The sequence below is a fragment of the Belliella buryatensis genome (assembly GCF_900188245.1).
GTDB classification, from domain to species: domain Bacteria; phylum Bacteroidota; class Bacteroidia; order Cytophagales; family Cyclobacteriaceae; genus Belliella; species Belliella buryatensis.
In genome coordinates this window covers 1-57,671 of the sequence record NZ_FZOK01000001.1, presented here as the reverse complement: position 1 = coordinate 57,671, position 57,671 = coordinate 1, and the positions used below count along the sequence as shown (strand labels likewise).

The window sequence follows — 57,671 nt, the reverse complement described above, 5'->3', positions numbered from 1 at the left end:
TTGTAAGTCTGTTCAGCGTTCTAGCATTGGTGAAGTTTTCATCTTCCTCAGTTAGTGCAAAAGCTAAGTCTACTTCTACTGTTGTAGGAACAACATTCTCTACATTGAATTCGCAAGAAGCCATTGCTAAAAAAGCCCCTGCCAGTAGAAAATCATAAAAGATTGAGTTCTTTTTCATAATTGTGTTGGTTTAGTTAATAAGTAAAGCATAAACTGTTTACTCCATGTGAAAGCTTTGAACAAAAAATTAGCCTCAAATTGTAAAAAAGCAGGTATTGGGGTGAGAATCCTATATTTTGTCGGGCATGTCTTGTATTTCGGTATAACTTACTTGAAATAATAAGCTTACTGAAAAATGATCTTTTTATGAAAAAAGCCCACCATTGGCGGGCCTTTTAAGAGATATAAACAACGTGAAAATTAAGGAAAACAAAGATTAATTGTAATATCAATTCCTGAGTTCAATTTCAATATCAGAGGAAGCCTCTATTCTATTTTTTATTTTTCTGTAAAGTTCTCTATTTTGATTATTTGAGATGATTAGCTCCCCATTAGTTATTGTAGCATTTTCTAATTCACTCTCTAATACAGCGCTAAACCAATTGAGAGCATTGATTTCTAGAAGTGCCAGAGGATTGTTGATTCTGTCAACTGTAAAATAACCTCCATTTTTGGCCTCTATTTCAACCTCAAAATCAATATCATCACCGAAATGCTCAAATCTTAAAGGAATAATACTCTCGTCAGCTTTCCTAAAGGTTCCTGATAAAAATATAGAAGGTTCATTTCTGTAGTCAATCAAGTCTAATTCCAATTCAATTTCTTTGTACTCACCTTCTGGAATATTGATAAAGAAGTCTACTTCTGGATTGAACTGATCTAGATTTACTTTTCTAATATCTTTAAATTTAATCTCTAATTCTTTTTCGAATCTTCCGATATCATTTCTTCCTTCCATTTCAAGTTCTAATTCTTTGACTTGAATGAACCCGTTTTCAATTGTTAATCTATTATCTAGAACTCTAGCATTAGAATTATTAGATAAATCATTTTTGATTAAAATTGCAATACCTAATTTTCCATCCCCTTGACCTGGAATATCATCATTTTCACTACATGAAATCCCAAATGTAGCTATCGCAATAAGCATAGCTGTAGTTATCCAATTTGAAATTTTATCCATATTGTTTTTGATTAATTTTTTTCCTCAACAACAAAAAAATAGCCATAGTTTTTAAGGAAGTATTTTAAGGGTGAATTTTCTCAAATTGCACCAAAAAATATCAGATTATACCTCTAAATCTTAAAGATGTAAATCAATGTATTCTTTTGATAAATCGGATTTATTTATTTTTTAACTCTAAATTTGGATCAAAGAATAAACCTTATGAAAATCACCAAAGACCTGTATCAGGGTTCACTGGCACTTTTGACGGATTTTTATCAACTCACCATGGCTTATGCTTATTGGAAGTCAGGTAAGGCAGAGCAAGAGGCAGTATTCAATCTTTTTTTTAGGAAGCATCCTTTTCAAAGTGGTTTTACGATTGCAGCAGGTCTTGAGTATGTGGTAGATTTCTGCAATAATTTCTATTTCAAAGATGATGACTTAAGCTACCTTGCCGATATGAAAAATGCTGACGGAAGTCCGGTCTTTGAAACAGCATTTTTAGATTATTTGAAATCATTGAAATTCACATGTGATGTAGATGCTGTAGAAGAAGGAACAGTAGTATTTCCACATACCCCGCTGATTAGAGTCAATGGACCTTTGATTCAGTGTCAACTATTAGAAACAGCCTTGCTGAATATCATCAATTTTCAGACTTTGATTGCAACAAAAGCGGCAAGGGTTGTCTTGGCTGCAAAAGGCGACTCTGTTTTGGAGTTTGGCCTGAGAAGAGCCCAAGGAATAGATGGTGCTTTGGCAGCAAGCCGTGCCTCTTATATTGGAGGCTGTGCAGCGACTAGCAATGTGATGGCGGGAAAGTTATTTGGAATTCCTGTCTCTGGCACCCATGCCCATAGTTGGATCATGTCTTTTGATTCAGAAATAGAAGCTTTCAAAGCTTATGCAGATGCATTTCCAGAAAAATGTGTTTTTCTTGTAGATACCTACGACACTGTAGCTGGGATCAAGAATGCTATTGAGGTCGGAAAGATCCTTAGGGAAAATGGTAAAGAGATGCTTGGCGTGAGAATTGACTCTGGTGATTTGGCTTATTTTTCAAATATAGCAAGGGAAATGCTCGATGAAGCGGGTTTTCCTGAAGCAAAAGTGGTAGCTAGCAATGACCTAGATGAGCATATCATCACTTCTTTGAAGATTCAAGAAGCATCGGTCAGTGTTTGGGGAGTGGGTACAAAATTGGTGACAGCATATGACCAACCAGCTTTGGGTGCTGTGTATAAATTGGCAGCGATCAAAAATGAAAGAGGAGTATGGGAACCAAAAGTGAAGGTTTCACAGCAATCTATCAAGATCAATATACCAGGAGAGCATCAAGTAAGTAGGTTTTTGAAAAATGGCAGGGCTGTAGCCGATATGATATTTTTGCAGGAGCATAAAGAAGATAAAACTTCTACCACGATCATAGACCCCATTGACCCTACTAAGAGAAAGCGGATCAATTTTGAAGATTTTGAGGAAATCAGTCTACTGAAACCGATTTTCAAAAAAGGTGAACAGATTTATGATTGTCCTAAGATTGAATCAATCAAGCTAAATGCACAAGAAAATCTACAACACTTTGATAAAACACATAAACGATTGACAAATCCGCATGTCTATCCTGTGGGATTGGAGGAAAATCTCTATCAGCTTCGTACGGATCTTGTTTTCAAAATGAAAAATTATGACAAATAATAAAAAAATCATCTTTTCCACACAGACTTATAGTTATCTCAGAGAGCGGGTTCTAGAAGCTGGAGATTTTGATAAAGGAGAGATAGAGGTGAAGCAGTTTCCAGATGGAGAGCGCTATCAGCGGATTTTGACTGATGTGTATGAAAGAGACGTAGTATTAATAGGCGGAACGATTTCCGATTCAGATACCTTAGAAATATATGACTTGGCTTACGCCCTGATCAAATATGGAGCAAAATCAATCTTTATCATTTTCCCTTATTTTGGCTATTCCACCATGGAAAGAGCAGTCAAAAAAGGAGAAGTAGTCACTGCTAAATCCCGGGCTGTGATGTTTTCCTCCCTTCCTAGAACAAGTCAGGGAAATCACTTTATGTTTTTCGACTTACATTCTGAGGGAATTCCACATTATTTTGAAGGACAGGTTTTGATCAATCATGTTTACTGCAAATCAATTGTGACCAATGTAGCTTTAGAATTGGCTGCACCTGGATTTGTGATGGCATGTACCGATGCAGGGCGTGCTAAGTGGGTTGAGTCTTTGGCAAATGATATGGGAGTGAATGCTGCTTTCGTTTTCAAAAGAAGAGTCTCTGGAGATAAAACAGAGGTTACAAGTATCTCCGCTGATGTAGAAGGGAAAGATGTAGTCATTTATGATGATATGATCCGAACAGGTGGATCATTGATCAGTGCTGCTAAAGCTTACAAAGATGCTGGGGCTAATAAGATATTCACAATCACGACACATGGTCTTTTCACCAATGATGCTCTAGATAAAATCAAAGCCTCTGGTGTCATCGAAAAAGTGATTACAACTGATACGCATATCAACAGCTATGCCTTAGAATCAGACATGCTAAGAGTAGAGACTATAGCAGATTTGATTGTAGAGGAGTTGAAGTGAGATGCTAGATATGAGACTTCAGATAAAAGAAGCAAGAGAAAAGATTCAAAAAATATGAAAGCATTAATCATTGTAGATGTACAAAACGATTTTATTCCAGGAGGTGCTTTGGCGGTAGCTGAGGGGGATATGGTCGTCCCAATCATCAACCAGCTTCAAGCTAAGTTTGATTTTATCGTTGCAACTCAGGACTGGCATCCTGCAGATCATGGAAGTTTTGCTGCAAATCATCCAGGTAAAAATATTGGAGAGTTCATTGATCTAAATGGTGTTAATCAAATTCTTTGGCCAGTCCATTGTGTACAGGGAAGTCAAGGTGCAGAATTTCATGCTGATCTAAATCAAGAGAAATGGAGAGCAATTTTTCAAAAAGGAATGAATCCTCAAGTCGATTCGTATTCAGGTTTTTTTGACAATAACAGGCAAGGTGATACTGGATTGAGCCAATTTCTTAAAGAAAATGGTGTAGAAGAAATCTTTGTCTGCGGTTTGGCAGAGGATTACTGTGTGAAATTTACCGTATTGGATGGACTTGAGGAGGGCTTCAAAGTTCATTTGATTCTTGATGCAACCAGAGCTGTAAATATCCAACCGGATGATTTTTCCAAAGCCATGATTGAAATGGAAAACGCTGGTGCAGTGATTACACATTCCGTCTCCATTTGAAGTGCAGTGTGACCGTTAGCACAATAGCTTGTGAAATAGGCCTGTAATTTTGTCCAGTAGTTTTTAAACTGCGTATGATTAGATTAACTCCCTATTAGCTATGAAGAAAAGTGTTATATTCTTAGGTTTCATTTTGACCTTAATATTATTTGAAAATAGCCATGCCCAAGGTGTAAGATCACATGACTACAATACCATTGGCTGGTACAATGCCTTCTTAACGTACCCATTAGATTCCAAATGGAGTCTTCATGGGGAGTTTCAGTGGAGGCGCTCTGAGTTGATCAAAGAAGCGCAGCAGAATCTTTATAGGACAGGAGTAAATTACCAGTTACATCCCAGTGTTTTACTCAGAGGAGGGTTTGCTTTTGCAGATACTTATCCATATGGTAAAGTTCCTATTCAAACCACTGCAAAACTCTTTCCTGAATATAGAACCTATCAAATGATTCAAATCAATAACCCCATTGGTAAAATTGCATTGAGTCACAGGTTCATACTAGAGCAGCGCTGGATTGGAGTTTTTTCTAATACTGCACTTTCCAAAGTAAATGATTATGTTTATGTAAATAGAGCGAGGTATATGGCTAGGGTTCAGGTGCCCTTAGCTTCGCTTTTTTTGGAAAGAAATGCACCATACTTAGCTGCATATGATGAGGTCATGATTGGATTTGGGAAAAATATCAATCAGAATATTTTTGATCAAAATAGAGTAGGTGGGCTTTTTGGATTAAAGCTCAGCGATCATGTTAGGATGGAGGCCGGTTATATCAACCAAATTATACAGTTTGGTAGAATGGTCGAAGATAGAGAACTCTTTCAACACAATAGTGGGCTGATATGGAATACTTATATAAATTTATAAAAACTAAATCACAAAATTTCTTCAATTTTTATTTTATTACCTCTGAATTCACCAGCTTCTCCCGCTTTTAAGCCCCAAAGTGCAGAAATCAAAGGCGAATCTTTAGATACCAATTGGTAATCAAGACTATCTAAGGATATTTTACCGATTGGAGATGAGATCCAAATCCAGCCCATCGGTACTTTAATCAATGCTCCTTCTTCAACTGCACTTAAAGCTTTTACAGGAACAGCATTGATTTGATTCAGCAGGACTTTTGAAGTGCTCAACTGTTTTTGTAATAGATTTCTGTTCTGATTGAGCATCTCTTGATGCGTTTCATATTTGTCACCTGCAGAACTCTTCTCTTCTACTTCTGAAGATTCCTGAAGATCACTGAGTTGCTTTTGAATATCAGCAATTTGATCTTTAAGCATCTGTTGAGATTTAGCCAATAAGACTGCTTTGGTTTCTTGATTTGGTGTATTCATGTGGCAAAAGTAAATAAAAAACAGGAAACCCACGTGGACTTCCTGTTTAATCAAATAATAACCCAAATAAATAATAACTATGCAATTGATACAGCTGATTGCATGGCATCGCTTACAGCTTTGCTTAAGCCTTCATACTGATTGAGGTCTTCACCCCAGAATGATTCTTTCTTTAAAACTTTTTCGACTATTCCCGATTCACTTTGATTACTCCATAGCTTTTCAAAAAACGCTACGATTTCAGCATCATCGTTGATTGGTGTCTTGATTCCATCAAATTCGCCCTTATAGAATAGCAGGAGCGCGGCAAATGATTGGATGAGATTTTTTGGCCATGATCTTTTTCTCCTATGATATTCCAAGATGCTTGGAAGTACACGTACCTTAAACTTCGATATGGAATTCAAAGCAATAGCACTTAATTCATGTCGGATAAATGGATTTTTGAACCTATCCAAAACATCAGATGCAAATTGCTCCAATTCTTCCTGAGAAAGATCTAAAGTAGGGATAATTTCATCATAAATTGTCTCACGAATGAACGCTCCAATTTTCAGATCTTCCACAGATTCCCGCACTGTTCTTAGTCCAGCTAAGTAAGCCACAGGAACCAGGGCAGTGTGCGCCCCATTGAGGATTCTCACTTTTCGGGTTCTGTACGGGCTTTGATCTTTTACAAATTTGATCTGTAAACCAGCTTTTGGTCCTGAGAAAATTTCCTCTAATTCCTCAGGACCTTCTATCACCCACAAGTGAAATGGCTCCGCCATGACCACCAAATTATCTTCAAAACCCAACTCTTCTTGTATTTCTTTGATGTTTTCTTTTGGGAATCCGGGAACAATCCTATCCACAAGCGTATTGCAAAAAGTATTGTTTGACTTGATCCAACTTTTGAAACTCTCTGATAGTTTCCACAAGTCTGCATACTTCAATATAGCTTTTTGGAGCTGCTCTCCGTTTTTGTCTATCAGTTCACATGGAATGATGACAAGGCCTTTGTCAGAAGCCCCTTCGAAAGCTTTGAACCTTTCATGCAACAAAGCAGTAAGTTTGCCAGGGAAAGTATTGGGTGTGTGGCTGTAATCAATATCATTTTCATCAAAAGCGATTCCTGCCTCTGTTGTATTGGAAATGATAAATTTCAAGTCAGCATTTTTTCCTTGATTGAGGTACGCTTTGTAATCAGTGTAAGGGTTGATGACACCCTCCACACAGGTGATCAGCTTGGTTTGGTCAATTGTCTTACCAGCATGTAAACCTTGAAGCTTGACATGATAAAGGCCATCTTGCTTGTTAAGTAGGTCTCCAATTCCCTGGTCAAGTGGCTGTACGATCTGCACATTTCCGTTGAACCCTGCCTTATCATTCATCTCTTCTACCATCCAATCCACAAACCCACGCAGAAAGTTACCTTCTCCAAACTGCAGGATTTTTACTGGACGTTTTTCAGTCTGAATATTATTTCTATTTAGCGCTTTCATTAAATATCCTGCTTAAAAGTTGAAGTATTCCTTGGCATTGAAATAGGATATGTCAGAGACAATTTTGCCCAACCAGACCTCGTCAGCAGGGAGTTCACCATTGGCCACATCTTGCCCGATCAAATTGCAGAGTATTCTTCTGAAGTACTCGTGTCTTGGGAAAGACAGGAAGCTTCGGGAGTCCGTCAACATACCCACAAAGCAGCTCAATAATCCCATATTGGAAAGCGCATTGATTTGCTTTTCCATTCCGTCTTTTTGATCTAAAAACCACCAAGCAGAACCAAATTGAATTTTTCCTTTGACCGATCCATCATTGAAGTTGCCAATCATGGTAGCCATCACTTCGTTGTCTGATGGGTTGAGATTGTAGAGGATAGTTTTTGCTAGTTGGTCTGTCCCGTCAAGGAGATTCAAGAAACTCGCTAAGGCCCTTGCTTGTGAGAAATCCCCAATCGAGTCAAACCCTGTATCTGGGCCAAGTATACCCAGCATTCTTTCGTTGGTATTTCTTAATGCTCCAAGGTGAAACTGTTGTGTCCAGCCTTTGGCGTGGTACATTTTACAAAGCTCATAAAGCGTATGGAATTTGAAGTATTGAGTCTCTTGCTTATCCAATGATTTTCCAGACATTATCTTGGTGAAGATCATTTTGATATCATATGCTCCTAAATCAAAATAATAGAGTTGTTCCAAACCATGATCAGAGAGACTTCCTCCATTTGAATGGAAAAATTCAATTCTATTTTGGAGAGCACTCAATAAGTCATCATATTGATTGATTCTAACTCCAGATGTATCAGATAATTGCTGAATATAAGCTTGGTAGCTTTCTGGATTTTCTACTGCATATACTTTGTCGGGCCTAAAAGCTGGCAAGAGTTTGGTGCTAGGGCTGCTGCTTTCAGCTATTTTATGAAATTCAAGGTTGTCCACCGGGTCATCAGTAGAGCATACAAGTTCTACATTCATTTTTTTCAATAGTCCCTGAGTGTAGAATTCAGGCGTTTGAAGTAAAGCTGTGGTTTGTTTATAAATATTGGCTCCAGTATCAGGCCCAAGAAGTTCTTGAATACCAAAGTATCTTTGTAATTCCAAGTGGGTCCAGTGATACAATGGGTTTCTTAGCGTATAAGGTACAGTTTCAGCCCATTTCTGAAATTTTTCCTCGTCTGTGGCATTTCCAGTAATGTACCTTTCATTGACACCAAGCGTTCGCATCGCTCTCCATTTGTAATGATCACCGGCAAGCCAAACCTCCGAAATGGAATTAAATTTTCTATTGGTAGCAATATCCTTTGGCGAAAGATGGCAATGGTAATCTATAATCGGTAGTTTGGAAGCGTAATCGTGATAAAGAATTTTAGCAAACTCACTTTTGAGAAGAAAGTCTTCCGTGAGGAATTTACTCGCTTTTTCAGTTGCTGAGATCATTTTAATAGCAGGTTAGATAGGTTTTAATTTGTTTTGAGGGAAGATTCTCTGATGATCAACTCAGGTTTCAGAACAGTTTTATGAGTCGCAGATTTTTTATCTTCTGATTTTAATAGTTCAAAGAAAGTCTCTGCGGTAACTCTCCCCATGGGGATACTTTTTTGATCTACAGTCGTGATTGGGGGTGCTGTAAAGGATGTGAATGGTTCGTTACCAAATCCTGCAAGCTTTACTTGGTTTGGAACACTGATTTTGTGCTCTCTCAATACTTGAAGTGCGCCCATTACTGCATAGTCGGAAGAAGAAAACACAGCATCAAATTCAATTCCTTTATTGATGATGTTTTCCATAGAAGATCTCCCGTCTTCTAACTGCATATCTGATTCTTCTATCAATTCAGGATCAAAGGGGATATTTGCATCTCTTATGGCATCTTCATAGCCTCTCAATCGCTCTCTATAAATATTAATTTTCTTAGGAGAAGTAAAATGGGCTATTCTTCTGCATCCCTGTTCAATCAGATGCTTGGTTGTCTCGTAAGCCCCATAGTAATCATCAATAACCACCTGACTTACCTCAAGTTCATTGGTGATTCGGTCAAATAGCACCAATGGAATGCCTTTTTCAAGAATTTTTTTGAAATGGTCGAAATTCTCTGTGTTTTTACCAATTGAAGCTATGATCCCATCTACCCTAGCATTGAGTAGTGCATCGACTGTTTGAATTTCTTTTTCTGGATCTTCATAAGACTGAGAAATGATGACTTTATAATCCAGTTCATTGGCAATGTCTTCAATACCTCTCACAACTGAAGAGAAAAAATTTCTATTTGCAGTAGGAACCAATACTCCGATAAGTTTGCTTTTTCCACTTCGCAAAGCAGAAGCAATGTGATTTGGCTGATAATTCAGCTGCTTGGCCATTTTTAATACTTGCTTCTTGGTATTCTCAGATATCCTTGGGTTATCATTGAGCGCTCTAGAAACTGTAGAAGCTGTGATATTGAGTTTCTCAGCTATATCATGAATAGTTGCCTTTCCTTTTTTCATAATTTAATTTTAATCTTTAGGCTTACCAATTGTGGCAAGAATCCCTCCATCGACGTAGAGGATTTGCCCATTGACAAAGTCACTTGCCTTGCTGGAAAGGAATACAATTGCACCCGCCAAATCTTCAGGGTCTCCCCACTTGCCAGCAGGAGTACGGCTCACAATCCAATCATTAAAAGGGTGACCATCTACACGAATTGGTGCAGTTTGCTCAGTGGCAAAATATCCCGGACCGATTCCATTTACTTGAATATTGTACTTAGCCCATTCTGTGGCAAGGTTTTTTGTAAGCATTTTTAAGCCTCCTTTTGCTGCTGCATAGGCACTTACTGTGTCTCTCCCAAGTTCGCTCATCATCGAGCAAATGTTGATGATTTTACCACCACCTCTTTTGACCATGGATTTGCCCACTGCCTGAGATAGGACAAATGGCGAAATCAAATCTACATCAATAACCTTACGAAAATCCTCAGGATCCATCTCTAAAGCTGGTACGCGCATGATCATACCCGCATTATTGACTAATATATCTATTGAGCCAACTTCAGCTTCGATTTGGACTATGGATTCGTTTACTTTGGTAGCGTTGGTGACATCAAATAAGTAACCATGTGCTTGAATGCCTTCGGCTAGATAATTTTTTAAGGCAGCTTCCATCTTGGACGGGGTGTGGCCGTTGATTACGAGCGTGGCTCCATGATGAGCCAATGCCTTAGCCATGGCCATTCCCAATCCATGCGTCGCTCCGGTGACTAAGGCAACTTTTCCACTGAGGTCAAATAGGTTTTTCATTATTTCAATGCTGTTGGGGCGATGGTGTCCATGTCTCCATAGTCTAGGTTTTCACCTGCCATACCCCAGATAAATGTATAATTAGATGTACCCGCTCCACTATGGATAGACCAAGGTGGTGAGATGACTGCTTGATGATTTTTCATCCAAATATGTCTCGTCTCTTCTGCTTGTCCCATGTAGTGGCACACTGCCTGATCTGCTGCTAAGCCAAAATAAAAGTAGGCCTCCATTCTTCTATCATGGGTGTGTGCTGGCATGGTATTCCATACAGAGCCAGGTTTTAGTTCTGTCATACCCATTTGCAGTTGGCATGTCGGTACCACAGAATTCACAAGCAGTTTGTAAATTGTACGATGATTAGAATTTTCTAAGGAGCCCAAGGTTACAACTTCCGCATCATCTATCCCAACTTTCTTCGTTGGAAAATGCTTGTGAGCAGGTGCTGAATTAAAGTACAAGTAGGTTTCTCCCGATTGAGCAGGATGAAATAGCACTTCCTGAGCTCCTTGGCCAATATATAAGGCTTCTTTGTGGCTGATTTGATAGGGTATTCCATCTACTTCAATAGTGGTAGGAGCGCCCACATTGATGACCCCAATCTCTCTTCTTTCCAAAAAATACCTTGCTTTCAGCTGGTCAACTGATTCAAGTGCGATTGCCTTACTGACAGGGTTAATACCTCCTACAATCAATCTATCGTTTAGAGTGTAAACACCGTTAATTTGGTCTTTGATGAAAAGTGATTCGATTAGAAAATGATCCCTAAGCTTACTGGTGTCATAGTTTTTGACGTCTTCGGGATGGTTTGAGTATCTTGTTGTTATAAATGTGTGCATAATTTTCAATGTGTAATCGTTTGCGCAATATAGTACAATAAATTTCAATTTGTCAAATTTTAAATCAAAAATATTGGTAAGGATTCGATTTGCTTTTTTCGAAATTTTATTTTTTTAAAAGCTTCAAAATCAATTTTTAGACTCTTTTTACAAAAATAATCGATTGTTTTGTTTTTATTTTCAATAAACCTTTTTAAATATGCAATCGATTGCTCAAAAGTACAGATATTGCACTGATTCTGTGCAATACTTGTGCAATAAATATAGAAATTCTCTACGGAGCGACATCTATAAAATAATCCCTTATGAAGAAATTATCTATCCTGTGCTACCTATGTCTCTTGATGTCGGCCTGTTCTCAATCTACTGAGCAGGCTTTTGAAGGTTTTGTGGAATTGACTCTGATCAACCCTATCGATCAAGATAGAGCTGATCAATTGATTTGGATCAATCAAGCAGAATTAGAAGATCGACTTGAATTGATCAACCCCAACGGATTTACGGCATTTATGGGTAATGTAGAGCTAGTTTCTCAATATGTGAACATAGGATCGGAAAGAGGTTTAGCCATTTTGATCCCTCAAATTCGAGCGAAGGAAAAAATCCAAATCCAAGTCACCTATGATCCAAATAGGGTAGAGGCGAGATTTTATCCAAAAAGAACTCAAGCTGAGTTGTCACATAAGGTAGGAGGATACTTTGAAAATAGAAAGTACATTGGAGGGGAGTTTGAGAATGTTGAAGAACTTCACGTTCCCGCTGAGCATACGGACCATTCTTGGTATATCCGCTATGAGGGTCCAGGATGGGAATCAGATCAAGTTGGGTATAGGTTTTATTTAGATTGGAGGAATGGCGTGGATGTATTTGGTAAGACAGTCAAAGATCCTATCCTTCAGTTTGTAGGTCAAGATGGATTTGACTCCTATCACGAACTCCAAGATTGGGGCATGGATGTTCTGAAAGTTGCCAAATCTTTGGGTGTCGGATCCATTGCAACTTTTGAAAATAATGTAGCTAGAAGAGTAGACGAGACAGATAGTCTCTATGCTGCCATTACTAATAATGGGGTGATTTATTCCTCAATTTTGACAAAGTATCATGGATGGAATCTTCAAAGTGGTAAAACTACTTTGACTTCCAGCCTGAGCATACATGCAGGGACAAGATTGTCAATGCAGCATCTCCTAAGCTCTGCATCGATCCCAAATTTCGCTACAGGCTTGATCAAAGACAATAAGGCAGAGCTGCTATTAGGGGCAGAAGATAAGGAATTTGGCTACCTCGCTACATACGGCAAACAAAGCTTGAATGATGATAACTTGGGGATCGTTATATTCTTCAGAAATGATCAAAAAATAAGCATAACAGAAGATGAATATTCCCATGTCGTAGTACTAAGGCCTATGGATCGAGAAGTCAAATACTATTTTGCTGCTGCATGGGAATTGGAACCCGACGGAATCCAGACCAAAGAGGAATTTGTCGCTTACTTAGAGAGAATTACCGATGAATTGTCAAACCCAATAATCGTCGAAATCAAAAAATAATCAATCTATTACTTATTCTTATTGCTCGTAGGATTTGGAAGGATAGGGAGGCACTAAGTGCGGACCCAAAATTCTAACTTGATTTAAAAACCCAAAATGAAAACACGGAACATCTTTTTATACTTGCTTGTCCTAAGCACATTATCGGCTTGTCAAGCACAATCGAATACAGATTCGAATACTGATCAAAAATATGCTGCTTGGATGGCTTCCTCCGAAATCAAAAGAAATCCAGAAGGCTGGACTTTGGATTTCAATCAAAAACCCAAATGGGAATATACCCATGGGCTAGTAATGATGGCTATGCATAGGGTTTGGAAGGAGACAGGTGATCAGCAGTATGATGATTATATCAGGAATTTCATAGACTTCATGATCGATGATCAGGGACAAATTCTCACCTACAAAAAATCAGACTATAACATAGATAGGATCAATGGAGGTAAATTTTTGATAGATGTCTACAAAGAGACTAAGGAAGAAAAACTTCGCCTCGCGATAGAAGAGCTCAGAGATCAGATGAGGGAGCACCCTCGAAACTCTGAAGGTGGCTTTTGGCACAAAAAGGTGTATCCCCATCAGATGTGGCTTGATGGCCTGTACATGGGTTCGCCATTTCTCGCACAGTATGCGGCAACTTTTGATGAGCCCGCACTTTTTGATGATGTAGTCAACCAAATCTTGGTCATGGACAAATATGCTTACAGTACTGAAACAGGGCTCTATCACCATGCTTATGATGAAAGTAAATCTGAGCGCTGGGCTGATCCCGAAACAGGCCTATCCTCCAATTACTGGGGGAGAAGTATTGGTTGGTTTGGAATGGCTCTGGTGGATGTGTTAGATTATTTACCGCAAGATCATCCGAAGAGGACAGAAGTACTCGCCATTGTTCAGAAACTTGCCCAAGGGATCGTCAAGTATCAACATGATTCGGGTACTTGGTATCAAGTCATAGATCAAGGTGATCGAGCAGGGAATTATCTAGAAGCTTCAGCGACGAGCATGTTTGCTTATTTCTTACTCAAAGGTGCTCAAAAGGGCTATTTGAATGAAGAGTTTCGCAATGCTGGCATCAAAGCCTATAAAGGCATATTGAAGGAATTCATTAGGGAAGATGAAGATGGAGGAGTTTCTCTTACACAGATTTGTGGAGTGGCTGGCTTGGGTGGCAATCCTTACCGAGATGGGTCTTATGAATATTATGTCAATGAAGTCATCAGAGATAACGATCCCAAAGGGGTTGGGCCATTTATCTTGGCTGCTTTGATCTATGAAAATATGGAAAAGTGAAACAACTGATTCTCACCATAGCGATTTTGGTCTATTGGCAAACTGTATCTGCTAAGCAATATGACTTTGTGGTCTCTCAGGATGGATCGACAGACTTCTTGACAGTTCAAGAGGCTATCATGGCTGTTCCGGATTTCAGAGATTTACCGACAGTAATCTTTGTCAAATCAGGTGTTTACAAAGAAAAAATTTTACTTCCTACCACAAAGACCAAAGTCATCTTGATAGGAGAAGATGCTTTGAACACCATTTTGACATTCGATGATTATGCATCAAAACACAACCGTTTTGGGGAAGAGATGGGTACGACAGGATCAAGTAGTTTTTTTGTTTTCGGAGATGATTTTACAGCAAAGAATCTCACATTTCAGAACACTGCTGGGCCAGTTGGGCAAGCAGTAGCCATCAGAGTCACTGGAGACAGGGCATATTTTCAGCACTGTAGATTTTTAGGATTTCAAGATACGCTCTATGCTCATGGAGAAAGGAGCAGGCAATATTATAAGAGTTGCTACATCGAAGGGACTACGGATTTTATATTTGGCTGGTCTACGGCAGTATTTGAGGATTGTGAAATCTACTCCAAGGAGGGAGGTCAATACATCACAGCTGCTTCTACTCTTGAAGATGTGGCGCATGGTTTTGTGTTTATCAATTGTCGGCTAACTGGTGACGCGCCCGAGCGCAAGGTTTACCTTGGAAGACCGTGGAGGGTTCATGCCAAGACAGTTTTCATCAATACCGAAATGGGTGCCCATATTAGACCAGAAGGTTGGCACAACTGGAATAAACCAGAGGCTGAGTCGACTGCCTACTATGGAGAGTTCAACTCTTCGGGGCCAGGTGCTGATTCATCAGCTAGAGTTGCATGGTCGAAGCAATTAAATCAAAATGAAATTGCTGCTTTTTCTATAGCAGTAATCCTCGCAGGAAATGACGGTTGGACTCCTGGTGTCAACTTAGCCAATAAGCTTTGGCCTTCTGCACACCATAAAAATTAACACTTGTCGAAGCCTTACTTGCAAAGTAGAAGTGATCAATACATTAGCTGATAAATTCAAATTGAAACTCAACCAATAAACCCTATGAATAAAATGCAAAACCTCTTGCTTGCTGTGTTGATTGTAATGGTAAGTTGTACAGCACCTGTGGGATCGCAGGAAATCGCTTCTGGACTCATCGACAGCAATAGCATCTACGATAATGTAGAATTTGAAATGCCCAAAGTAAAGGAAGCAAGCTTTCCCGACTTTGCAGTAAATATCAAGGATTTTGGGGCAGTGTCTGATGGGATTACAAAAAACACTACTGCTTTTGCTCAAGCGATGGATAAAGTCTCAGAGCATGGAGGTGGGACGATCGTCGTACCTCGGGGAATGTGGTTGACTGGGCCTATCATTTTCAAGAGTAATGTCAATTTACATCTAGAAGCAGGAGCTTTGATTCAGTTTAGTAAAGATTTTGATGATTACCCTTTGGTTGAGACAAGTTTTGAAGGGTTGAATACGATCAGGTGTATTTCTCCTATATACGCGGATGGTGTAGAAAATATTGCCATTTCAGGTCCAGGCACTATTGACGGGAATGGCGATGCCTGGAGACCTGTGAAGAAAAGCAAAATGACAGGTACCCAATGGAAGAGTCTCTTGGCAACTGGAGGCCTACTCAATGAAAAAGGTGATATGTGGTTTCCTTCCGAGTCTTCACTCAAGGGTTTCCAATCGAGCTCTAATTTCAATGTTCCTGATCTGATTGAACCAAGTGAGTTGGAGTCGGTGAAAGATTTTCTTCGTCCGGTACTAGTGAGTATCAAAAACAGCAAGCGTATCTTACTCGATGGGCCTACTTTTCAAAACTCTCCAGCATGGAATATCCATCCGCTGATGAGTGAGGATATTATCATCCGCAACCTCAATGTAAGAAATCCATGGTATTCTCAGAACGGAGATGGCTTGGACCTTGAATCTTGTAAGAATGTATTGATTTACAATAACATCTTCGATGTGGGTGACGATGCGATCTGCTTCAAATCTGGCAAGGATCAAGATGGAAGAGATAGAGGTATGCCCACAGAAAATGTGGTCGTAAAGAATAACATCGTCTATCATGGTCACGGAGGCTTTGTGATCGGTAGCGAGATGTCAGGCGGAGTGAGAAATGTACATATTTCTCAGTGTACTTTTATGGGTACAGATGTAGGATTACGATTCAAAAGTACCAGAGGTCGAGGTGGTGTAGTAGAAAATATCTACATCTCAGATATTGATATGGTCAATATTCCCACAGATGTGATCAATTTTAATTTATTCTATGGAGGGAATTCGCCCGTGTTAGAATCAGATCAAAGTGCTGAACGGGAGGCTAGAAATGAAGCGCTTGTACAAGTAGATGAACGCACACCAGCATTTAGAAATATCTATATGAAAAACATCACTGCAACAGGAAGTGGTGTAGCAGCAAATTTCCAAGGATTGCCAGAGATGAATCTTCAGAATGTAAGCCTTGAAAATGCAGTCCTACAAGCTGAGAAGGGTATCATTGCTGTGGATACGGATGGGTTGATACTGAGTAATGTGACGGTCATTCCTAGCCAAGGGGCTGCACTGACATTTTACAATAGCAAGCGAATTGACATTTCCAATTTGCAATATACAGTGACAAATAGTCCTGCCATTTCGGTGATGGGAGAACTCTCTGAATCTATTCATATTGGTAAAGAGTCTATTAAGCAGCAAGCTGATTTGAAAATTTCCTCAGAGGTGAATGGCGAGATCATTAAAATCAAATAATATGAAAGTGTTAGCTGCACTCCTTTTACTAGGAGGATTGCTTTGCGCTTTTGATAGCGTCAAAGAAGTCCCTATCCGGATCTTTATGATTGGAGATTCTACCATGGCAGATAAGTCTTATGCACCAGGAAACCCGGAGAAGGGCTGGGGGCAGATTTTTCCTCTATATTTCAAGCCTGGAATAGAAGTGTTTAATCATGCTATCAATGGTAGAAGTACCAGAAATTTCCGTGCCGAGGGGAGATGGGATGTTGTCATGGCAGAGTTGAAGCGAGGGGATTATGTGATCATCCAATTTGGACACAATGATCAGAAGATAGACGACCCTAATCGCTATGCCTCACCTGAAGACTACAAGCAAAATTTGATCAGGTATGTGGAGGAAGCTAGCGCCAAAGGTGCAATTCCAATACTGGCTACACCACTCTCACGAAGAAGTTTTGATGAGCAGGGAGCCTTGAAAGATACGCACCTCAGCTATACAGAAAAAGTCAAAGAAGTAGCAGCAATGCTTGGAGTGACACTTTTGGATTTGAATGCAAAAAGTAGATCCCTGATTATGGATTGGGGAGAGGAAAAGTCTAAGGAGCTCTTTATGCATGTAGCACCTGGTCAATACGATAGATTTCCAGAAGGTATTGTAGATAACACACACTTTTCGCCAACTGGAGCTTTTAGAATTTGTGATTTAGTGGTAGAGGAAATGAAGCTCAAACTCCCTGAACTAGCCAAATTTTTCAAAAATTAATAAAGAGTCTTTGTAAAGGCTCTTTATTAATGCTAACGATTGCGCATAAAATATTTTTTAGACGTAATAAAAATTTATAATACTGGATTCTTTTTCCAAATTTTGTGAGCTAAATAGTTGCTATACATGTTTTTAATACCGTTAAGTAATATTTTTTTAAAAATATCTTGTGGTAAAAAATATTTATTCTTAATATGCAATCGATTGCGCAAATGATGTATAATATTTGCTTTAAAGGCAGTCAATATTAGTAACAATAAACCCTAAAAATACAGATGAAATCAGCTTTTTATTTACCTTTCTCCATTCATAGCGGATAGCTTTATTCCTTGACCTACCGATCACTCGGAAATGGACAAAATACCAAAGAATCAAATCTAACAATTAACCCTATATCTTATTGAAATGAACATTACTCTGAAAAATCTGGTGTCATACCGGAAATTGTTCCTTGTAGCCATACTATCGATATTTATGGTAGCTACGGTATTGGCACAAGGATCTGTGGTGAGGGGAACGGTGACTGACGAATCCGGAGAACCAATCCCTGGCGCATCTGTACTTGTCAAAGGTACTAGTATCGGCGTAGCAGCTGATATCAATGGTAAATACTCAATCGAAGTTCCGTCCAATGCAACTTTGATTTTCTCCTTTATTGGAATGGTGTCTAGGGAAGTCCAGATTGGTAATCAATCTGTGATAGATATCACGCTAAAAGAAGATATTGCGCAATTAGATGAGTACGTGGTGGTCGGTTATGCTTCTATTGAACGAAGGGACTTGACTAGCTCAGTATCCTCAGTCAACGCTAAGCAATTGGCAGATATTCCAATCAATTCAGCGGCGGAAGCACTTGCGGGTCGTTTAGCTGGGGTGCAAGTGACTGGATCAGAAGGTTCACCAAATGCAGAAGTACAAATCAGAGTTCGTGGAGGCGGTTCTATCACTCAAGATAATTCACCACTTTTTGTGGTAGATGGAGTACAGGTAGAAAATGCCCTCTCTGTTTTGTCTCCTCAGGATATTGAGTCTATAGATGTACTCAAAGATGCCTCTGCAACAGCAATCTATGGAGCTAGAGGCGCCAATGGGGTAGTGATCATCACTACCAAAGGCGGTACCGAAATGAAAACAACAGTTTCTTACAATGGCTTCGGCGGTGTCAAGCAATTGGCCAGAAAACTAGATGTAATGAATCCTTATGAATTTGTAAGGTATCAGCACGAAAGATCTAGAGGCTCTGAGCAAGAAAGAAACAACTTCCTCAACACCTATGGGAACTTCGGTGATATAGAAAATTACAGACAAGTTCCTTTTGTAGACTGGCAAGATGAAATCTTTGGTAGAAATGCCATTATGCAGACACATAACTTGAGTGTTGCAGGTGGTACAGTAGCTACTAAGTATAACCTATCTGTCACTTCCAATACTGAGGAGGGGGTCATGTTAGCTTCAGATTTTGATAGAAAATTAATCAACTTTAAGTTTGATCATAAAGTCAATGATAAACTTTCTGTAGGTTTCAATGTCCGCCACAATAGTACCACTGTAAATGGTGCTGGTACGGCTTCAGAGGGATCTTCTGCTACTAATAGACTTCGACATGCAGTAAAATACAGACCAATTTTAATGAATGGAAGTGATGTTACTGCTTTTGATCCAGATTATGCAGATGAGACCAATGCAAATTCATTGGCATTAATCAACCCAATCTTATTGACAGATGCTGAATACAGACAGCGTAAGCAAAGCGTGACAAACTTCAATGGAAGTGTCAATTATAAATTCAATGAACATTTTTCATTTAGGACTACCGTAGGTGTAGATTTTTCAGATATCAAAGATTATGCTTTCAATGATACCATCACTGGCCCAGCAAGACAAGTAGGCTCAGGTCAGCCGATCGCTTCCATCAGAAGAAATGAAAGAAGAATTCTGAACAATTCCAATGTCTTCACTTTCAGCACAGCCAAAATGAAGACGGCATTCACTGAGAAAAACAAAATTGACCTGCTACTTGGTCATGAGATCTTTGAGGAAGAATTTCGCATAGACTACTTGGAGTCAAGATTCTTTCCAATTGGAATCACTGCTGAAAGAGCACTTGGCAACTTGGCTCTCGGTACACCTCAGATCCCTACCTCCAATGTACAAGAGTCAAGGCTTGTTTCCTTTTTTGGCAGGGTAAATTATGCCTATGGAGACAAATTCTTATTTGCGGCTACTATGCGAGCAGATGGTTCTTCCAAATTTGCCCCAGGTAGAAAATGGGGTTATTTCCCTTCTCTATCAGGAGCCTACAGAATTTCTGATGAATCATTTATGGCTGGGGTATCTAATACAATTTCTGATTTGAAAATTAGAGCTTCCTACGGAGAGTCTGGAAATAATAGAATTGATAATTTCTTGTACTTGACCCAGTTTGGGCCAAATGCTTTCTATGGGTTCAATAATCAAGTTGAGGTAGGTTTTTCACCACTTTCTCTTGCTAATGAAAACTTGATATGGGAAACAACCATAGCCAAAAATATAGGTTTGGATGCAGGATTCTTGGGTGGAAGAATACAGTTTTCTATAGATGCTTACATCAATAACACCAGAAATCTCTTAGTGGAAGTACCTGTTCCTTCTACATCTGGATACACAGTACAAATCCAAAATGTAGGAGAAACATCAAATAGAGGTGTGGAAATTCAACTATCCGGCGCAGTGGTCAATAAAAGAAATTTCAATTGGACAGCAAGCTTCAATATTTCCCATAATATCAACAGGGTAGAAAACCTCGGTGAGCAATCTCAGTTCTTAGTTCCTTCAGGCTGGGCAGGTGGCAATGTGCCATTCGATTATGCGATTCAAGTTGGAAAGCCTGTAGGTACCATGTGGGGTCTAGTTACGGATGGATTCTATCAGATTTCTGATTTTGATTTTGTAGGTGGCCAGTATATTTTAAGAGATGGAGTGGCTGATAATAGAGGAATTACATCTATTGCACCTAGGCCAGGTAGTCTAAAGTTTAAAGATTTGAATGGAGATGGAGTTGTAGATGACAATGACAGAACAGCTATTGGTAATGCAACTCCAAAGTTCTTTGGTGGATTGAATCAGCAGTTTACTTACAAAAACTTCGATGCGAGCATCTTCATGAACTTTGTCTTGGGTAATGATATCTTAAATGCCAATAAGCTTGAGTTCTCTTCAGGATACACTCCAAATTCAAATTTGCTTGCGATCATGAATGATAGATTTACCAATGTGAACTCAGCTGGTCAAGTCGTGACAGACCCTACAGAATTGGCTGCTCTTAATGCAGATGCTAAAATATGGACACCATTGACGACTGCCTCTTCATTTTATATGCACTCTTGGGCAATTGAAGACGGTTCCTTCTTAAGGATCAACAATGTTACACTAGGATATACCTTACCTAATAAATTACTCCAACAGTATAAAATCCAAAGAGTAAGGTTCTACGCAACTGGTAACAACTTGGCGATATTCACAAATTATACAGGTTATGACCCTGAAGTAAACACAAGAAGAAGAACACCAATGACTCCAGGTGTAGACTATTCGGCCTACCCAAGAGCCAGAACATTCATTGCAGGTGTCAATATCACATTCTAATATCCATTAAAAAAAGATTTATAATGAATAGAATATATAGATTAACCTTAGCTTTGGTACTTTCACTTGGAACATTGACTTCCTGTGAAGACTACTTAGAAGTAGCTCCAGTTTCTTCCTTTGGACCAGACTACGTATTTAGTAATGTCACCAATGCCACTATTGCTTTGACAGGTGTGTATGCAGCACTTGGTGGTGATAATGGTTATGGAATCCGTCTTAGTATGTATTATCCGCTAGATGATGATATCATGATGGGGCAAGGTGGTAATCCTTTTCCAGACAACGAAAGAAGAGATATCGCTCATTACAATGTGCAGCCTTCAAATACTCAATTATTTAGACCATTCAATCAACTTTATCAAGGTATAGAGAGAGCCAATATCTGTATTACAGAGATTCCTAAAATGGCCATGTATATCAATGGTACTGAGTTTGAGAAAAGAGAGCTGAGAAGATTGCATGGAGAAGCGCTTACCTTGAGAGCTCAGTTTTATTTTGAATTGATCAGAAACTGGGGAGATATTCCTGCTCAGTTTGAGCCTTCAAGTACTCAAGAGGATCTTTTTCTTGGAAGGACAGACCGGGATATTATCTATGATAGAATCATAGAAGATCTTGGTCAAGCAGCTGAATTACTTCCTTGGGCTACGTCAGGATCTACCAATGAAAGAATCACGCAAGGAGCTGCTAGAGCTTTAAGGGCTAGAATTGCTCTTTTTAGAGGAGGCTACTCTTTGAGATTAGACAGACAGATGCGAAGAGGTGCCAATCATATACAGTTCTATCAGATTGCAAGAGATGAAGCTTTGGCCGTAATCAATAGTGGTTCACATAATTTGAACCCTTCTTTTGAAGCGGTATTTAAGGAAGGCCTATTAGCAAGAAGAAGAGAACCAAATCAAGAGATTCTTTGGGAACTAGCAATGACTGGCGGAGGAAGTGCTTTAGGTGATTCCAAGCTGGGTTATTATAATGGTCCAAGATGGAATAACCTTGGGAATTCAGCTTTGACTATTCTTCCTACTTTCTTCTATTCGTTTGATGAAAATGACCAAAGAAGGGATGTTTCTGCGGCACCTTATAATATCAATCAGGACTTCACCATCGTAGCGAGAACGCTCCAAACCATGGTGGATGGCAAATTCAGAAGAGACTGGATGACCAACCCAGTAGTGATCAATTCCAATGCACAGTACTTCGGTATCAACTGGCCAATGATCAGGTATTCTGATGTATTGTTGATGTTTGCTGAGGCAGAAAATGAAATCAACAACGGTCCTACACCTGCTGCTATTCAAGCTTATGAACAAGTTAGAACTAGAGGCTTTGGAGGTGATGCTTCTTTGATAGGCCCTACACCTACGACATACCAAGATTTCTTTGAAGCAATAGTTCAAGAGAGAGCTTTTGAATTTTCTGGTGAAGGAATTAGGAAATATGATTTACTCAGATGGAATCTTTTGGAAACTAAACTGAATGAAACCAAGGCTAATCTAGCTGCTATGGTAGCAAGATCAGGCCAATATGCAAATCTTCCTACCACAATGTACTTCGAGCCTGGAGTGAACCAATTGAGATGGTTGAACTCCTTCTATCAGCCTCAACCTACTCCTGCACCTGCAGGTTCTGCTTCTGTGGCTTGGGTTGGTAATGGAATCAATACTACCATTCTCACCTTCTACGCTGTAGGTTTTACCCCAGGTAAGAGCGAATTGCTTCCTTTGCACACCTCAATTTTGGATGCGAATCCGAATTTGAAGCAAGAATATGGTTATTAATTAAGCCCAAAAACCAATATCATGGACTATAAAATCAAAAATATACTCAAGTACCTGGCTTACTTATTGGTCATGGGTGCTTTGTTCAGTGCCTGTGCAGAAGTAGAGCCAAATTATGAAGTGCCTGATGACATGAAGCGCTTTAGACCTGTTAGAATTACAGGAGCAAATGGAGAGACTGCCGTGACACTGACATGGCCAGAGGCTCTCTTCACCGATCCAGGAGAAGTGAATTATAGAATTCAAGTATCTGAAGACTCCCTGTTTTCTAGTGTCGTATTGGAACGAGAAACAGTGGCAACTAGATTGGTTATCACTGATGATGACTTAGAGATCAACGTAGATTATTTCGCGAGAGTGAGGGCACTAGGAGTTTCCTCCGCCACAGATTCTGAATGGCAGAGAACCATGCAGTCTTTCAGAATTACTGGTGAGCAGATCTTCCTTCCGACTTTCGATAATGAAATAGGCTCATCTACAGTCCTTTTGAGATGGAGACCTACTTCTAATCCCACTCGAATTGTAGTCACGGATGCTTTAGAAAATACCACCGAGTTCATGATTTCAGATGCTGAGCGAGGTGAAGCACAGAAAATTCTAGAAGGTTTAACTCCATTGATGCAGTACACAGCTGAGATCTTTGAAGGTACTAGAACCAAAGGAACTACTTCTTTTGTGATGAAAGAAGAAAGTATTTTTGACATCATCTTGACTCCATCAAGTAATTTCAGAGAAATTGTAGAAGGCGCTGAGGATGGTGCTGTGATCGGGTTGGAACCTGGAACTTATGAAATCAGAGATAACTCTGGAGAGTGGGCTAACTTAAGAATTATTGGCAAAACAATTACGCTTCAGTCTGTTTCAGGTGACCCTACTGATACCAAGGTGCTTTTCAGAGAATTTACCTTCACTGAATCAGGAGCTGGCCTTACTGTCAATGGAATTACTTTCGATGGAGGGCCAGGAAGTGGCGCATATTTCCTGAATTTTGCTGGAGGTGCTGCTACCTTTACAGATATTATTGTTGACAATTGTATTGTAGAAAATGTAGCTACTTCCTTTATGCGAGCCAATAGAGCTGGTAATAACGAGCACAAAATGAACTTAATCAAAGTATCAAGCTCGATTTTGAGAAATCATAACGTGGACAACTATCATATATTTCATTTGGATAAATTGGAGTTTAGAGAGATCCAAATCACCAATTCAACCTTTGCATCCATTGGTAGTAGAGGCTTTATAGGCTGGGCCACAAATTTGACCATGCCGTTTACACCTAAAATAACTGTCGATAGAGTTACCTTGAATGGGTTTGGGTCACGAAATAGAAACGACAATTTGCTAGATGCAAATAATAATGCGATAGAATTCTCAATGACCAACTCTATCATCACCAATATGCCTTACGAAGATCAGACAGTAGGAGGCAGATTGATCAGAGCCAATTCAAGTTCGCAGATTGTCTTGAGCCACTCGAATCTCTTCAATTTGACCACAGGCGGTGCTGATCCAGCTGATGCCACCTTGCAGACTTACGTACAGACCTCTAATCTACTCAATGTGGATCTAGGTTGGAATTCTAGAACCACGAATCTGACTTTGCCAGCCAACTCTCCTCTGAGAACTGCAGGTACTACTGGTGGACCAATCGGAGACCCTAGATGGGCTTTCTAAGGAAATAAAATTGAGTTAAATTACAAACCCCTGGCTATGGGACAGCAGCTAGCCTGTTGTTCCATAGCCTTACTTGTTTGAAAGACAAAAAATGAAAAAATTATTGATACCCATTTTCTTCTTTTTAATTTCCTTTTCCTGCTCAGAAAGAGAGGAAATCGATCCTATAGAAGAAGAACCTATCCATGTCTTTGATCCAATCCAAGAAGAGGCCTTTGCATTCCCAGGAGCTGAGGGATTTGGAAATAAAACAACCGGTGGCAGGGGAGGAAGGGTGATCAAAGTAACTAATCTCAATGACAGTGGGCCAGGTTCCTTGAGGCAAGCCATCATTACTCCCGGGCCGAGAATTATCATATTTGAAGTGTCAGGTTATATAGAACTAGGAAGTCCTATTGCCATCAGTAATGGCAATGTCACCATCGCTGGACAAACTGCCCCAGGAGATGGCATTACTTTGAAAAATCAATCCTTGATTGTAAATGCAGATAATGTCATCATTCGGTTTTTAAGATTCCGACTTGGAGACAAAGGCGGTGCTGAAGCAGATGCTATGGAAGGAAGGTACAAGAAAAATATCATCATCGACCACTGCTCCATGTCCTGGTCCACGGATGAGGCAGCTTCTTTTTATGGCAATGAAAACTTCACCATGCAATGGTGCATCCTTTCGGAAAGCCTGACCAATTCGATTCATGAAAAGGGTTTACATGGCTACGGCGGTATATGGGGAGGGAAAAATGCCAGCTTTCACCACAACCTCCTAGCACATCATGACAACAGAAACCCTAGATTTGACCATCCAGGTGTTTATAATAACAATAATAGGCCTGAAGACCTACGTGGCGTAGTTGACTTCAGAAATAATGTAATCTACAATTGGGGAACAGATGCTTCTTATGGAGGAGAAGCAGGGACTTTCAATTTGGTCAATAACTACTACAAGCCAGGACCTGCAACCAAAAACAAAAACATGTTTCTCAATGCTTATAAGCAAGCCTCTAATAGTGCCCCTATTTTCGGTTATGGGAAGTTTTATGTTGCGGGCAATGTATTTCATGGCAATGCCAATATCACCAATGACAATTGGCTCGGAGTCGTGGCAAAGCAAGGCACAGTGGCAGATAAAAACAATCTAAAATTGGATAATCCATTACCATTTGGCAACTTGAGCTTCAATCACAGTGCGGAAGAAGCGCTTGAAAAAATATTGGCTTATGGTGGAGCTAGCCATCACAGAGATGCGGTAGATATCAGGATACTAGCAGATGTCAAGCAAGGTAACTACACTGCCGAAGGATCACGTGGCAGTACCAATGGCCTGATAGATAGTCAGGATGATGTAGGAGGCTGGCCGATGTTGTCAAGTCTACCTGCACCCTTGGACACAGATGGTGATGGCATGCCCGATGAATGGGAAAAAGCCAATGGCTTAGACCCTAATAAGGATGATGCCAAAGAAAGAAATCTAAGTACAGCTTATGATAACATAGAAGTGTATATCAATAGCCTTGTCAAAGCAATCACAGAAAAACAGTATGGGAAGGATGAAGGGAATTAGTTATTAGTTGATTGAGTTAATTAGGTTAAAGGTGTGTTTGCTAAGGGTTAGGAGGTGCCTAGGAAGCAAAGGAGAAAGAAAAAAAGGATCTCACTAAGAATCAGTGCATTTAGCAACATACCCAATCTACAATCGCTCCGACCCCTAAAGGGCAACAATCCAAAATCTCCCCGGTCCCTTGGGACTACAATCTAAGATCTAAGATCTACAATCCAAACCTTATAATTTTAAGTCAATTGTCCAACCTCTATGAATCGTTACATCACACTTTTATTTTTGATTATCATATCAACTGCTTGTAAAGCACAAGTTCTGGATAAGGCAGCTGCTGCGCTTGATTTTGAACAAGTTTTAGCTTTTCCAGGAGCGGATGGATTTGGCAAATATACTACTGGAGGACGTGGAGGAGATGTTTTCATAGTATCTTCCTTAGCCGATGATGGGCCGGGTTCTTTGAGAGAGGCGATTAGAAAGCATGGACCACGGACGATTGTATTTGCAGTAGCAGGTAATATTGAATTGAAATCTGAATTGGACATCAACAATGGAGACCTGACCATAGCCGGTCAATCTGCACCTGGTGATGGGATTACGCTACAAAACTATCCCCTCAAAATAAAAGCAGACAATGTCATCATTCGCTTTATCAGAAGTAGACTAGGAGACCTGTATGAAGTAGAAGATGATGCCATGAGTGCGACACGAAATAAGAATATCATTATTGACCATTGTTCTCTCAGTTGGGCGACAGACGAATGTGGGTCATTTTATGATAACGAAAACTTCACCCTACAATGGTCTATCATATCAGAAAGTCTCAATAGATCAGTTCATGCCAAAGGTGACCACGGCTATGGAGGTATTTGGGGTGGTATGAAAGCATCATTTCACCATAACTTGATCTCCAATCACAACAGCAGATTACCCAGATTCAATGGCTCAAGATATCATAAGCAGCCTGATCTGGAAATTGTAGATTTCAGGAACAATGTCATCTACAACTGGAAAAGCAACAGTTCTTATGCTGGAGAGCTCGGAATGCATAACATCGTAAATAATTATTACAAGCCAGGACCAGCTACACAGTCTAACCAGACAAGGATCATTGAGCCATATAAGCCGTTTGGTACTTTCTTTATTCAGGGAAATATAGTGGCTGGAAGCAAGGAAGTTTCAGCCGATAATTCACTAGGAGTTCATGGCGTATCAGCTGGCAAAGTTTTGGTCAAGAGTCCTTATCCTAGTGTTTTGGAGTTTCAAGAGACTTCAGAGGAGGCATTTGAATCTGTATTGACTTTTGCTGGAGCTAGTCTGTCGAGAGATCAAGTCGATCAAAGGCTTACTCAAGAGGCAAGGACTGGAGAAAGTGAATTTGGAAGAAATAAAAATGGCATCATTGATTCTCAGACAGAAGTAGGAGCCTGGCCTATCTTGAATAAAGGTGAAAGCTTGGTAGATTCTGATCAAGACGGAATCCCAGATCTTTGGGAAGTAGAAAATGGTTTGGATCCAAGAGAGCCAGAGGATGCCAATGCCAATGACTTGCACCCAAAATACACCAATTTGGAAATTTACCTCAATAGTCTAGTGAATCATTTATATCCAAAAGGAGTAATTTTAGGTAGGGATTAATTTTTGAAATATGCAATTTCTAAACTAGATGAACAGGATTTGTAATCTTATTCATACTGAACTATCTTCATTTTAAAATCTTAATTCATAAATCTAAAATTCTCATGCCAGCACTTGTAGTAGTAGAAGTAGAAATTCATGATCCTGAAATGTACGAGGAGTACAAAAAACTAAGTTTACCAGCAGTTGAGGCTTTTGGAGGTCGTTTTGTAGTCAGAGGAGCTCAGACAGAGTCCTTAGAAGGCGACTGGAACCCTCAGCGTTTTGTGGTTTTGGAGTTTCCTTCCGTAGCTAGAGCCAAAGAATGGTGGTCTTCAGAGCAATATACAATTGCCAAAAAAATCCGGCATCAAGCTTCCCATGGTAAGATGCTCGTAGTGGAGAGTGTATAGAAGTGCTTATCACCAGATAGGGCATGATGAAAAATGCCAACAGGAGAATAAATTCTTTAAATCTTGAAGAATACCTCGTTTATAAAGTGTTTTCTTTTAAGCAGGTGCAAGCTTATTCAATGATCTACCTTGATTTCCGTATTCCTGAAAATTTCAAAACTCGAAATTTTCAAGCTAGTCTCAGGCATACCATCTTCTTCATTTGGCTAATTCGAAGTATAGGTATATATCTTCATTCGCCCGCTTTGAACCTGGCATACCTGAGACTTTTTCAGCAAGCCCTATACAATGAAAATGTGCCAAGCATCAAGACCTTCAATTCTTAACACTTGGCATTTTTTATAATCTACAATCTACAATCTCCCCGATCCCTCGGGGCTAAAATCTCCAGTTATTCCCTACAAAGACACCCCTCTTTTCCAAGGAATAAAATCATCTTGACCTAATTTTTGAGCTTTGGTTTTGACTTTACCGCTAGCTACTTGGATGATAAACTCTAGCATTTCTTCGCCCATTTCTGGGATTGTTTTTTCACCTGATATGATTCCACCTGTATCCACATCGATGATGTCGGGCATTCTTTCTGCGAGTTTGGTATTTGAAGAGACCTTGATAACAGGAGTCACGGGGTTTCCCGTCGGAGTACCTAGTCCAGTGGTGAAAAGAATAATATTAGCTCCTGAGCCAGCCATTGCAGTAGTGCTCTCTACGTCATTACCTGGGGTGCAGAGTAGATTCAAACCTGGTTTGGTGACATATTCTCCATAATCCAATACATCTACTACGGGGGAATTGCCTCCCTTTTTGGCTGCACCAGATGACTTCATGGCATCAGTGATCAAACCATCTTTGATATTGCCAGGTGAAGGGTTCATATCAAAACCTGAGCCTACTGCTTCTGCTGATGCAGCATAAGCTACCATCAATTTGCTGAATCTTTCGGCAATGTCGTGATTCACACATCGGTTGATCAATTCTTGCTCTACCCCGCAGAGTTCTGGAAACTCTGAAAGTATAGTCTTGCCTCCCAATGCCACTAACAAATCTGAGACATGACCTACTGCTGGATTGGCGGAAATACCAGAAAATCCATCAGACCCTCCACATTCTAGCCCTATGGTCAATTTGCTCAATGGTGCAGGTTTCCGCTCTTCCTGATCGGCCTCAGCCATAGCAAGGAAGGTTTGCTTGATTGCTTGAGAAAGCAGATGTTGCTCAGTACCTTCTTTTTGCTGCTCTAGTAAGATCACAGGCTTTTCGAAATGAGGATTAATTTGATTAATTTTTTCTTGGAGAATGGCAGGCTGGGCATTTTGACAACCAAGACTCAACACCGTGGCTCCAGCTACATTAGGATTGTTGATGTATCCAGCAAGCAGGGCGCATAGCGTATCGGAATCTTGTCTGATGCCACCACAGCCACCTTGATGAGTCAGGAATTTGATACCATCTATATTTTTGAAAATTCGCTGCTCATTTTCAGCTAGAACTTCTTCTACATGGAGACTGGAAATAGCAGCTTTATTTCCTGATTTGTACAAACTGGCCATTTGTTGCACAAGGCTTTTGAAAGGGTTAGGTTTGCTGAAACCAAGCTCTTCTACAAAGGCGTCTTTGATGACTTCCACATTTCTATTTTCACAGAAAACCAATGGAATCACTATCCAATAATTGGCAGTTCCTACTTGCCCATCTTTACGGTGGAAGCCATTGAAGGTGCGATTTGCAAACCTGCTAATATCAGGACTTATCCATCCTGTTGTCTCTGTTTTTTCACTGAAAGAATTGGCTTCATGATGCACATTTGTAGTTGTTAGGACTTCGCCTGCGTCAATATCACTGACTGCCTTGCCGACGATTGATCCATACATATAGACATAATTACCTTGAGCAATTGGGCTTATTGCAAACTTATGCTTGGCAGTAATTTGGTTTTTGAGCAGTATATCATTTCCTTTGAAATTGACAATGTTTCCCGCTTCCAAATCGGTCAAAGCTACCAACACATTGTCATCAGGATGAATTTGTAAAAACTTATGGTTCATTAATTTTTTTGTTTATATTGCGCAATCGATTGCACAATTTATGCAAAAGAAAAGGAAAAAAAAATTCTATCGTAGTAATTTAACTCCCAGAAATAAAAAATGATGAAAAAGAAGGTTATTACCCTTGGGGAAGTGATGATGCGATTGAGCACATTCGGTCATGATCGTTTTCTTCAAGCCGATCAGTTCAATATTGTATATGGTGGTGCTGAAGCAAATGTAGCTGTTTCTTTGGCTCAATGGGGGTTGGAAACTTACCATGTTACAGCTTTTCCTGACCACGATTTAAGCAGGGCTGCTATCCAATACTTGAGACAAGTAGGAATCAAGACAGATTACGTTTATCAATCCGAGGGAAGGCTTGGGCTTTATTTTCTAGAAAATGGAGCCATGCAACGTGCTTCAAAAATCATCTATGATCGATTTGATTCCGCCTTTGCCAAATTTGATGCTAGTCAAGTAGATTGGGATAGTGTATTTGACGGAGCGGATTGGTTTCATTGGACAGGAATCACGCCTGCCCTTTCTCAAAGTGCGGCTGATATGACTTTGGCAGCTTTGAAAGTAGCTTCTTCTAAGGGACTTATGATCAGTGGAGATATCAATTACAGAAGAAATCTCTGGCAATATGGTAAAGGACCTCTTGAAGTTATGCCTGAGTTGATTCGGTATACATCGATCATAGTTGCTGGTTTGGCTGACTTTGACAATTGTATGGATATTCAAGCGGATGATTATGAACAAGCTTGCATTCAAGCCAAAAAGGATTTTCCTCAGATCAAATACATTACCACAACTGAGCGAGAGTCAATTTCTGCCTCTGAAAATGAGCTAAGTGCCCTTCTATGGAATAGTCAAAACCTCCTTACCTCCAAAAAATATCAAATGAGCCATATTGTAGACAGAGTGGGTGGAGGGGATGCATACATGGCAGGTTTGATTTATGGCTTGCTTCACCTATCTGATCAAGATGCTTTAGAATTTGGAGTAGCTGCATCAGTGCTGAAGCATAGCATTCCGGGTGACGCCAACCTTGTCAGCCTTGAAGAAGTCAAATCTTTGGTCAGAGGAGAGCATGTTGGCAAACTCCTAAGGTAAGGAGGGGGGAAATAAGAAGGATGAAGTAAGAAGTAAGAAGTAAGAAGGATGAATCACTATTAGTCATCAAATCAAAAATAATCCCTTCGTGTCTTCGTGCCTTTGTGGCCATTAAAAAAAGGTGAAAATTCTATGCCCGTAGAGACGAAAAGATTCTCTAAGTAATATCATGATCTTTCTAACAGTTTAATTTCCAAATTCGTCAATCGGGATGAATTCTTATAATCTTTCAATCTACAATCTCCCCGATCCCTCGGGGCTAAAATCTGAAATCCACAAACCAATGACCCACCAAAACAAAATTCTTCAAAGCATGTCAGATACTGGAATGATTCCAGTATTCAATCATAAGGATATTGAAGTTGCTAAATCAGTATTGAGGGCTGCTTATGAAGCAGGTGTTAGAGTTTTTGAATTCACTAACCGCGAATCCAATGCCTTCGAGGTTTTTAAAGCACTTAAAATCTACAGCGAACAATTTGAAGGTTTGTATTTGGGAATAGGCACTATATTTTCTGTTGCAGATGTTCAGAATTTTATTCATGCGGGGGCTGATTTTATTGTTTCCCCAGCACTAATTCCTGAGGTAGCACATTTTTGTAATATGAAAGGACTACTTTGGGTCCCAGGTTGTGCTACAGTGACCGAGGTTTTTCAAGCCAAGTCTTTAGGAGCAAAGCTGATTAAGGCTTTTCCAGGGAATCTCCTTGGTTCAGGGTTTATCAAAGCAATAAAGTCTATCATGCCTGATGTACGCATCATGCCGACAGGAGGAGTAGAACCTACGCAAGAGAATCTGTCAGAATGGTTTACTTCAGGCGTGTTCTGTGTAGGGATGGGTTCTCAGCTTTTTGACAAAAAAGTCATTACGGAAGGACAGTATGAGATACTTCAAGAAAAAATTAATACTACCTTGACATTGATCAAGCATATCAGGTCTTAGGACCACAAACCCAAAATACATCGCAAATGAAATTGAGAATTTGCTACCTTATTGCTATCGCTTTCTTTATGCTCTCTGCTTGCAAAGGCCCTGGAGGTGTGCGTGTGATCAAGCTTGGTCATGGACTAGGCGTCACTCATCCAGTTCACGAAGCCATGGTTTTTATGGCTAAGCGACTTGAAGAGAAGTCCAAAGGAGAGATGATTATCAAAATTTACCCCAATCAGCAACTCGGTTCTGAAAGAGAGCTGGTAGAATTGCTCCAAATCGGCAGCTTGGGAATGACCAAAGTTTCTTCCGCAGTGATGGAAAGTTTTGCGCCTAAATTGCAAGTGTTGAGCATGCCTTACCTTTTCAAAGATGATGCACACCGTGACCTAATTCTGAAAGGTCCTATAGGTCAGCAACTTCTACTAGATGGAGAGGACTTTTGGCTGAGAGGGCTTTGCTACTATGATGCGGGTAAGCGTAGTTTTTACACCAAAAATAAGCCCGTAGACTCTCCTGAAGACTTGAAAGGGCTGAAAATTAGGGTGATGGAAAGTAATACAGCCATCAACATGGTGAAGAACTTTGGAGGTTCTCCTACACCAGTGTCTTATGGAGAATTATATACAGCATTGCAGCAAGGAATCGTAGATGGAGCGGAGAATAACCCTCCTAGTTTATTTACATCTCGACACTACGAAGTGTGTAAGTTCTATTCTATCAATGAGCATACTGCTATCCCTGACATCATGATCATCAGTACCAAAGTATGGAATCTACTCTCTGATCAAGAAAAGCAATGGCTCCAGGAAGCAGCAGATGAATCTGCGGAATTTCAATATAAAATTTGGGCAGAATCAGTGGAAGAATCCTTAGCAGAGATGGAAAAAGCTGGAGTGACAATAATGTATCCTGAGCACGAGGGTTTCAGGATGGCAGTAGAAAGTATGTACGAGGAACTGAAAGTGACTCAGCCAGAACTAGCAGCAGTAGTAGCGCAAATTCGAAAAACCCAATAAATCTGAAAATAGAATTTTAGCATGTTTAGTGAAAAATCAAAAAATCAAATTGACAAGGTAATCGCTACCACTTTGGTCTTGTTGATGGGGCTAATGGTTGTGAATGTGACTTGGCAAGTTCTATCAAGATATATTCTGCAGAGTCCCAGCTCATTTACAGATGAACTTTCTAGGTATATGTTGATATGGCTAGGAATGCTAGGATCGGCCTATGTAGCGGGTCAGAATCAACACTTGGCTATTGACATCGTTTTGAGAAAATTGGAAGGTCTAGCTAAAATCAGGTTACAGATTATGATCAATGTGCTGGTGGTTATTTTTGCTGTCATTGCCATGGTACTCGGAGGTAGTAATTTGGTCTATATTACCTACATGCTAGGACAAAAATCAGCGACATTGCAGATTCCACTAGCCTATGTATACGGTGTCATTCCTTTTTCTGGCTTGTTGGTGATCTATTATCAGCTGAGCTTTACTTTTCTACTGATTCGTAACCCCAAAATAGCATAAGATGGAGTATATCAGCATTATCATACTCGTATTGACATTTATCACTTTGATGGGGATAGGTGTTCCAGTTGCTTGGAGTTTAGGATTGTCTAGTTTATTGACTTTGATGGTATCTGTGGCTTTTGTGCCATCAGCGACCACCATTGCCCAAAGAATGGGGACTGGTTTAGATAGTTTTTCTCTCTTAGCTATTCCATTCTTTGTTCTAGCTGGTGAGATCATGAACAGGGGTGGAATTGCCAACAGGCTCATCGAACTGGCTAAGGCTATTACTGGGCGACTTCCAGGTGGGTTGTTATATGTAAATGTCATTGCTGCCATGCTTTTTGGGGCTATTGCTGGATCAGCTGCTGCAGCAGCTTCTGCGATAGGAGGAATTTTGGGTAAGAGAATGGAAAAGGAAGGCTATCCCAAAGAACTCGGAGCAGCTGTCAATATTACTTCTTCTACTACTGGACTGATTATTCCGCCATCTAATATCTTGATCGTCTATTCATTGGCATCTGGAGGTGTATCTATTGCTGCCTTGTTTGTAGCAGGATATGTACCTGGAATCTTTATTGGTCTTTTATTGATGCTAACGGCAGCGATATTTATCAAAAGAAAAAACCTTCCCGGCGGAACAAAGACTAGTGTAAAGGAATTGACAGCAAAGTTTTTTAGGGCATTTCCAAGTTTAATGCTTCTAGTGGTTGTGATGGGAGGAATAGTAGGAGGGGTGTTCACGGCAACAGAAGCATCTGCCATTGCGGTGATTTATACGCTAGGTCTATCTTTTTTCTATAGAGAGTTGAAATGGAGGGAACTACCTGCAATTTTATTAAAGTCTTCTGAGACCACAGCCATAGTGATGCTGCTAATTGCTACATCCATGAGTATGTCTTGGGTAATGTCGAGCGAAGATATTCCGCAATCAATTTCTTCTGCATTGCTCTCTGTAAGTGACAATGTATGGGTGGTTCTTTTGCTGATCAATCTACTCTTACTGTTTGTCGGAATTTTCATGGATATGACTCCAGCCGTATTGATTTTCACTCCTATTTTCTTACCAATAGTTACAGCTTTAGGAATAGATCCTGTTCATTTTGGGATTATTATGATTTTGAACCTCTGTATAGGTCTCTGTACACCACCTGTAGGTTCGGTACTTTTTATTGGTGTTGGTGTCGCTCAGACAAGTATTGAAAAGGTTGTCAAACCATTGCTTCCTTTTTTTGTTGCAATGATCATAGGATTGATTGTCATCACCGCATGGCCTGGGTTGACGCTTTGGCTCCCAAGATTATTCGGTCTCTGATATAAGACGTTGATTCAATGGTTAATAAACGAAGTAAGAGGCTAGCCTGTGGTTAGTCTTTTTTTGTTTTGTTGTCAAACCATGTAGGTGTTTTTTGTAAATATTTTGAAGCTGTTTTTTAAGGAGTTGTTTTCTAATGTGTTACTTATTTCAAACAATGCTTTAAAAAGATAAATCCTTGGATACTTTCAAATTTTAAACTTTTTGAATACTTCTGGGAGACCAAAGATTATTCGTTCACTATTGCTTGCTAAATGAATAATAATATATTTGTCGGACAGTTTTAAAAAACAATAAACCGAATAATCATAGCTCTTATGGAACAAATGTTTACGTATGTGGTCCCCGCACTTGGGGTTCTCGGCCTCATTGTGATGGCCGTCAAATCTGCTTGGGTTACAAAGCAGGATGCTGGAGATGCCAATATGCAAGAATTGGCTGGTCATATTGCCCGTGGGGCGATGGCATTTCTTCGAGCTGAATGGAAAGTGCTTTTTTACTTTGTAGTTATCGCAGGAATTATATTAGGCTGGTCCGGTACTTTAGTAGAAAACTCAAGTTGGATCATAGCCATTTCATTTGTAATAGGTGCCGTTCTTTCTGCATTCGCTGGATATTTGGGGATGAATATTGCCACCAAGGCCAATGTTAGAACAACACAAGCAGCTAAAACAAGTTTGGCCAAAGCGCTGAAAGTTTCTTTCACAGGAGGTTCTGTGATGGGCATAGGAGTAGCTGGCTTGGCCGTTTTAGGTATGGGCTCACTATTTATTCTTTTTTACAACATGTTTGTTGTTTCTACAGGAGGCAATGTTAATGGTGATGCCATGGCCACTGCGCTTGAGGTTTTAGCTGGGTTTTCTTTAGGAGCTGAGTCTATTGCCCTTTTTGCTAGAGTGGGTGGAGGTATTTATACCAAAGCTGCTGATGTGGGAGCGGATCTTGTAGGAAAAGTAGAAGCAGGTATACCAGAAGATGATGTAAGAAATCCTGCAACTATTGCCGATAATGTAGGTGACAATGTGGGTGATGTAGCTGGTATGGGTGCGGATTTGTTTGGTTCTTATGTTGCCACTATTTTGGCTTCTATGGTATTGGGTAGAGAGATAGTTTCTGCGGATAATTTTGGAGGGATTGCTCCAGTATTATTGCCTTTGGTGATAGCGGGTTTAGGATTGATGTTCTCTATCCTAGGAACCTTATTTGTGAAGATCAACAAGGAAACTGACTCTGTACAAGCAGCTTTGAATAAAGGAAACTGGATTTCAATACTGTTGACAGTAGGTGCTTCCTATTTTGTGATTCAGTACATGTTGCCTGATGGTGATTTGGTGCTTTCTCGAGGTGGATCAATTTCATTTACCAAGATGGGCGTATTTGGTGCTGTCGTAATTGGATTGATTGTGGGTGCTTTGATGTCTATTATTACAGAATACTACACTTCTATGGGTAAAAGACCTGTAAATTCTATCATCAAGCAATCATCTACTGGTCATGCTACCAATATCATCGGAGGTCTTTCTGTAGGTATGGAGTCTACTGTATTGCCAATCTTGGTTTTGGCAGGTGGTATTTATGGGTCTTTCCTTGCAGCAGGACTTTATGGTGTTGCTATTGCTGCAGCAGGGATGATGGCTACTACTGCGATGCAATTGGCTATAGATGCTTTTGGGCCTATTGCTGATAATGCGGGAGGAATTGCTGAAATGTCTGGGTTGCCTAAAGAAGTTCGTGAGCGTACTGATATACTCGATGCTGTTGGGAATACTACAGCTGCTGCTGGCAAAGGATTTGCGATTGCATCTGCTGCTTTGACTGCTTTGGCTTTGTTTGCAGCATATGTAGGATTGGCAGGTATTAGCTCAATTGATATTTACAAAGCAGATGTGTTATCTGGGTTGTTTGTTGGTGCCATGATTCCATTTATTTTCTCCTCGCTTGCTATTGCAGCAGTAGGAAGAGCAGCGATGGATATGGTGAATGAAGTGAGAAGACAATTCCGTGAAATTCCAGGTATCATGGAGTACAAGGCTAAGCCAGAATATGAAAAATGTGTAGAAATTTCGACGAAAGCCTCAATCAGAGAAATGGTAGCACCGGGAGCTATTGCACTTTTATCTCCTATTATTGTAGGTTTTGCATTTGGTCCAGAGGTATTAGGAGGTTTGTTGGCTGGGATTACTGTGTCAGGGGTATTGATGGGGATTTTCCAGAATAATGCTGGTGGTGCTTGGGATAACGCCAAGAAGTCATTTGAAAAGGGTGTTGAAATTGATGGCAAAATGGAATATAAAGGTTCAGAAGCTCACAAAGCATCTGTAACTGGTGATACTGTAGGTGATCCTTTCAAAGATACCTCTGGCCCATCTATGAACATTCTGATCAAGTTAACTTCAATTGTAGCTTTGGTAATCGCTCCTCATATTTCAGAAGTTCCCCATGGAGGTGTAGCTGATGCGGAAAAAGTAGAAGTCAAAAAAGAGATTACTTATCAAGATGATAAGAAAATTGAAAAAGTCGAAAAAATCATGATTAAGAAATAAATTGAGATTTAAAACTATCTGATTGTACACTTCTTTGCCAGAAAGTCAAATTCATTGGATTTATAAGTTGATATTGAAAGACATCAATTGGTATCTGATATCAAAACTAAACTAAATCGGTTTTTTCTTCCGTTACGGGCAAAGTTTCGTACATGCATTTAAATCTATATTTAAATAGCCGCTCTACTATTAAGTAGCGGCTATTTTTTTCACTTATCTTTTCTGCTCAATTTTTCCCAAAACCATATTTAAAGAGCAAAAAATCCATTTAAGTGGTGTATTGCTGATCTAGCGCAAGTTATAATTTGGCTCAAACTTTAGTTTTTTCAATTTATTGCTGTTATAAACATGTTTAATGTGTTTAAACCAGTAGCCAAACAAAATTCTTTTATATAGTTCAATTGAGGTACAGACAACTAATCGACTAATATCCGAAGACGATTATCCCCAAGATTATTTGTGATAAAATGGCATACTGATGTCATTGCGGATAATCATATTTCATTTTTATTAGATTAATAAGTATATTTCTTTTGTCGTTAGTGTGTTTTGGTAGTGAAAGTATTATCATAGTGATAATTTGCAGAATATACCTGATTGAAGTGTTTTTTATGTTTTAAGAGTTTGTAGTAGAAAAGCACAGGATCAGTCTTAAATCATATTCACTAAAAGCATAACATCTGCTTTTAGTGTTGTTGTCGGTCTGGGATTTTACATCTCGGTTTTTTAGATTCTTTTTATTTACTAACCCTATAAAAATGTTTACATGATTAAAAGATGTACAAGTAGTGTAATCTTCCTGTTACTACTGTTTAGCATAAGTTCAATTTATGCGCAGCAGATTACTGTATCAGGAAAAGTGACATCACAGGAGGATGGAGAGCCTCTTCCAGGTGTCAGTATTTTGGTTCAAGGTACTACCATCGGTGCAGTCACTGATATTGATGGAACCTATACGATCCAAGTTCCAAGTGGAAATTCTGTTTTGGAGTTCTCATATATTGGATTTGTCCGACAAAATGTGTCTGTCAGAAATAGGAGTACTATCAATCTTGAAATGGCTCCAGATATCTCGCAGCTTTCAGAGGTGGTTGTGACTGCTTTTGGATTGACACAAGAGAAGAAAAAGCTTGCATTTTCTCAGCAGGAAGTTGGCTCTGGAGAAATTGTAGCCTCAAGAGAGCAAAATGTAGTTGATGCGCTCAATGCAAAAGTTGCAGGTGTGCAAGTGACAAGGCAAGGAGGTTCGGCTGGAGCCGGCTCCAGTATTGTAATCCGAGGTATTCAGTCGATTTCAGGTCAAAATCAGCCTTTATTTGTAGTTGATGGGGTGCCTGTAAACAACTCTTTTAGAGCTTCCATTGGAACTTCAGGTGGTGTGGATTATGCCAATAGGGCGATTGATATCAATCCCAATGATATTGAAAGTATTTCAGTATTGAAGGGCCCAGCAGCTACTTCTCTTTATGGAATTCAAGGAGCTACAGGTGTAGTTTTGATTACGACTAAGAAAGGCTCAAAAAGAAAAGGCTTTTCTGTTGATATCTCTACCAACACCTCGACTGACAGAATTATGAATTATTTTCCAGCTCAACTTCAATATAGTCAAGGAGATAATGGGGTTTATAATGGAGGAACTACTTTCAATCATTATGGGGCGCCAATTTCTACATTGAGATATGATGAAAGCACCCCATTTGCAAAGGATCCTCGTGGTACGATTGTAGATATGAATCACCCAAATGCTGGACCTAGAGTACCTGTCTATGATAATCAAAGGTTATTTTTCCAAAATGGATTTACAAATGATACCCATGTAGCTGTATCATCCTCAACTGATAAATCAAATTTTTATCTATCAGCTGGCAACATGTATCAGGAGGGTATTATTCCTAACAACACCTTTAATAGGACATCATTTAAATTGACTGCTGACTCTCAATTGAGTGACATTATAAAAATTGGCGGTTCAGTAAATTACGTCAATAGCTCAAGTACTAAATTTGGTAGAGGCGACAACTTCTCTGATGCCATCCAAGGGCTTTATAGGACTCCACCTTCATTTGATAATTCTGCAGGATTCGTATATCCAAATGGTGAACAAAGAAACTTTAGAGGAGCGTTGGACGGCTCTCGACCGTTTAGCCCTGATAACCCATTCTGGACAGTCAATAACAATCCTTACACTGATAATGTCAACAGGTTTATTTCTTATCTGCAAACAGAAATTACTCCATCCTCGTGGCTGACAATAACTCATAGACTGGGATTTGATTTTGCCCATGATGAGAGAACACAAATCTGGGCTCCTTCTTCATCAGGTGGGGCTGCGATTTCGGCGAGCGGGGCTTTGGGAGGTAGAATCTATGAAGATACATACACAGATAAAATTCTAAACTCAGACTTGATCATTTCCGCTACGAAAGATCTGAACGAAAATTTCACATCTTCTTTTTTGGTTGGTCATAATATGTTTAGTACCAATACAGCCAGCCTGTTTATGAATGGGACTAACTTTGCTATCCCAGGTCTTTTTAATATTGCTAATACCCAAGAGAATCCAATTTTTACCAAAAATGATACTCGAAGAATGACACAAGCAGTTTTTGGTAGAGCTAGTTTAGGCTATTTGAATTCTATTTTCTTGGAACTGTCAGTTAGAAATGAATGGGCTTCAACCTTGCCATCCAACAACCGGTCATTCACTTATGGTAGTGCGGGCTTGAGCGTAGTGTTGACTGATTTATTTAAAATTGAAAGTAGTACGTTTAGTTATGCCAAGTTAAGAGGTTCTTATGCTGGAGCTGGTAATATTCCACCTGCATTTGCTACAGATACTTTTTACAATATCGCTACCACTGGAACAAGATATGCTGGAGGTGTCAGATTCCCAATTGATGGAGTAGGAGGAGTCTTGTTGAGTTCTGCTGCTGGAAATAGTAATCTTAGAGCAGAATTCACAAATACTTTTGAGATAGGAACTGATATAAGACTTTTCGAAAATAGAGTAGGCTTAGATGTGACTTATTATAATGCCATCAGTAGAGATCAGATTGTATCAGTGCCAGTTCCTGCATCCACAGGTTTTACAAGTCAGTTGATCAATGCAGGCGAGATTCAGAATAGAGGAATCGAAGCTGTTTTGACAAGTACCGTAATGGATAGAGGAGATTTCTCTTGGGATATGATTGTCAATTTTACTCGAAACAGGAATTTTGTAAATGCACTTCCTAATGACGAGCCAATTGTTGACAACCTTTTTGGAGCTAGGATTCAAAGAAGACTGGTTCCAGGTGAACAATTTGGTTTGTTTTACGGGAATGCCTTCCTTAGAAATGACAACGGTGATATTCTAATCAATCCTCAAGGATTCCCAATTATCGATCCAGTCCAAAGAGTAGTAGGAAATCCTAATCCAGATTATTTGATAGGTTGGAGAAACAACTTCAATTATAAAAACTTCAATCTCACCATGCTTTGGGATGTGAGAAAAGGTGGAGATGTGGTCAATGTTACAGCCTTTTGGATGGGTAATGGCTCTGGCGTAGCAGAACATACCACAGACAGAAATAAAGTAGTGGTTTTCAATGGTGTGATTCAAAATCCAGGTGGGGACAATGATGGTCAGGCAAATAATATCCCGGTTACACTTAATCAAGCAGCTTTTCAAGGTGTTGGAGCAGCTACAGCTTTCGGAAGGGAGCTGACTGAGAGATGGGTACAAGATGGATCTTGGATCAGGCTCAGAGATATTACACTTTCTTACAGATTGCCATCCACCGCAGCCAGTAGACTTGGAATGAGTAGAGGATCTCTGGGAGTTTATGGGCGTAATCTTCTTCTCTTTACCAACTACGGAGGTATTGATCCGGAAACCAACCTTTCAGGACCAAATAGTGTCGTAGGTTTAGATGCCTTTACTACGCCCAATATGCGAAGTTATGGCGTCACCTTGAATATGTCCTTCTAACCTAAAACATGAAAGCAATGAAAAATAAAATTATATCCCTTATACTTCTGCTCTTTGTGTTGATCTCTTGCGAGAGTTTTGATGAAATCAATACTAACCCAAATCAGGCAACAGATGCGTCTATTCAGGTGATTTTCCCTGCAGTGACAGCTTCGTTCGCTTATGGATTGAATGGTGAGTCTGCACAGTTTACGAGCATATTGATGCAATACCTCACAGGGGTATTAGGAGATCAGCAGCAGGTGAATAATTATGCCTTTATCGCTGATATGAGTGATGCTACTTGGAATAGATTCTATGCCAATTGTCTATTGAATATCAAAAATATCAAAGAAAAATCCACCGAATTGGGAGCAACACATTACGCTGGGGCTGCCAAAATTATGGAAGCAATTATTATTGGATATTCAGTAGATCTGTGGAATGACATTCCTTACACAGAAGCCCTGCAGCTTGATAATATCAGACAGCCTAGATTTGATGATGCAGCAGAGCTTTACCAAAGAGTTCAGCAGTTATTGGATGAAGGGATTACAGATCTAAATGCACAAAGTTCAACAAGTCCTAGTACCAATGATTTAATTTACCGAGCGAACAATGAAGCTCAATGGAGACAAAACTCCAGACCAAGATGGATCATGTTGGCAAGAGCTATGAAAGCACGATTTCATAATCATTTGAGCAAAGTAGATCCTCAAGGTTCGGCGACAGCAACTTTGGCAGCCATCGATGCAGGTTCCTTTACCTCAAATACTGATCAACCAATTGTGATCTTTGGGTCTGAGTTTGCTGGGCCATGGTTCCCTTTTTTCCAAACCACTTTTGGAGAAAATAATGTGGCTATCAGTCAGCGCTTTATTGATTTACTAAGAGATAGGATTGCTCCAGGATTAGATGATCCAAGATTACCGTTTTTTGTATCAGCTACTACGGGAAGTTTGTACATAGGGACTCCAAATGGTGCTACATCTAGACCTGCAGGTTCTGTAATTCCAGGCCCTTATCTCAATAGAAGGGAAGCACCAACTCCTATTCTGAATTATTCAGAATTGAAGTTTATTGAAGCAGAAGCAGCCTTGAGAGCTGGTCAGTCAGGTAGAGCTGCGACTGCATACAATGCGGCAGTAGCAGCGTCCCTTCAAAGAGTAACAGGTAGTGTTAATACAGCTTACATTGCTTTGTATGGAAGCGAAATTGGGGCTACTATTACCTTAGAAAAGATTTTGATTGAAAAGCACATCGATTTGTTTCTTCAGCCTGAAGCTTGGAATGATTGGAGAAGATCGGCACCAGCAGGAGCTAATAACACAGTTTCTGGTATTCCTAACCTAGCGCCCTCACCTTCAAATTCAACACAAGGAGCTTTTCCGAGAAGATTTATCTATCCTAATAGAGAAGTGGTCAATAACTCTTCGAACGTGCCAAATGTAAATAACCAGGATAGAGTATTCTGGGATAGATAATTTAAAATAGCTAAATGAAAAAGATATGAACAAGATATTCAATATAACAGCGATTATTCTCACGATGGTATTCGCCACTTCCTGTATCTTGGAAGATGTAGAACCTGAGTATGAAATAGTCGGTGCAGTGGGTACTATTTCGGGACTCACTGCCTCTAGCACTAGTCCAACAGAAGGTCAAACAGTAACTTTTACTGTCAATTTCTACTCAGAACATGAAAATGCAACAGAACTGAGATTGAATAGAATCAGTGGAGGTACTGCTACAACTATCACTACCAGAAGCTTCACAACTTGGAATACCCAAGATTCCTATGTAGAGACATTTCAGTATCAAGTGCCTTCAGGTACAGCAGGGACCACGGTGACAATTCAATTTCAGCTAATTACTCAAAGTGGTTTTTCAACTACTAGAAACATTAATTTGAATGTTCAGAGTGGTGGTTAATTTAAATTGATCTTCAGTCAAAGACCAATAGAGGGCTGTCAATTGGCAGCCTTCTTTTTTTGAAAAAGATCTTCCAACCATAGTCAAAACCTCGTTATATTTCGGGATGAAAAGTTTTGATGTAGTCATAGTAGGATCAGGACCGGCAGGAGGGATGGCGGCTTATGAAGCTGCTAAAGGTGGATTGCGAGTAGGGATTTTAGAAAAAGAAACCTTGCCTCGATACAAAACCTGTGGAGGAGGATTGGTTTTTCGCGGAAGGGAAATACTGCCTTTTGACATTTCGCACGTGATAGAGAAAGAATTCAATGACCTTTATATATATTTTGATCATATGAAAGAGCCACTTTCTGCAAAGCGACCTTATCCTGTGGTGACTATGGTGATGCGGGATAGCTTTGATCAATTGATCATCAAAGAGGCAGAGAAGTTTGGAGCTGAATTATTAGAAAATCATCAGCTTAAAGCAATCGTTTTTGATAAAGAAATAAAATTAGAGACCTCTCAAGGAGAAATTTTCTGCCAATATGTAATTGCAGCAGATGGAGTCTTAGGCCCAACAGCCAAACTCGCCGGATGGAAGGAAACTAGAAAAACTATACCGGCTTTAGAGTATGAAGTGGAGGTGGATCAAGAAGCATTTGATCGACTTTCCACTGAGGCAAGATTCGATATAGACGCTATACCAAAAGGCTATGGCTGGTGTTTTCCAAAGAGAAATCACTTATCGGTCGGAGTGGGTACTTTTGAAAAGCGCAAGGTTAATCTTAGAGAATATTATTATCAGTATTTAAAAACTTTGGGAATCAAAGAAGTAATTTCGGAACAGGCTCACGGCTTTCAGGTTCCAGTTTCTCCAAGGACAGATGGATTTGTTAAGAATAATGTGTTCCTAACTGGAGATTCGGCAGGCTTCGCTGACCCCCTTACTGCTGAGGGAATCACAAATGCGCTTTATTCCGGTAGCCTTGCTGGAAAAGCTATCGCTGAAAACTTTCAAAACCCTTCTCAAGCAGAGATTGCTTATTTAGAAGCATTGAATTTGAGACTTCTCCCTGAATTGAAGTTTACAGGTTATTTAGCACATCTATTTTATCATCAGAGGAGGATCAGAAATTTCCTTATGAAACAAAACGGTCAACGATACTGTGAAAAAATCACGGATGTTTACACAGGACATTTGGAATTGAGTAAGGAGGTAAAAGATAGAATTATAAAAAATTTAGGTTTAGGATTCCTAATTAAATAAACAATTATGTATATCCGCTTTCGCACCAGTAACCATATTTTATTACGCACACACCTTAAATTCAGATGTTGTCGACTGTCGACCGTCGTCCGTTGACGATTATCCGCTTGATCCTTTCGTTTTATTGAATTACTGGTGTCATTGCGGATAATCATATAAACAATTAAGTCTCTTGTTTTTAGCAAGAGATTTTTCATTTGTGGAGTATTGCATGCGATTGATTTTCATTATTATAAGGTTTCAAAGGAACAATTATGTACTTCATAAAACCTAAAAAGGTTTGTGAATTTTTGATGAAAAATAAATACATTTTTAATGATCCATATCTTTGTTTTGTTCGTTATTTGTGCAAATCTATCCAGTTATGAAATTTCAAGAAGTTCCGATTCCAGACAATGAATTCGAAAGAATATTAGAGTTGTCAGAGTATGATTTAGATTATACAGATTTAGAAATTCAATTTAAGGATTTGACTAAGCTAGCAGCAAAAGTTGCTGGTACAGATATTTCTTTGGTCAATCTGATTGACTCGTTTACACAATGGTCAGTCTCAGCTCATGGGTTTCCTACTATACAGATGCCGAGAGAGGATTCAGTTTGTCAATACACCTTGATGGAGTCTGATCAATTCGAGATCAAGGACCTTTCTAAAGATGATCGCTTTTCTGACAAGTTTTATGTGAAGGACAGCCCAAATTTGAGGTATTATTTTGGGGTTCCATTGACGACGGCTGAAGGCATCAATCTTGGCGCTTTGTGTGTGCTAGACACCACTTTGAAAAATCTTTCTCAGGAGAAAATAGAGTTGCTGAAGATCATAGCTGATGAGATAGTCAATAGATTGAAAATCATGAAGGCTGTCAAAGATCTCAAGAATAGAATGCTGGAGATCAAGGAGAATCAGAAAAAAGTAGCACATGACATTAGAGGGCCGATTGGTGGTATCATAGGCCTTGCAAAGATTATTCAAGACCAAGGAAATGAAAATCAGCTTGAAGAGGTTTTGGACTTTATTAATTTGATTCAAAAAAGTGGAAATTCTGTTTTAGAATTAGCAGATGAAATCCTTTCCCAAGACTATCCGAAGCCAGAACAATCTAAGCCTCAGATCAACCATTCTGTTGAGTTCAGCTTGGAAACTTTAAAAGAAAAACTTTTGGATATGTATGGAGCTCAGGCAGTACATAAAAATGTGAGCTATTCTGTAATCAATAAGGATGGTAGACATCATGTTCCTTTCCCAAAAAACAAATTACTTCAGATTGTCGGGAACCTGATTTCAAATGCTATCAAGTTTACCCCAGAAAACGGTTCTGTAAGTGTAGTGCTTGATCTTCAAGAGAAAGAGAAAGAAAGGAATGAGTTGGTAATGACTGTTGAGGATTCTGGTATTGGGATATCTAAGGAGAAAATTCAAGAAATTCTGGAAGGAAATTCTAAATCCACTGACGGGACAGGAGGGGAGAAGGGTTTTGGTTTTGGTTTGGCACTTGTAAAGCACTTGGTAGATAAAACCAAGGGAGAATTGAGCATAGATTCTTCAAGTGAAGGCGGTACCAAGTTTACTGTAAAATTGCCAGTCTAATAAAAAGGCTTCCCAAATTTGGGTAGCCTTTTTATTATTTACTGATTTCTTCAAGGACACGTTTTTGATTATTGACTGGGTTGGCATACATAGCCAAGAAGCTTTTTACAGCCATAGGGTCATTGACATCTACTCCTTTTTGGAATCTCCTTTCAAATAGTGCCTTTTCTTCATCTGTATAATGATCCTTATATTCTTGATCGCCATACATCAGGTCATGAGCTATGAAATTCGTTGGCCATAATTTGAATCCAGCGAGGATATTTTGATCTATCAAATCTGCGATGGCTTGAAATTGTCGGTTGCTGTTAGATTCATTTTTACCGATCTCACCTATCGCATCATTGAGAACTTCTCCTATGTGAATATGGATTCTTTTTTTCTGCCCCATAATTCCACTGAGTAAGGTGATGAAATCCTCGTTTTCACTTTTTACATAGATTTCAGAATTTGCTTTGGCTAGCAGTTCTGGCATTTTCAATACATCAGTAGGATCATATTCATAGGAAATGGAAACAGGCACGATATTGATTTTTTGAAAGTAATCAATGACTTTCCCTTCTTCCGCGGCCATAGAGATCATCTTCAAAACTCCCTTGTGTGTTTCATCATTTCCGTCTTTGGTTCTACCTTCCCGCTGCGCGATCCAGACGGAGCGATTTTCTCTCAAGAGTGAGTTTTTGATAAATGCCGAGGTGATTTTTGAGCTTTCTAAAAGCTCCCTTGCTGGTAATCCCCTCTTGATGGTAAAGTTTCTCGTCAGTCGAGATAGTGTATTGAGGAAAGGTTTTTTGACTAAGTTGTCACCTATGGCAGAGGTAGTCATGGATAATCCATGCTCGTAAAGACTAGCATTGAGCAATGAGGTGTCTAGGATAATATCTCGGTGATTTGATATAAAAAGATAAGGAACGTTTTTCTCTAATTTTTCAAAGCCTGATGTGGATAAGCCTTCTGAGCTTTTTTCAAGTACTTTCTGTACACCAGGATAAATGAAATTAATCTGAAAATCACGGATAGAATGACAATGAAGCATCAGGTCTCTCCAATAATCATCGCTGACATCAGGAAAAGTAAAATTCATCATTGCTTTGAGCATCGGGTGGTGTAGGATCTCCCTGATGGCATCATCTACTTCCGTGTCATAATAAGGTCTTATATCTTCAAAGGGTGACATGCTTTTCTGATTTGTGCTTTACAAATAAACAAAAAAATGATGAAAGCATGGAAAAGGGGATGATTTATGGAACAAAAAAAGGCCAGCGAATCAATCGCTGACCTTTTAATTACTTTAAAATTAAACTGTTATCGGATTACAAGTCTTTCAACCGATGTAGATCCAAACCTATCAGTAATGTAGATCAAATAAATACCTTTGGCCAATCCAGCCAAATCCATTTGAACTAGAGCTCCTTCAGTCAATTGAGATTTGATCAAATGACCGTTTGAATTTCTCAATTCTACATTTTGAAGACCTTCAGTTCTTTTTAATTCTACATTGACAAAATCTGTAGCTGGATTAGGGAACACCCTGGCTTTATTGGAGTTTCCTCTCACTGGGAAAGTAAATTCCTCAGAGGTAGCTGTGCAACCATCCAAATCTGTAATGACTACAGTATAGATTCCTGCTCCTTGGATTCTTGTCTCGTTGCTATTTGTTGTAGCGATTAATTGACCATTCTTGAACCATTGATATGAGTAAGGTCCTTCTAAAGTGAAGAGTCTACTCTTTTCAATCCCTATTACAGGACTTGGCAATGATTTGATGTCAATTGCCACAGCTTCAGTAGCTATTGCATCACAGATGTTAGAATCTATGATCGCTCTAACCTGAGCAGCGGATTCAAGATTTTCTACGGTGATACTGCTCAATTCAGCTGAACCATCTACCCCGACCCAGGAGCTTCCTCCATCTGTTGAGATTTCCCATCCTACAATGCTATCATATCTTCCGCCCACTAGCTCAAAAGTTATACTATTCGAACCAGCACATACTTCTGTTTCGGAAGCAGTAACAGTTGCTTGTTCAAGATCACATTTTAGAATAAACCTTGTTTTGATCGGTAAGTGATCAGAGGTAGTGTTGTCATAATTTGGAATCAAATCATAAGGTGCAACAATACGCTCTGAGTTTACAATCCAGCTATCATTCAGTTCATTGGAAATGATCTGGTGATCAATTACATTTTCAAAGCTTGGGAAAGTTCTGAGACCGGCATTGCTTAAGCTGATGGTGATAGGATTATAATTCTCAGGATCATTGATGTAGTTGATGAATGAAGTCTCTGAAGTATTTACTGTAGGGGCAGTTTGATCTGCCACAGTTTCATCCAAGTCATCATTGAAGTCACCAAGAATGATCAATGGTACATCACCATAATAAGTATCCAATGAATCTTTCAATACATTCACATCATACCTTCTCATGGCATATCTCTGGGCTCCTACACTCTCTCCACCGCCATTAGATCTAGTGTGTACATTGACTAAAGTAATGTTTTGCTGTACCCCATTGATATTTGTTTTGATATCGAATAGGTAGGGGAGCCTGCCACTAGCCCAGAATCTACTTCTGTTTGCATCTGGATAGCCTTCCAAATCATTTGTATTGACACCTTGCAATAGCACTCTCGTCGAAATAGAATCTACTCTGGCGGTTTTGTATAGATAGGTAAGCTTCTGTGCTTGTTCAAAATCACCAGCTTGAGAAACTGCTGTAGAATGGAATCCTCTGTATCCTGGAAGCGCATCTACTAACTCATAGAATTTATCTAGGTTAGTGATTTCTTGAAAGGCATAGACATCAGCATCTAGGTCTTCAATGACTGTCTTTACATTCTGTAGCTGAAGGTCAACATTGGTTGGTCCTTGACCAGAATTAGTAGAACCAAACCATTCGATGTTCCAGTTGACCACATTGAATGATTCATCTTTAGCTATGGTCGCGCCTGTTAGGTAGCCCCTTTTAACTGAGATATCTCCACTTTCAAATAGAATCGGTGCAGCAAAGGCTCCTTCACTCGTAGGAGCAAATCTTACAATGACTGTTTTCTGATCTAGTAACTCACTTGATGTGTAGATTAATGAGCTACTGAAATCCACACCATCTTTTGAAAACTCAAATCCTTCACCTGCACTAATTTTCAGATCAGCTACAGCATTGGATAAGCCAAAATTGAAGGTTCTTGTATTGCTAGAAGTGCTTCCTGCCGGTACAACTCCAAAATGCCAGTAATCTACATTTCCGATATTATTGGTAAAGAAAGGCTCTGCAGGCACATCAGAGCTAAAAAGTGCAAAATCATCCAGTGTCCATCTTGCAGCGCCAGTTTCTGGAGAAGAATTGTAGACAAATGCTATCCTTACTGTTTCACCCAAATACTCACTCAAATCAACTTGACCTGAGAAAGTCCACTGATCTGCTGTTGCAAATCTATCACTCAGTTCAGTCCAAGTAGCTTCATTAGGATTTCCGCTTACATAATCCGTAGAAATCAACAGCTTCAATCTTGGGCCTTGGAATGCGACTCTACTCCAGAATGTCATCAATGGAATATTAAACCCAGTCAAATCGTAAGGTGCTGAGATTAACCAATCTTCATTGAGAACCGCACCTCCAGAGAAGCCATTGATCTGTAAGCCAAATGGGGCAGAGGCAGTAGGAGTGGTGCCAGCTCTACCAAAAGTAGTACATGCCCATTCTTGTGCACCTAATACACTGATGGTTTCCCAGCCAGCTGGTAAGTCAGGACAGGTATTGTTGAAGTTTTCACTGATATTGAATGGATCAAATACGGAACCATTTACTGTTACCGCCACTGGTAAAGTTCCAGCTGTTTGATTGGTAATAGTGGTGTTGAAAGTCCCTACTTCGATATTATTCAATTGCACAAATACCATCTGAGCAACATTAAGCTCCTCAACGGTGAATACAATAGACCCTGAGAAGGTATTCCCATCTTTAGAGACTTGATAAGGAGCAGGTGCTGATACAGTGACATCTCCTTCAAGGTTTTCTGCTGATATTTCATAAGAAAGTACAGGTAGAGTACTTGCCAAACTGATTGCTCCGAAGTTCAATTCGCTTGGATTAACCTCAATTCTTGGGATGATTACCCCATCGGCATCTTTTACAATTCCTGTAAATGTTACAGGAAGCGCACCAGGGAAGAAATTGGTCACTCTAGAAGTTCCAGTTGAAGCAATTGTTCCACCATTGGCAGATACATCACTTGTAGTGATAATTCTAAACTCCACATCACCAGATAAATTTTGTAATGCTGAAAGGTCAATGATTTGATTTACAAACGAACCTGTATGTTGCCATTCAGCAATTCTAGCTGTGAAGCCATCACCACTATATACTAAAGCCATATCTCTAGGACCACCGTTTGATGAAGTGCTTCCAATCTGAAGAGCAGTCAAGTCTATTAATTTATCAGCAGCCACATTGAAGCCAAAAGTATAATAGCGTTCATCTCCTGCATTCCATCCATTTGAATTGATAGAATTGTTGGCTCCTGTAGCATTGATCCCAGCTCCTCTTGTAAAATCTCTTGCAACTATGCCAGGTATAAGTGCTGTGCCTGCTGTAGCAACTTGACTTCCTGTTTCACCTGAAAAGTCCCAATTGACAAAAGCAACTGGTTCTAATACTTCAGGAATAGTGATACTCAAATCAGCAATACCAATTTGTCTACTTCCGCCCCCTGCATTGAAACCCCTATCAGAAGACCACTCAATAGTGACTAGTTCTCCTGGAAGGATATTCAGTCCTGAAAGGAGTGCAGATTTATTTTCATCTTCTCCAGAAGCAGTACTGTAGCTCAGTTCTGAAATAGTCGTTCCGTTGACGGTTACTGTCCACTCAGGAAACCTTGTTTGATCAACCCTACTGACTCTTCCAAGGTAAGAAATCTCCAAATCAGTAATAGGAAAGCCCGTAGTGTTTTCTAAAGTTAAGCTAGCAGTAAATACACCTGAAGTTCCGGTATGTTGATATCCTAACACATCTCCTCCTCTAAAACCTCCAGCAGTGCCAGTGCCAAAAAGGCCATTATAATTAAGTACGGCTCCTGTGAAAGCCCACTCAACCTCTGCACCAAATGAAGTTACAGGACTGCTCAAGTTGACAAAGTTCTCGAAATTTTGAACATAAGGAATGCTAGCAGCAGGAGTTGTAGGAACATTAATGATAAAGTCAGCTGAAGCCACACCACTGATTCCAAAACCATCAGCCAAAGCTATGGCAGAGAGTGTAGCGCTTTCTTCTATGACTATTGGACCTGTATAAGTTAAGCTTCCTAAATTAGGTTCTGAACCGTCTAATGTATAATAAATAGAAGCATTCTCTGAAGTAGATGAAAGTGTTACTGTGACAGCCTCATCAAAAGTACCTCCATTCGGATTGATAAGTGGGGTAGCTGTAGGATCAAGAATTTCCCCTCCAGACTCTCCTTCTATGAATATTTCATCAATTCTATTGGTTCCACCACTGCCTATAGGTAGATCGTTTACAGCTATATCTGAAGTGTTCAACCAGCGGATTAAAAGTAAAGGCTTGTTGCTCGTCTCAGATGGAAGGGCTATTTTATTCAAAACCCCTGTGGTAAAATTATTTGCAACGGTGTAGGTGCCACCTGTAATATCAACCCAAATCTCACCATCCAAACTATACTGAGCTTTAAAGTCTCTGGGGCCGGTATTGGAGCTTTGTTGCTTGGAAGACAGGGTCAAGTTTGTAAATCCAGTGGTATTCACAGGTACTACCCAAAATCTTTCTCCTTTTGTAATCCAGCCATTGGAAGTAATTGATCTTCCAGGCGATCCAGCTACATAACCTGTAATGTTGGCATTGGTCAAGGTGATTTCTTGAATCCCAACATTAAGGAAGTTACCTTGGTCTGCTAAAGGAGATTCTGCTCCAGTCACCGTGCCAAATGTCCAGCCTGCAACTACTTCTGTTTGAGCATGTAGTGAAATACTGCTCAAAATCATGAATAATGCAAGCAAAATTGATTTGCGTAAATTGTGTTTCATGTATATGTGATTGATGATTTAATATATGCAGTTTGTTGTAAATAAAATGCTGCTAAAATTAACCGATTGAAATCGGATAAACCAAATTTTATTATTAACAAAAGGTTAAAAATTGAAAAAAATTGGGATTAGTTGGTTCTAAAGTGTCTCTAGGAGATAAAATTTGGATTGGTTAAAAATCAAAGATTGTCATTTGTTGATGAAATTGAGCGTTTGAATTTCAAGATATGGCCATTGATTTACATTTATTTTTTGTCCCAAATAAAGACGTTTTAGTAGGGGGAATCATAAAAATGTCGATTTTACCTGTAAAGCTGAAAAATAAATTTCTACCTTAGTATTTGAAAACTTTAGGGGTGCCTGATTGGCTGAGATTAAACCCTTTGAACTTGAACCAGGTAATGCTGGCGAAAGAAAAAGTGTAGCTATTCTATTGCCTGAGGATAGCTTAGTGAACACCTGTTTACAGTGCTCCTAAAGTTTTTTTAACCTTAATAATTAAATCATGAAGGACGCAGTTATCAGTACATTCAATCATTTCAAATCCAATCCAACACTTGTTCAATCTATCACCAACTACGTGGTGATGAATAATACAGCAAATGCACTCTTAGCAATTGGTGCATCGCCTATCATGGCGCACGCTCACCCTGAGATGTCAGATATGTCCAAAATTATTTCATCATTAGTCATTAATATTGGTACGCTAGATGAGTACTGGGTGGACAGCATGATGCTTGCAGTAGATAGTGCCAATCAAAATCAAAAACCTTGGGTTTTAGACCCGGTAGGTGCAGGAGCATCTGCTTACAGAAATGAAGTTTTGACTCAATTACTTTCCAAAAAACCATCCATTATAAGAGGCAACGCTTCTGAAATTATGGCTTTGGCTAGCGTGAATATACAAAGTAGAGGTGTAGATAGTAGCAACAGCTCAGATGAGGCATTGCAAGCAGGGATTGAGCTTTCAAATGAAACTGGGGCCGTGGTCTGTATTTCTGGTGCTAAGGATTATGTTATTAGGGAAGATAAAATTTCGATTGTCACAAATGGGCATCCAATGATGGCAAAAGTGACAGGAATGGGCTGTACTGCTTCAGCTTTGGTAGGTGCATTTGTAGGGACTGGAAAAGATGCATTTTTAGCTACGACGACTGCAATGGTAGTAATGGGTGTCGCAGGAGATATTGCAGCTGAGAAGGCTGCTGGTCCTGGTACGCTTCAATTAAACTTTTATGATGTACTCTACCAGCTTACTGATGAGGAATTTGCTAAAAGGATGCGTGTAGAATTTTTATGAAAAGGGATTTCCCATACCGCCTTTACTTAGTTACAGACCAAAAGGCATGTCTTGGAAGGGATTTCTTTTGGGTGGTAGAGGAAGCAATTAAAGGTGGTGTAGATATTGTACAGTTAAGGGAGAAAGACCTTTCAATTGCTGATTTTATTAGAAAAGCTGAAAAGCTGAAAATCCTCTGCGACCAATATGAAGTACCTTTGATTATCAATGATAGTATTGAGGTAGCAAGGACAGTAGAAGCAAATGGAATCCATATTGGGCAATCTGATGCAAGTGTTTTTGAAGTTCAGGAGACTTTTGGGCAATATTTTCCTGTGGGTTTGTCTATAGAACATTTGGAGGAAATAAAATCAGATCAGGCCAAACATGCGTGGTATTATGGAGTAAGCCCTATCTTTTCTACACCTACCAAAATGGATACGAAAAGTGAGTGGGGATTAAAAGGATTACAATCTCTTCGAGAGATCAGCAATAAAGCTTTGGTAGCTATAGGGAATATCAAAATCCACAATGCAGCAGCCGTAATACAAGCAGGAGCAGACTGTTTGGCAATTGTGTCAGGTATATGTAGTGCAAAAAGCCCAAGCCACGCTGCGGAGTCTTTTAAAAAAGAAATTGAAAAAGGATTAAATAAGGTAAAATGAAAACATACATTCCCGTATTGAGTATAGCTGGATCAGATAGTAGTGGAGGTGCTGGAATTCAGGCAGATTTGAAGACTTTTTCTGCTTTAGGTTGCTATGGGATGACTGTAATTACAGCCACTACAGCTCAGAATACCGTTGGTGTTAAGGATATTCATAGCATTCCCATTGACCATATAGAGGCCCAGTTGGATGCAATATTGACAGATATCACTCCAAGAGCTATTAAGATAGGTATGCTTGATAGGCCAGATGTAGTGGAATTGCTGGCAAAGAAACTGAAAGGCTTAGATATTCCCATGGTATTTGATCCTGTAATGGTAGCAACTTCAGGTGATAGATTGATTCAAGAAGAGACTATAGAGACGATCAAAGAAAAATTATTTCCTCTGGTTTCGCTAATCACCCCCAATCTGGATGAAACAGAAATCCTTTGTGGATTCAAAGTTCAGGATCTTAGTGATATGAAAAAAGCAGCGGTTTTTTTGCAATTCTATATCCCCAATGCAGTTTTGATCAAAGGAGGACATTTGAAAACCGAAGTAATTCAAGATCTTCTAGTCTTGAATCAAGGAGAGGAAGTAATCTTTGAAAATGCTAAAATAGAATCCAGTAATGTGCATGGCACAGGTTGTTCTCTTTCCTCGGCAATTGCTGCTGAATTGGCAAAGGGAAATGAAATGCAACAGGCTGTAACAAAAGCTCGGAATTATATTTATCAAGCTATATTACTCGGGAAAGCCGTAAAAACAGGTCATGGAAATGGACCCTTGAATCATTTTTTCAACCCTCAAAATCAAATAATACATGAAATGGAGTGAGCAAGCATGGGGGAGTATTGAACCCATCTATCAGAAAATATTGGAATTGCCTTTCAATCAAGAATTGGCATCGGGCACTTTAGATAAAGAGAGGTTCAAGTTCTACATGGCTCAGGATGCCTATTACTTAGGTGAGTTTGGTAAAGCATTGAGTACCATCTCGAGTAGGTTGCAAGACTTGAGTCAAGTGTTGGCTTATTCACAGTTTGCAGCTGGTGCCATTGTAGTGGAGCGAGCCTTGCATGAAGGTTATTTCAAGACTTTAGGGATACCTGATGAAGTACAAGCATCACCTACTTGTCTGCTTTACACCAATTACCTGCTCTCGAGATCAGCATATGCAAATGTAGAAGTAGCTGCAGCGGCGGTGCTGCCTTGTTTTTGGATTTATAAGGAAGTAGGGGACTACATTTATGCTCAGCAGTCCGCTGTCAAAGATAATCCTTACAAGAATTGGATAGATACTTATTCCGGAGAAGAGTTTGCTCAGTCCGTACAGCAAGCAATACAAATTACTGATCAGTTAGCTGAAAGTGCAAGTGAAAAGCTCCAACAGGAAATGCTAGAAGCCTTCCAAATGGCTACAAGATTGGAATGGATGTTTTGGGATTCTGCCTATCAAATAGAATGCTGGGCTATATAGATCTTAGCCCAGCTTTTTTCAGTTGATGATTCTCAATTCATAGACACTGTACCGTGTAAACTCTTCTTCTATATCTTCGCTAGGTTTTTCTTCCACAAGGACTTTGTTTTTTCCAAGTGAGAAAAGCATGGTTCCTTCAGGAACTTCCAACTCCCCAGGTATTTGTTCTCCATTTTTGAATACGATCAATTTGATCTTGTCATTGGCATCTACAAATCGGAATGGATTTTCTTCTGAATTCCTTAATTCAAATTCTGAATTTGTAATACCTTGAAAATACCTTACCAGCCATAATTCATCACTTAGGTCAAAAATTCTTAGATTTCTTCCAGCCATCGAGGAGAGCTGATTGACCCTTGGATCATCCATGGATGTCCCTATTGGTACTGGGTCATATTTGAGAAACTCACTGTGCGTCAATGGGATATTTTTGATAAGGTTGAATTCCTTTAGGTCATATACTTGAATAGACTCTGAAAGACCTTGGAGTACATGCAACTTGTCACTTGAGATAAAAAATGATTTGGCCATCAAGTTAGTATAGATATTGGGAGTCTTTTTATAATAGGAGTCTGCTTCGTAGGGGATAATGGATTTCATATCACCAGATTCAGGATAGAGTAAGGAAAAGTTTTGCAAAGTATCTCTACCCACTTCGTCGTAAATCAAAAGGTGTGCGGATAAGAATGAGGTTGGCCCGACTAAGTATCTTGGATTTCCATCTTCCATAAAATAAGCTGTTTTGCTTAAGGGAAAGCTAGTTCGAACAGGTAATGGAGATTGTATTCGAATATTTTCAATTTGCTCGTAATTTTGATTGTAGGTAGCAAGCTGAAAGGGGAGTTGAAAGACTCTTTTTTGCTCAGGTCCAAAACTCAGCCCTAGAGGTACCCAATTCCCTAATTTGCCTGGACCATCTCCGCTGAGATTGACTCTTTTGATGATATTTCCTTCAGGGGAAATTTCGAGTACGTCGTTTTCAGCTTCACTGTAGCCCAAGTAGATGTTTTCAGTTTCACTGAAATCAGTAATCCTTACCCGAGTTAGATTTTCTACTTGGAATGAATCAACCTTAATGAGTTCATAGCTAGGTTCGCTAGCCGTACGCGTTGATTCTTCACTTTTGCCACAGGCAGCAAGGAGTAGCAAAGCTAAAAGGTAACTGCAGTTTTCAGAGATTTTCATATTCGAAATATGATAAAAAATTAGTTTAAACAAAAGTATAGCGCTAGAAAAGCGGATCAAAATAATAAATCCGAAGCAATTAGACTTCGGATTTATTGATTGTTGACCTCTGCTTAAAGGTTATTTTAAAATTGGTTCAATGGTTTTGATTGTTCCATCAGCAAGATGTTCCAGTTCAGCCATTTTTATGTTTCTAAGGTGTGTTTCTCCAGAAAGCTCAGTATCATGATAAAAGATGTACCATTTGCTGTCAATTTTGACAATCGAATGGTGATTGGTCCAGCCTTGTACAGGGTTGAGTATTACACCTTGGTAAGTAAAAGGGCCGTATGGAGAATCACCGATAGCATAAGCGATATTGTGTGTCACCTGCATATAGCGGTCAAAGTGACCCCCTATCAGCGCTGCAAAGTGACCCCCCGGAGTTAAGTAATTTTTTTGGTCAGGAATAGTGGACTTACATCG

42 protein-coding genes, 1 pseudogene and 1 riboswitch (1 of these 44 running past the window's edge) are annotated in these 57,671 nt (G+C 39.6%); of the genes and pseudogenes, 30 read left to right on the top strand and 13 right to left on the bottom strand.

What is annotated here, in order from left to right:
- Window positions 1-178, bottom strand: partial view of a hypothetical protein gene (locus CHB66_RS00220; RefSeq protein ID WP_089236783.1) — the 5' portion only. Its footprint begins 614 nt before the window's first position; 178 of the gene's 792 nt are visible here — the first part of the coding sequence; the start codon lies at window positions 176-178; its stop codon lies off the left edge, out of view.
- A 270-nt stretch (window positions 179-448) separates the two neighbouring features.
- Window positions 449-1,183, bottom strand: a complete 735-nt coding sequence (locus tag CHB66_RS00215; protein WP_245812628.1) for a hypothetical protein — start codon at window positions 1,181-1,183, stop codon at window positions 449-451.
- A gap of 204 nt (window positions 1,184-1,387) precedes the next feature.
- Between CHB66_RS00215 and CHB66_RS00210 the strand changes: the two genes are divergently transcribed.
- The 4 genes from CHB66_RS00210 (at window position 1,388) to CHB66_RS00195 (ending at window position 5,304) form a co-directional block, all read left to right on the top strand.
- Window positions 1,388-2,866: a nicotinate phosphoribosyltransferase gene (locus CHB66_RS00210; protein WP_089236781.1), complete on the top strand. Its 1,479-nt coding sequence runs from the start codon at window positions 1,388-1,390 to the stop codon at window positions 2,864-2,866.
- On the top strand, window positions 2,856-3,773 hold the full coding sequence (prs, locus tag CHB66_RS00205; RefSeq protein ID WP_089236779.1) for a ribose-phosphate diphosphokinase: 918 nt from the start codon (window positions 2,856-2,858) through the stop codon (window positions 3,771-3,773). The genes CHB66_RS00210 and prs overlap by 11 nt, the downstream gene beginning before the upstream one ends.
- A gap of 54 nt (window positions 3,774-3,827) precedes the next feature.
- A complete protein-coding gene (gene pncA, locus CHB66_RS00200; protein ID WP_089236777.1) occupies window positions 3,828-4,439 on the top strand; it encodes a bifunctional nicotinamidase/pyrazinamidase in 612 nt (203 codons plus the stop codon).
- Window positions 4,440-4,539: 100 nt separating this feature from the next.
- A complete protein-coding gene (locus CHB66_RS00195) occupies window positions 4,540-5,304 on the top strand; it encodes a DUF2490 domain-containing protein (RefSeq protein ID WP_089236775.1) in 765 nt (254 codons plus the stop codon).
- A gap of 8 nt (window positions 5,305-5,312) precedes the next feature.
- Here the strand turns inward: CHB66_RS00195 and CHB66_RS00190 are convergent, their stop codons facing one another.
- The 6 genes from CHB66_RS00190 to kduI all read right to left on the bottom strand — a co-directional run bounded on the left by CHB66_RS00190 (window position 5,313) and on the right by kduI (window position 11,372).
- Window positions 5,313-5,774: a hypothetical protein gene (locus tag CHB66_RS00190; RefSeq protein WP_089236773.1), complete on the bottom strand. Its 462-nt coding sequence runs from the start codon at window positions 5,772-5,774 to the stop codon at window positions 5,313-5,315.
- A gap of 77 nt (window positions 5,775-5,851) precedes the next feature.
- The gene (locus CHB66_RS00185; protein ID WP_089236771.1) at window positions 5,852-7,258 is read right to left on the bottom strand and encodes a tagaturonate reductase; all 1,407 of its coding nucleotides are present in this window, start codon (window positions 7,256-7,258) and stop codon (window positions 5,852-5,854) included.
- 12 nt (window positions 7,259-7,270) lie between these two features.
- Window positions 7,271-8,692 (bottom strand): glucuronate isomerase, encoded by a 1,422-nt coding sequence (gene uxaC / locus CHB66_RS00180; RefSeq protein WP_089236769.1) that lies wholly within the window; start codon window positions 8,690-8,692, stop codon window positions 7,271-7,273.
- Between the two features lie 23 nt (window positions 8,693-8,715).
- On the bottom strand, window positions 8,716-9,741 hold the full coding sequence (locus CHB66_RS00175) for a LacI family DNA-binding transcriptional regulator (protein ID WP_089236767.1): 1,026 nt from the start codon (window positions 9,739-9,741) through the stop codon (window positions 8,716-8,718).
- 9 nt (window positions 9,742-9,750) lie between these two features.
- Window positions 9,751-10,533 carry a gluconate 5-dehydrogenase gene (locus CHB66_RS00170; protein ID WP_089236765.1) on the bottom strand — a complete coding sequence of 261 codons (783 nt, stop codon included), beginning with the start codon at window positions 10,531-10,533 and terminating at the stop codon, window positions 9,751-9,753.
- On the bottom strand, window positions 10,533-11,372 hold the full coding sequence (gene kduI, locus CHB66_RS00165; RefSeq protein WP_089236763.1) for a 5-dehydro-4-deoxy-D-glucuronate isomerase: 840 nt from the start codon (window positions 11,370-11,372) through the stop codon (window positions 10,533-10,535). The genes CHB66_RS00170 and kduI overlap by 1 nt, the downstream gene beginning before the upstream one ends.
- A gap of 305 nt (window positions 11,373-11,677) precedes the next feature.
- Between kduI and CHB66_RS00160 the strand changes: the two genes are divergently transcribed.
- The 11 genes from CHB66_RS00160 (at window position 11,678) to CHB66_RS00110 (ending at window position 28,416) form a co-directional block, all read left to right on the top strand.
- A complete protein-coding gene (locus CHB66_RS00160; RefSeq protein ID WP_089236761.1) occupies window positions 11,678-12,922 on the top strand; it encodes a DUF4861 domain-containing protein in 1,245 nt (414 codons plus the stop codon).
- Window positions 12,923-13,018: 96 nt separating this feature from the next.
- Window positions 13,019-14,215, top strand: a complete 1,197-nt coding sequence (locus CHB66_RS00155; protein ID WP_089236759.1) for a glycoside hydrolase family 88/105 protein — start codon at window positions 13,019-13,021, stop codon at window positions 14,213-14,215.
- 5 nt (window positions 14,216-14,220) lie between these two features.
- Complete coding sequence (locus CHB66_RS00150) at window positions 14,221-15,216, top strand: pectinesterase family protein (protein WP_394335267.1); 996 nt, start codon at window positions 14,221-14,223, stop codon at window positions 15,214-15,216.
- A gap of 93 nt (window positions 15,217-15,309) precedes the next feature.
- Complete coding sequence (locus tag CHB66_RS00145; protein ID WP_089237405.1) at window positions 15,310-17,004, top strand: glycoside hydrolase family 28 protein; 1,695 nt, start codon at window positions 15,310-15,312, stop codon at window positions 17,002-17,004.
- 1 nt (window position 17,005) lies between these two features.
- Window positions 17,006-17,752: a rhamnogalacturonan acetylesterase gene (locus CHB66_RS00140; RefSeq protein ID WP_089237403.1), complete on the top strand. Its 747-nt coding sequence runs from the start codon at window positions 17,006-17,008 to the stop codon at window positions 17,750-17,752.
- 429 nt (window positions 17,753-18,181) lie between these two features.
- Window positions 18,182-21,376 carry a SusC/RagA family TonB-linked outer membrane protein gene (locus CHB66_RS00135; protein WP_245812627.1) on the top strand — a complete coding sequence of 1,065 codons (3,195 nt, stop codon included), beginning with the start codon at window positions 18,182-18,184 and terminating at the stop codon, window positions 21,374-21,376.
- 23 nt (window positions 21,377-21,399) lie between these two features.
- Complete coding sequence (locus CHB66_RS00130) at window positions 21,400-23,157, top strand: RagB/SusD family nutrient uptake outer membrane protein (RefSeq protein ID WP_089236753.1); 1,758 nt, start codon at window positions 21,400-21,402, stop codon at window positions 23,155-23,157.
- 21 nt (window positions 23,158-23,178) lie between these two features.
- A complete protein-coding gene (locus CHB66_RS00125) occupies window positions 23,179-24,831 on the top strand; it encodes a DUF4957 domain-containing protein (protein ID WP_089236751.1) in 1,653 nt (550 codons plus the stop codon).
- 91 nt (window positions 24,832-24,922) lie between these two features.
- On the top strand, window positions 24,923-26,392 hold the full coding sequence (locus CHB66_RS00120) for a pectate lyase (RefSeq protein ID WP_089236749.1): 1,470 nt from the start codon (window positions 24,923-24,925) through the stop codon (window positions 26,390-26,392).
- A 249-nt stretch (window positions 26,393-26,641) separates the two neighbouring features.
- The gene (locus CHB66_RS00115; protein ID WP_089236747.1) at window positions 26,642-28,024 is read left to right on the top strand and encodes a pectate lyase family protein; all 1,383 of its coding nucleotides are present in this window, start codon (window positions 26,642-26,644) and stop codon (window positions 28,022-28,024) included.
- Window positions 28,025-28,128: 104 nt separating this feature from the next.
- Window positions 28,129-28,416 carry a DUF1330 domain-containing protein gene (locus CHB66_RS00110; protein ID WP_076501037.1) on the top strand — a complete coding sequence of 96 codons (288 nt, stop codon included), beginning with the start codon at window positions 28,129-28,131 and terminating at the stop codon, window positions 28,414-28,416.
- 398 nt (window positions 28,417-28,814) lie between these two features.
- Here CHB66_RS00110 and CHB66_RS00100 read toward each other — a convergent pair whose 3' ends face one another.
- Window positions 28,815-30,461 carry a UxaA family hydrolase gene (locus CHB66_RS00100; protein ID WP_089236743.1) on the bottom strand — a complete coding sequence of 549 codons (1,647 nt, stop codon included), beginning with the start codon at window positions 30,459-30,461 and terminating at the stop codon, window positions 28,815-28,817.
- Between the two features lie 102 nt (window positions 30,462-30,563).
- Here CHB66_RS00100 and CHB66_RS00095 point away from each other — a divergent pair, with 102 nt between their 5' ends.
- The 11 genes from CHB66_RS00095 (at window position 30,564) to CHB66_RS00045 (ending at window position 46,574) form a co-directional block, all read left to right on the top strand.
- Entirely contained in the window at window positions 30,564-31,559 is a 996-nt protein-coding gene (locus tag CHB66_RS00095; RefSeq protein WP_089237401.1) for a sugar kinase, read from the top strand.
- Between the two features lie 313 nt (window positions 31,560-31,872).
- Window positions 31,873-32,502: a beta/alpha barrel domain-containing protein gene (locus tag CHB66_RS00090; protein WP_245812626.1), complete on the top strand. Its 630-nt coding sequence runs from the start codon at window positions 31,873-31,875 to the stop codon at window positions 32,500-32,502.
- Window positions 32,503-32,528: 26 nt separating this feature from the next.
- On the top strand, window positions 32,529-33,509 hold the full coding sequence (locus CHB66_RS00085; RefSeq protein ID WP_089236741.1) for a TRAP transporter substrate-binding protein: 981 nt from the start codon (window positions 32,529-32,531) through the stop codon (window positions 33,507-33,509).
- Between the two features lie 21 nt (window positions 33,510-33,530).
- On the top strand, window positions 33,531-34,019 hold the full coding sequence (locus tag CHB66_RS00080; protein WP_089236739.1) for a TRAP transporter small permease: 489 nt from the start codon (window positions 33,531-33,533) through the stop codon (window positions 34,017-34,019).
- A 1-nt stretch (window position 34,020) separates the two neighbouring features.
- A complete protein-coding gene (locus CHB66_RS00075; RefSeq protein WP_089236737.1) occupies window positions 34,021-35,316 on the top strand; it encodes a TRAP transporter large permease in 1,296 nt (431 codons plus the stop codon).
- A 317-nt stretch (window positions 35,317-35,633) separates the two neighbouring features.
- Window positions 35,634-37,859 carry a sodium-translocating pyrophosphatase gene (locus tag CHB66_RS00070; RefSeq protein WP_089236735.1) on the top strand — a complete coding sequence of 742 codons (2,226 nt, stop codon included), beginning with the start codon at window positions 35,634-35,636 and terminating at the stop codon, window positions 37,857-37,859.
- Between the two features lie 766 nt (window positions 37,860-38,625).
- Window positions 38,626-41,829 (top strand): SusC/RagA family TonB-linked outer membrane protein, encoded by a 3,204-nt coding sequence (locus CHB66_RS00065; protein WP_089236733.1) that lies wholly within the window; start codon window positions 38,626-38,628, stop codon window positions 41,827-41,829.
- Between the two features lie 17 nt (window positions 41,830-41,846).
- Window positions 41,847-43,292: a SusD/RagB family nutrient-binding outer membrane lipoprotein gene (locus tag CHB66_RS00060; protein ID WP_170932394.1), complete on the top strand. Its 1,446-nt coding sequence runs from the start codon at window positions 41,847-41,849 to the stop codon at window positions 43,290-43,292.
- A 25-nt stretch (window positions 43,293-43,317) separates the two neighbouring features.
- Window positions 43,318-43,740: a hypothetical protein gene (locus CHB66_RS00055; protein ID WP_089236729.1), complete on the top strand. Its 423-nt coding sequence runs from the start codon at window positions 43,318-43,320 to the stop codon at window positions 43,738-43,740.
- A gap of 106 nt (window positions 43,741-43,846) precedes the next feature.
- Window positions 43,847-44,989, top strand: coding sequence for a geranylgeranyl reductase family protein (locus tag CHB66_RS00050; protein ID WP_089236727.1), 1,143 nt, complete (start codon window positions 43,847-43,849; stop codon window positions 44,987-44,989).
- 364 nt (window positions 44,990-45,353) lie between these two features.
- Window positions 45,354-46,574, top strand: coding sequence for a sensor histidine kinase (locus tag CHB66_RS00045; protein ID WP_089236725.1), 1,221 nt, complete (start codon window positions 45,354-45,356; stop codon window positions 46,572-46,574).
- 34 nt (window positions 46,575-46,608) lie between these two features.
- Here CHB66_RS00045 and CHB66_RS00040 read toward each other — a convergent pair whose 3' ends face one another.
- A complete protein-coding gene (locus CHB66_RS00040) occupies window positions 46,609-47,751 on the bottom strand; it encodes a 1-acyl-sn-glycerol-3-phosphate acyltransferase (RefSeq protein WP_089236723.1) in 1,143 nt (380 codons plus the stop codon).
- Window positions 47,752-47,879: 128 nt separating this feature from the next.
- Window positions 47,880-52,613 carry a chitobiase/beta-hexosaminidase C-terminal domain-containing protein gene (locus CHB66_RS00035; protein ID WP_089236720.1) on the bottom strand — a complete coding sequence of 1,578 codons (4,734 nt, stop codon included), beginning with the start codon at window positions 52,611-52,613 and terminating at the stop codon, window positions 47,880-47,882.
- 342 nt (window positions 52,614-52,955) lie between these two features.
- Window positions 52,956-53,046, top strand: a riboswitch (TPP riboswitch).
- Between the two features lie 72 nt (window positions 53,047-53,118).
- On the opposite strand from CHB66_RS00035, the gene thiM reads away from it, so the two are divergent.
- The 4 genes from thiM to tenA are packed head-to-tail and all read left to right on the top strand — an operon-like array spanning window position 53,119 to window position 56,021.
- Window positions 53,119-53,913, top strand: coding sequence for a hydroxyethylthiazole kinase (thiM, locus tag CHB66_RS00030; protein ID WP_089236718.1), 795 nt, complete (start codon window positions 53,119-53,121; stop codon window positions 53,911-53,913).
- Window positions 53,910-54,557 carry a thiamine phosphate synthase gene (gene thiE / locus CHB66_RS00025; RefSeq protein WP_089236716.1) on the top strand — a complete coding sequence of 216 codons (648 nt, stop codon included), beginning with the start codon at window positions 53,910-53,912 and terminating at the stop codon, window positions 54,555-54,557. Before thiM ends, thiE begins: the two co-directional genes overlap by 4 nt.
- Complete coding sequence (gene thiD / locus CHB66_RS00020) at window positions 54,554-55,378, top strand: bifunctional hydroxymethylpyrimidine kinase/phosphomethylpyrimidine kinase (protein ID WP_089236714.1); 825 nt, start codon at window positions 54,554-54,556, stop codon at window positions 55,376-55,378. The genes thiE and thiD overlap by 4 nt, the downstream gene beginning before the upstream one ends.
- On the top strand, window positions 55,365-56,021 hold the full coding sequence (tenA, locus tag CHB66_RS00015; protein ID WP_089236712.1) for a thiaminase II: 657 nt from the start codon (window positions 55,365-55,367) through the stop codon (window positions 56,019-56,021). Before thiD ends, tenA begins: the two co-directional genes overlap by 14 nt.
- Before the next feature lie 18 nt (window positions 56,022-56,039).
- On the opposite strand, the gene CHB66_RS00010 is transcribed toward tenA, so the two are convergent.
- Window positions 56,040-57,206, bottom strand: a complete 1,167-nt coding sequence (locus CHB66_RS00010) for a hypothetical protein (protein WP_089236710.1) — start codon at window positions 57,204-57,206, stop codon at window positions 56,040-56,042.
- Between the two features lie 120 nt (window positions 57,207-57,326).
- A pseudogene (locus tag CHB66_RS00005) lies at window positions 57,327-57,671 on the bottom strand (hypothetical protein); the annotation flags it as partial.

What these genes read in the sequence shown, in the direction of transcription:
- CHB66_RS00110 (WP_076501037.1), top strand. Translation starts at nt 28,129, where the DNA reads ATGCCAGCACTTGTAGTAGTAGAAGTAGAAATTCATGATCCTGAAATG.
- CHB66_RS00155 (WP_089236759.1), top strand. Translation starts at nt 13,019, where the DNA reads ATGAAAACACGGAACATCTTTTTATACTTGCTTGTCCTAAGCACATTA.
- CHB66_RS00185 (WP_089236771.1), bottom strand. Translation starts at nt 7,258, where the DNA reads ATGAAAGCGCTAAATAGAAATAATATTCAGACTGAAAAACGTCCAGTA.
- CHB66_RS00100 (WP_089236743.1), bottom strand. Translation starts at nt 30,461, where the DNA reads ATGAACCATAAGTTTTTACAAATTCATCCTGATGACAATGTGTTGGTA.
- CHB66_RS00160 (WP_089236761.1), top strand. Translation starts at nt 11,678, where the DNA reads ATGAAGAAATTATCTATCCTGTGCTACCTATGTCTCTTGATGTCGGCC.
- CHB66_RS00115 (WP_089236747.1), top strand. Translation starts at nt 26,642, where the DNA reads ATGAATCGTTACATCACACTTTTATTTTTGATTATCATATCAACTGCT.
- CHB66_RS00035 (WP_089236720.1), bottom strand. Translation starts at nt 52,613, where the DNA reads ATGAAACACAATTTACGCAAATCAATTTTGCTTGCATTATTCATGATT.
- CHB66_RS00130 (WP_089236753.1), top strand. Translation starts at nt 21,400, where the DNA reads ATGAATAGAATATATAGATTAACCTTAGCTTTGGTACTTTCACTTGGA.
- CHB66_RS00215 (WP_245812628.1), bottom strand. Translation starts at nt 1,183, where the DNA reads ATGGATAAAATTTCAAATTGGATAACTACAGCTATGCTTATTGCGATA.
- CHB66_RS00070 (WP_089236735.1), top strand. Translation starts at nt 35,634, where the DNA reads ATGGAACAAATGTTTACGTATGTGGTCCCCGCACTTGGGGTTCTCGGC.
- tenA (WP_089236712.1), top strand. Translation starts at nt 55,365, where the DNA reads ATGAAATGGAGTGAGCAAGCATGGGGGAGTATTGAACCCATCTATCAG.
- CHB66_RS00055 (WP_089236729.1), top strand. Translation starts at nt 43,318, where the DNA reads ATGAACAAGATATTCAATATAACAGCGATTATTCTCACGATGGTATTC.
- CHB66_RS00095 (WP_089237401.1), top strand. Translation starts at nt 30,564, where the DNA reads ATGAAAAAGAAGGTTATTACCCTTGGGGAAGTGATGATGCGATTGAGC.
- CHB66_RS00060 (WP_170932394.1), top strand. Translation starts at nt 41,847, where the DNA reads ATGAAAAATAAAATTATATCCCTTATACTTCTGCTCTTTGTGTTGATC.
- thiE (WP_089236716.1), top strand. Translation starts at nt 53,910, where the DNA reads ATGAAAAGGGATTTCCCATACCGCCTTTACTTAGTTACAGACCAAAAG.
- prs (WP_089236779.1), top strand. Translation starts at nt 2,856, where the DNA reads ATGACAAATAATAAAAAAATCATCTTTTCCACACAGACTTATAGTTAT.
- CHB66_RS00080 (WP_089236739.1), top strand. Translation starts at nt 33,531, where the DNA reads ATGTTTAGTGAAAAATCAAAAAATCAAATTGACAAGGTAATCGCTACC.
- CHB66_RS00210 (WP_089236781.1), top strand. Translation starts at nt 1,388, where the DNA reads ATGAAAATCACCAAAGACCTGTATCAGGGTTCACTGGCACTTTTGACG.
- CHB66_RS00125 (WP_089236751.1), top strand. Translation starts at nt 23,179, where the DNA reads ATGGACTATAAAATCAAAAATATACTCAAGTACCTGGCTTACTTATTG.
- CHB66_RS00140 (WP_089237403.1), top strand. Translation starts at nt 17,006, where the DNA reads ATGAAAGTGTTAGCTGCACTCCTTTTACTAGGAGGATTGCTTTGCGCT.
- CHB66_RS00065 (WP_089236733.1), top strand. Translation starts at nt 38,626, where the DNA reads ATGATTAAAAGATGTACAAGTAGTGTAATCTTCCTGTTACTACTGTTT.
- CHB66_RS00045 (WP_089236725.1), top strand. Translation starts at nt 45,354, where the DNA reads ATGAAATTTCAAGAAGTTCCGATTCCAGACAATGAATTCGAAAGAATA.
- CHB66_RS00145 (WP_089237405.1), top strand. Translation starts at nt 15,310, where the DNA reads ATGCAAAACCTCTTGCTTGCTGTGTTGATTGTAATGGTAAGTTGTACA.
- CHB66_RS00175 (WP_089236767.1), bottom strand. Translation starts at nt 9,741, where the DNA reads ATGAAAAAAGGAAAGGCAACTATTCATGATATAGCTGAGAAACTCAAT.
- CHB66_RS00050 (WP_089236727.1), top strand. Translation starts at nt 43,847, where the DNA reads ATGAAAAGTTTTGATGTAGTCATAGTAGGATCAGGACCGGCAGGAGGG.
- CHB66_RS00120 (WP_089236749.1), top strand. Translation starts at nt 24,923, where the DNA reads ATGAAAAAATTATTGATACCCATTTTCTTCTTTTTAATTTCCTTTTCC.
- thiD (WP_089236714.1), top strand. Translation starts at nt 54,554, where the DNA reads ATGAAAACATACATTCCCGTATTGAGTATAGCTGGATCAGATAGTAGT.
- CHB66_RS00010 (WP_089236710.1), bottom strand. Translation starts at nt 57,206, where the DNA reads ATGAAAATCTCTGAAAACTGCAGTTACCTTTTAGCTTTGCTACTCCTT.
- CHB66_RS00090 (WP_245812626.1), top strand. Translation starts at nt 31,873, where the DNA reads ATGTCAGATACTGGAATGATTCCAGTATTCAATCATAAGGATATTGAA.
- uxaC (WP_089236769.1), bottom strand. Translation starts at nt 8,692, where the DNA reads ATGATCTCAGCAACTGAAAAAGCGAGTAAATTCCTCACGGAAGACTTT.
- thiM (WP_089236718.1), top strand. Translation starts at nt 53,119, where the DNA reads ATGAAGGACGCAGTTATCAGTACATTCAATCATTTCAAATCCAATCCA.
- CHB66_RS00190 (WP_089236773.1), bottom strand. Translation starts at nt 5,774, where the DNA reads ATGAATACACCAAATCAAGAAACCAAAGCAGTCTTATTGGCTAAATCT.
- pncA (WP_089236777.1), top strand. Translation starts at nt 3,828, where the DNA reads ATGAAAGCATTAATCATTGTAGATGTACAAAACGATTTTATTCCAGGA.
- CHB66_RS00075 (WP_089236737.1), top strand. Translation starts at nt 34,021, where the DNA reads ATGGAGTATATCAGCATTATCATACTCGTATTGACATTTATCACTTTG.
- CHB66_RS00085 (WP_089236741.1), top strand. Translation starts at nt 32,529, where the DNA reads ATGAAATTGAGAATTTGCTACCTTATTGCTATCGCTTTCTTTATGCTC.
- CHB66_RS00195 (WP_089236775.1), top strand. Translation starts at nt 4,540, where the DNA reads ATGAAGAAAAGTGTTATATTCTTAGGTTTCATTTTGACCTTAATATTA.
- CHB66_RS00170 (WP_089236765.1), bottom strand. Translation starts at nt 10,533, where the DNA reads ATGAAAAACCTATTTGACCTCAGTGGAAAAGTTGCCTTAGTCACCGGA.
- CHB66_RS00040 (WP_089236723.1), bottom strand. Translation starts at nt 47,751, where the DNA reads ATGTCACCCTTTGAAGATATAAGACCTTATTATGACACGGAAGTAGAT.
- kduI (WP_089236763.1), bottom strand. Translation starts at nt 11,372, where the DNA reads ATGCACACATTTATAACAACAAGATACTCAAACCATCCCGAAGACGTC.